The organism is Streptomyces sp. NPDC093260, assembly GCF_040683715.1.
GTDB classification, from domain to species: domain Bacteria; phylum Actinomycetota; class Actinomycetes; order Streptomycetales; family Streptomycetaceae; genus Streptomyces; species Streptomyces sennicomposti.
In genome coordinates, this window is sequence record NZ_JBFBEK010000005.1 from 114,077 (window position 1) to 171,413 (window position 57,337).

The 57,337-nt window shown below is 73.2% G+C and carries 50 protein-coding genes (1 of these 50 only partly in view); 15 read left to right on the plus strand and 35 right to left on the minus strand.

Annotated features, from left to right (window positions below; all coding sequences use genetic code 11):
• Positions 1-167: 167 nt before the first annotated feature.
• On the plus strand, positions 168-710 hold the full coding sequence (locus tag AB0N63_RS08490) for a PPA1309 family protein (RefSeq protein WP_365525914.1): 543 nt from the start codon (positions 168-170) through the stop codon (positions 708-710).
• 95 nt (positions 711-805) lie between these two features.
• Here the strand turns inward: AB0N63_RS08490 and AB0N63_RS08495 are convergent, their stop codons facing one another.
• From AB0N63_RS08495 to AB0N63_RS08510, 4 genes are all read right to left on the minus strand, one after another.
• Entirely contained in the window at positions 806-1,900 is a 1,095-nt protein-coding gene (locus AB0N63_RS08495; RefSeq protein ID WP_365525917.1) for a PDZ domain-containing protein, read from the minus strand.
• A 62-nt stretch (positions 1,901-1,962) separates the two neighbouring features.
• Complete coding sequence (locus tag AB0N63_RS08500) at positions 1,963-2,127, minus strand: hypothetical protein (RefSeq protein WP_203622303.1); 165 nt, start codon at positions 2,125-2,127, stop codon at positions 1,963-1,965.
• Positions 2,128-2,346: 219 nt separating this feature from the next.
• Positions 2,347-2,808 (minus strand): molybdenum cofactor biosynthesis protein MoaE, encoded by a 462-nt coding sequence (locus AB0N63_RS08505; protein ID WP_365525920.1) that lies wholly within the window; start codon positions 2,806-2,808, stop codon positions 2,347-2,349.
• A gap of 287 nt (positions 2,809-3,095) precedes the next feature.
• The gene (locus AB0N63_RS08510; RefSeq protein ID WP_365525923.1) at positions 3,096-4,208 is read right to left on the minus strand and encodes an SDR family oxidoreductase; all 1,113 of its coding nucleotides are present in this window, start codon (positions 4,206-4,208) and stop codon (positions 3,096-3,098) included.
• Between the two features lie 191 nt (positions 4,209-4,399).
• Here AB0N63_RS08510 and AB0N63_RS08515 point away from each other — a divergent pair, with 191 nt between their 5' ends.
• Both AB0N63_RS08515 and AB0N63_RS08520 read left to right on the plus strand, forming a co-directional pair.
• Positions 4,400-5,878, plus strand: a complete 1,479-nt coding sequence (locus AB0N63_RS08515; RefSeq protein WP_365525925.1) for a zinc-dependent metalloprotease — start codon at positions 4,400-4,402, stop codon at positions 5,876-5,878.
• A complete protein-coding gene (locus AB0N63_RS08520; RefSeq protein WP_365525928.1) occupies positions 5,875-6,390 on the plus strand; it encodes an NUDIX hydrolase in 516 nt (171 codons plus the stop codon). Before AB0N63_RS08515 ends, AB0N63_RS08520 begins: the two co-directional genes overlap by 4 nt.
• A gap of 83 nt (positions 6,391-6,473) precedes the next feature.
• Here the strand turns inward: AB0N63_RS08520 and AB0N63_RS08525 are convergent, their stop codons facing one another.
• The 4 genes from AB0N63_RS08525 to AB0N63_RS08540 form a co-directional block, all read right to left on the minus strand.
• Positions 6,474-7,229 carry an AIM24 family protein gene (locus AB0N63_RS08525; RefSeq protein WP_365525931.1) on the minus strand — a complete coding sequence of 252 codons (756 nt, stop codon included), beginning with the start codon at positions 7,227-7,229 and terminating at the stop codon, positions 6,474-6,476.
• Positions 7,230-7,243: 14 nt separating this feature from the next.
• Positions 7,244-7,924 (minus strand): AIM24 family protein, encoded by a 681-nt coding sequence (locus tag AB0N63_RS08530; protein ID WP_365525934.1) that lies wholly within the window; start codon positions 7,922-7,924, stop codon positions 7,244-7,246.
• Between the two features lie 11 nt (positions 7,925-7,935).
• Entirely contained in the window at positions 7,936-9,648 is a 1,713-nt protein-coding gene (locus tag AB0N63_RS08535; protein WP_365525937.1) for a TerD family protein, read from the minus strand.
• 246 nt (positions 9,649-9,894) lie between these two features.
• Positions 9,895-10,491 (minus strand): M48 family metallopeptidase, encoded by a 597-nt coding sequence (locus tag AB0N63_RS08540; RefSeq protein WP_365525940.1) that lies wholly within the window; start codon positions 10,489-10,491, stop codon positions 9,895-9,897.
• A gap of 239 nt (positions 10,492-10,730) precedes the next feature.
• Between AB0N63_RS08540 and AB0N63_RS08545 the strand changes: the two genes are divergently transcribed.
• Both AB0N63_RS08545 and AB0N63_RS08550 read left to right on the plus strand, forming a co-directional pair.
• Complete coding sequence (locus AB0N63_RS08545) at positions 10,731-11,945, plus strand: TOMM precursor leader peptide-binding protein (protein WP_365525943.1); 1,215 nt, start codon at positions 10,731-10,733, stop codon at positions 11,943-11,945.
• Positions 11,938-13,314, plus strand: coding sequence for an AarF/ABC1/UbiB kinase family protein (locus tag AB0N63_RS08550; RefSeq protein WP_365525945.1), 1,377 nt, complete (start codon positions 11,938-11,940; stop codon positions 13,312-13,314). Before AB0N63_RS08545 ends, AB0N63_RS08550 begins: the two co-directional genes overlap by 8 nt.
• 47 nt (positions 13,315-13,361) lie before the next feature.
• Here the strand turns inward: AB0N63_RS08550 and AB0N63_RS08555 are convergent, their stop codons facing one another.
• The 5 genes from AB0N63_RS08555 to AB0N63_RS08575 form a co-directional block, all read right to left on the minus strand.
• Entirely contained in the window at positions 13,362-13,694 is a 333-nt protein-coding gene (locus AB0N63_RS08555) for a hypothetical protein (RefSeq protein WP_365526458.1), read from the minus strand.
• Between the two features lie 141 nt (positions 13,695-13,835).
• Positions 13,836-14,159 (minus strand): hypothetical protein, encoded by a 324-nt coding sequence (locus AB0N63_RS08560; protein WP_365525947.1) that lies wholly within the window; start codon positions 14,157-14,159, stop codon positions 13,836-13,838.
• Complete coding sequence (locus AB0N63_RS08565) at positions 14,156-14,524, minus strand: WhiB family transcriptional regulator (protein ID WP_009190516.1); 369 nt, start codon at positions 14,522-14,524, stop codon at positions 14,156-14,158. The genes AB0N63_RS08560 and AB0N63_RS08565 overlap by 4 nt, the downstream gene beginning before the upstream one ends.
• Positions 14,525-14,696: 172 nt before the next feature.
• Positions 14,697-15,020, minus strand: coding sequence for a hypothetical protein (locus AB0N63_RS08570; RefSeq protein WP_365525950.1), 324 nt, complete (start codon positions 15,018-15,020; stop codon positions 14,697-14,699).
• A gap of 165 nt (positions 15,021-15,185) precedes the next feature.
• Positions 15,186-17,408, minus strand: a complete 2,223-nt coding sequence (locus AB0N63_RS08575; protein WP_365525953.1) for an ATP-dependent DNA helicase UvrD2 — start codon at positions 17,406-17,408, stop codon at positions 15,186-15,188.
• Between the two features lie 178 nt (positions 17,409-17,586).
• Here AB0N63_RS08575 and AB0N63_RS08580 point away from each other — a divergent pair, with 178 nt between their 5' ends.
• On the plus strand, positions 17,587-17,844 hold the full coding sequence (locus AB0N63_RS08580; RefSeq protein ID WP_365525956.1) for a mycoredoxin: 258 nt from the start codon (positions 17,587-17,589) through the stop codon (positions 17,842-17,844).
• A 114-nt stretch (positions 17,845-17,958) separates the two neighbouring features.
• Here the strand turns inward: AB0N63_RS08580 and AB0N63_RS08585 are convergent, their stop codons facing one another.
• Positions 17,959-18,732 carry an XRE family transcriptional regulator gene (locus AB0N63_RS08585; protein WP_365525958.1) on the minus strand — a complete coding sequence of 258 codons (774 nt, stop codon included), beginning with the start codon at positions 18,730-18,732 and terminating at the stop codon, positions 17,959-17,961.
• A 321-nt stretch (positions 18,733-19,053) separates the two neighbouring features.
• On the opposite strand from AB0N63_RS08585, the gene AB0N63_RS08590 reads away from it, so the two are divergent.
• Both AB0N63_RS08590 and AB0N63_RS08595 read left to right on the plus strand, forming a co-directional pair.
• Positions 19,054-19,554: a hypothetical protein gene (locus AB0N63_RS08590; protein ID WP_365525960.1), complete on the plus strand. Its 501-nt coding sequence runs from the start codon at positions 19,054-19,056 to the stop codon at positions 19,552-19,554.
• 75 nt (positions 19,555-19,629) lie between these two features.
• Complete coding sequence (locus AB0N63_RS08595) at positions 19,630-20,259, plus strand: class I SAM-dependent methyltransferase (RefSeq protein ID WP_365525962.1); 630 nt, start codon at positions 19,630-19,632, stop codon at positions 20,257-20,259.
• A gap of 22 nt (positions 20,260-20,281) precedes the next feature.
• Here the strand turns inward: AB0N63_RS08595 and AB0N63_RS08600 are convergent, their stop codons facing one another.
• The 8 genes from AB0N63_RS08600 to AB0N63_RS08635 form a co-directional block, all read right to left on the minus strand.
• Entirely contained in the window at positions 20,282-20,425 is a 144-nt protein-coding gene (locus tag AB0N63_RS08600) for a helix-turn-helix domain-containing protein (protein ID WP_365525964.1), read from the minus strand.
• An 82-nt stretch (positions 20,426-20,507) separates the two neighbouring features.
• Positions 20,508-21,110, minus strand: a complete 603-nt coding sequence (locus tag AB0N63_RS08605; protein ID WP_365525966.1) for a recombinase zinc beta ribbon domain-containing protein — start codon at positions 21,108-21,110, stop codon at positions 20,508-20,510.
• Positions 21,111-21,170: 60 nt separating this feature from the next.
• Complete coding sequence (locus AB0N63_RS08610; protein WP_365525969.1) at positions 21,171-21,911, minus strand: recombinase family protein; 741 nt, start codon at positions 21,909-21,911, stop codon at positions 21,171-21,173.
• 65 nt (positions 21,912-21,976) lie between these two features.
• Positions 21,977-22,921 carry an NAD(+) diphosphatase gene (gene nudC, locus AB0N63_RS08615; protein WP_365525972.1) on the minus strand — a complete coding sequence of 315 codons (945 nt, stop codon included), beginning with the start codon at positions 22,919-22,921 and terminating at the stop codon, positions 21,977-21,979.
• A gap of 159 nt (positions 22,922-23,080) precedes the next feature.
• Positions 23,081-24,484, minus strand: a complete 1,404-nt coding sequence (locus tag AB0N63_RS08620) for a dipeptidase (protein ID WP_365525975.1) — start codon at positions 24,482-24,484, stop codon at positions 23,081-23,083.
• 10 nt (positions 24,485-24,494) lie between these two features.
• A complete protein-coding gene (locus AB0N63_RS08625) occupies positions 24,495-28,052 on the minus strand; it encodes a UvrD-helicase domain-containing protein (RefSeq protein WP_365525978.1) in 3,558 nt (1,185 codons plus the stop codon).
• A 152-nt stretch (positions 28,053-28,204) separates the two neighbouring features.
• Complete coding sequence (locus AB0N63_RS08630; protein WP_365525981.1) at positions 28,205-31,759, minus strand: ATP-dependent DNA helicase; 3,555 nt, start codon at positions 31,757-31,759, stop codon at positions 28,205-28,207.
• Between the two features lie 162 nt (positions 31,760-31,921).
• Entirely contained in the window at positions 31,922-32,317 is a 396-nt protein-coding gene (locus AB0N63_RS08635) for an MGMT family protein (RefSeq protein WP_365525983.1), read from the minus strand.
• A gap of 186 nt (positions 32,318-32,503) precedes the next feature.
• Here AB0N63_RS08635 and AB0N63_RS08640 point away from each other — a divergent pair, with 186 nt between their 5' ends.
• Both AB0N63_RS08640 and AB0N63_RS08645 read left to right on the plus strand, forming a co-directional pair.
• Entirely contained in the window at positions 32,504-35,470 is a 2,967-nt protein-coding gene (locus AB0N63_RS08640) for a lysylphosphatidylglycerol synthase domain-containing protein (RefSeq protein WP_365525986.1), read from the plus strand.
• A gap of 87 nt (positions 35,471-35,557) precedes the next feature.
• A complete protein-coding gene (locus tag AB0N63_RS08645; protein ID WP_365525989.1) occupies positions 35,558-37,117 on the plus strand; it encodes an alpha/beta hydrolase in 1,560 nt (519 codons plus the stop codon).
• 93 nt (positions 37,118-37,210) lie between these two features.
• On the opposite strand, the gene moeZ is transcribed toward AB0N63_RS08645, so the two are convergent.
• The 12 genes from moeZ to AB0N63_RS08705 all read right to left on the minus strand — a co-directional run bounded on the left by moeZ (position 37,211) and on the right by AB0N63_RS08705 (position 52,564).
• Positions 37,211-38,389 (minus strand): adenylyltransferase/sulfurtransferase MoeZ, encoded by a 1,179-nt coding sequence (gene moeZ, locus AB0N63_RS08650; protein ID WP_365525992.1) that lies wholly within the window; start codon positions 38,387-38,389, stop codon positions 37,211-37,213.
• A gap of 63 nt (positions 38,390-38,452) precedes the next feature.
• Positions 38,453-39,247: a spherulation-specific family 4 protein gene (locus tag AB0N63_RS08655; protein ID WP_365525995.1), complete on the minus strand. Its 795-nt coding sequence runs from the start codon at positions 39,245-39,247 to the stop codon at positions 38,453-38,455.
• Positions 39,235-40,197, minus strand: coding sequence for an NAD-dependent epimerase/dehydratase family protein (locus tag AB0N63_RS08660; protein ID WP_365525997.1), 963 nt, complete (start codon positions 40,195-40,197; stop codon positions 39,235-39,237). The genes AB0N63_RS08655 and AB0N63_RS08660 overlap by 13 nt, the downstream gene beginning before the upstream one ends.
• 388 nt (positions 40,198-40,585) lie before the next feature.
• A complete protein-coding gene (locus AB0N63_RS08665) occupies positions 40,586-41,773 on the minus strand; it encodes a hypothetical protein (RefSeq protein WP_365526000.1) in 1,188 nt (395 codons plus the stop codon).
• Between the two features lie 128 nt (positions 41,774-41,901).
• Entirely contained in the window at positions 41,902-43,617 is a 1,716-nt protein-coding gene (locus tag AB0N63_RS08670; RefSeq protein WP_365526003.1) for a DUF3492 domain-containing protein, read from the minus strand.
• Positions 43,618-43,881: 264 nt separating this feature from the next.
• A complete protein-coding gene (locus tag AB0N63_RS08675) occupies positions 43,882-45,516 on the minus strand; it encodes an ABC transporter ATP-binding protein (protein WP_365526006.1) in 1,635 nt (544 codons plus the stop codon).
• Positions 45,513-46,520 (minus strand): ABC transporter permease, encoded by a 1,008-nt coding sequence (locus tag AB0N63_RS08680; RefSeq protein ID WP_365526008.1) that lies wholly within the window; start codon positions 46,518-46,520, stop codon positions 45,513-45,515. The genes AB0N63_RS08675 and AB0N63_RS08680 overlap by 4 nt, the downstream gene beginning before the upstream one ends.
• Positions 46,517-47,623, minus strand: a complete 1,107-nt coding sequence (locus AB0N63_RS08685) for an ABC transporter permease (RefSeq protein ID WP_365526011.1) — start codon at positions 47,621-47,623, stop codon at positions 46,517-46,519. Before AB0N63_RS08685 ends, AB0N63_RS08680 begins: the two co-directional genes overlap by 4 nt.
• Before the next feature lie 4 nt (positions 47,624-47,627).
• Positions 47,628-49,346, minus strand: coding sequence for an ABC transporter substrate-binding protein (locus tag AB0N63_RS08690; RefSeq protein ID WP_365526013.1), 1,719 nt, complete (start codon positions 49,344-49,346; stop codon positions 47,628-47,630).
• Positions 49,347-49,544: 198 nt separating this feature from the next.
• Positions 49,545-49,637 carry an Ms4533A family Cys-rich leader peptide gene (locus AB0N63_RS08695; protein ID WP_019980341.1) on the minus strand — a complete coding sequence of 31 codons (93 nt, stop codon included), beginning with the start codon at positions 49,635-49,637 and terminating at the stop codon, positions 49,545-49,547.
• Between the two features lie 57 nt (positions 49,638-49,694).
• Entirely contained in the window at positions 49,695-51,467 is a 1,773-nt protein-coding gene (locus AB0N63_RS08700; RefSeq protein ID WP_365526017.1) for a DUF3152 domain-containing protein, read from the minus strand.
• Between the two features lie 8 nt (positions 51,468-51,475).
• Entirely contained in the window at positions 51,476-52,564 is a 1,089-nt protein-coding gene (locus AB0N63_RS08705; RefSeq protein WP_365526020.1) for an alpha/beta hydrolase, read from the minus strand.
• A 195-nt stretch (positions 52,565-52,759) separates the two neighbouring features.
• Between AB0N63_RS08705 and AB0N63_RS08710 the strand changes: the two genes are divergently transcribed.
• The 4 genes from AB0N63_RS08710 (at position 52,760) to AB0N63_RS08725 (ending at position 54,796) form a co-directional block, all read left to right on the plus strand.
• On the plus strand, positions 52,760-52,987 hold the full coding sequence (locus AB0N63_RS08710; RefSeq protein WP_365526023.1) for a hypothetical protein: 228 nt from the start codon (positions 52,760-52,762) through the stop codon (positions 52,985-52,987).
• A 308-nt stretch (positions 52,988-53,295) separates the two neighbouring features.
• Entirely contained in the window at positions 53,296-53,940 is a 645-nt protein-coding gene (locus AB0N63_RS08715; RefSeq protein WP_365526026.1) for a TetR/AcrR family transcriptional regulator, read from the plus strand.
• Positions 53,941-54,101: 161 nt separating this feature from the next.
• Entirely contained in the window at positions 54,102-54,329 is a 228-nt protein-coding gene (locus tag AB0N63_RS08720; RefSeq protein ID WP_019980336.1) for a DUF3107 domain-containing protein, read from the plus strand.
• Positions 54,330-54,526: 197 nt separating this feature from the next.
• Positions 54,527-54,796 (plus strand): hypothetical protein, encoded by a 270-nt coding sequence (locus AB0N63_RS08725; RefSeq protein ID WP_365526423.1) that lies wholly within the window; start codon positions 54,527-54,529, stop codon positions 54,794-54,796.
• An 84-nt stretch (positions 54,797-54,880) separates the two neighbouring features.
• Here the strand turns inward: AB0N63_RS08725 and AB0N63_RS08730 are convergent, their stop codons facing one another.
• A complete protein-coding gene (locus AB0N63_RS08730) occupies positions 54,881-55,636 on the minus strand; it encodes a ferritin-like domain-containing protein (RefSeq protein ID WP_365526029.1) in 756 nt (251 codons plus the stop codon).
• Between the two features lie 486 nt (positions 55,637-56,122).
• Here AB0N63_RS08730 and AB0N63_RS08735 point away from each other — a divergent pair, with 486 nt between their 5' ends.
• Positions 56,123-57,337: the beginning of a DEAD/DEAH box helicase gene (locus AB0N63_RS08735; RefSeq protein ID WP_365526032.1), read on the plus strand. The gene runs 1,428 nt beyond the window's last position; only the first 1,215 of its 2,643 coding nucleotides appear in the window; its start codon is at positions 56,123-56,125; its stop codon lies off the right edge, out of view.

Genomic DNA, 57,337 nt, shown 5'->3' on the forward strand with positions numbered 1-57,337 from the left:
CCAAGGTGCGCACCTCGAAAGTTCGCTGTTGGTCACTGTGGTCGCGTCAGGCCCCCGTGTTCGCGGACCCCACGGTGCGCCCTGGGTTCCCGGGCCCACACCTATGCAACTTACTCACCGCTTACTCGGTTCCCGATTTCGGCCGGTAACGAGGCAGGATTGTGACCATGTCCAACACCCCCATGGCAGCGAACCCGCTCACCCGGGCCGTGCTCGAGATCGACGAGTACGCCTCCGGCCTCGGCTGGGACCAGCCCGCTCGCCTCTTCGCCCTCGTCGACACCGCGCGGCTGCGGACCCAGGAACCCGCCCTCGCGGCCCAGCTCGGTCTGGAGGACGAGCAGGAGACCTCCGGTCTCACTCCCATCGAGCAGGACGAGATCCCGTCGGGCCGGCCGCTCGACGAGTTCCTCGCCACCATCGCCTGGCCCGACGCCGTGGCCGGCTGTGCCCTGACCGTGGAGCGCCTGATGCTGCCGCCGTCCGCCGAGGCGCAGGTCCCGCAGGGCCTGAACGAGGCGAAGCTCGCCGAGTGGGTGGCCGCCCACCCCGAGCGCCAGGAGGTCCGCATGACGGTCGCGGTCCTGCGCGACGGCGCCCGCGAGTCGGCGCTCAGACTGCGCGAGAAGGACTCCTCCACGGAGGTCCTCACCGGCTCCTCCCTGGTGCCGGGGCTGGCGGACGCGCTGGCGGCGACGTTCGAGGACTGAGATCCACTGCCCGGTGCCCGCGGGGATGCGTGTCCCCGCGGGCACCACGGGGCGTACGCCCCTCGGGGCGTGCGGCGGCGCTGCGCGCCGGGGGCTCAGTCCTTGGTGCACTTCGGCAGGTCGGCGGTCTTGCCCGCGCTGATGTCCTTGAGGGCGCCGAGGGCGTCGCCGATGGTCTTCACCTTGACCAGGGTGAGCCCGGAAGGAGTGTCCGAGGCCGCGGCGGCGCAGTTGTCGGCGGGCGTGAGGAAGTACTGGGCGCCCTTGTCGCGCGCGCCGACCGTCTTCATCTCGATGCCGCCGATCGGGCCGACCTTGCCGTCGTCGTCGATCGTCCCGGTGCCGGCCACGAACTTCCCGCCGGTCAGGCTGCCCGGGGTGAGCTTGTCGTAGATGCCGAGCGCGAACATCAGACCCGCGCTGGGCCCGCCGACGTCGGCGAGCTTGATGTCGATCGTGAACGGGAACGTGTGGTCGGTCCCGGCGGAGATGCCGACGACGGCCCGCTTGGCCCCGGTGTCGTGGGACTCGACCGTGGTGAGCGTGACGGCCCTGGTGACGGTCGCGTCCTTGTTCTGCTTCGCGGCGGCGGCCTGGTCCTTGGCGGGGACGATCGTGAAGACGACCTTCTGCCCCGGCTTGTGCGCGGTGACCAGCTTGGCGACGTCCGCGGGCTGCTTGACGGCGGTGCCGTCCACGGCCTTGATGACGTCACCGGCGTGCAGACTGCCCTGGGCCGGGCTGTCCTTGACGACGGTGGAGACGATCACCCACGACTTCACCGGGATGCCGAGTTCCTTCAGCGCCGCCACCTTGGCGCTCTCCTGGGACTGGCTGAACTCCTCGGCGTTCTCCTGGGTGGACTGCTCCTCCGTCTTGCCGTCGGGGTAGAGCGTGTCGTGCGGGACGATCTTGTCGTCGTGCGCCAGCCAGCCGTAGACGGCCTCGGGCAGGTTCATCCGGTAGTCGGCGCTGGTGACGCGGACGGTCGTCATGTTGAGGTGCCCGTCCGTCGGGTACGTCCGGTGACCGGAGATCTGAAGCACCGGCTCGCCGCCGTGCTCGCCGAGCGTGTTGACCGTCGGTCCCGGGGACATCTCCGAGTACGGCACGGGGAGGAAGACCCCCGCGCACAGGAGCGCGATCAGCATCAGGGTGGAGGCGAGCATCGTCGCGGTGCGGCGTGGCATGTCTCGACAGTACGTGACGGACCTGTCCGCGCACCGTCAGGGCCGCCGTCCGCGCAGCGGCCTCAGGTGCCGGACGTGGACCTCTCCATGGCCTCGCGGAACCGGGCGTACCCGTCCAGCTCCGGCCCGTCGCTGCGTATCCTGCGGGTGCGGTTGGCCCAGCTCCCCCACAGGCCCGCGGCTATCGCCGCCACCAGTGGGATCAGCAACCAGGCGAGCGCCGCCATGCCGACCTCCCAACGCCGATCGACCGATCGCAACTGACTGATCAGCAGATTAACCATCCGCTCTGACAACGCTCATGCCCGGGGTGCGGTTACGCAAGCCGGACCGCGCGGCCGGTGGCCCGCACGGGTAGCGGACCGGCCGCCCACGGGTCGGCGTCACGGAGGTGAAGGCCCCAACGTGCCGGACCCCGCGAGCCCGGCATGAACCGAACGAGAGGCCTAGCAGGCGCCGACCCACTCCTCGGTGCCGTCGGAGAACCGCTGGTGCTTCCAGATCGGCACCTCGTGCTTGAGGTCGTCGATCAGCTTCCGGCACGCCTCGAAGGCCTCCCCGCGGTGCGGGCAGGACACGGCGACGACGACGGCGAGATCGCCGACCCGCAGGTCTCCCACGCGGTGCACGGCGGCCAGCGCACGTACCGGGTACTCGGCGGCGACCTTCTCGGCGATCCGCCGCATCTCGGCCTCGGCGCTGGGGTGGGAGGAGTACGCCAGGGCGTCCACGTCGGCGCCGCCGTCGTGGTCGCGCACGGTCCCCACGAAGAGCGCGGTCCCGCCGGCGGCGTCGTCCCCGACGGCCTTGAACACCTCGTCCAGCGAGAGCGCGGTGTCCCGGACGGCGACCAGCTTGATGGGATCGTCGGCGGCGTACTCGCCGGGGTGATCGTTGCTCGGAGCCATACCCCCATCGTGCCGCACCGCGCCGATCCCCCGGAATAGCGTCATCACCCGGCACGCACGCGTGCACGTTTGTGAGGTCCTACAGGTACCGAGCCGGTCCGGCGTTCGGGGACGAGGCCGGCCCCGGGGGCTCGGAGCCGCCGCCCCTGCCCGCCGGCCGCCCCACCCAGCCCGTCCGGCGCCTGGGGACGAGGCCGTCCAGGCCGATGCGGGAGCCTGGGGGCGCGGCCCCCAAGGACGGGACGGGTGAGGGCGGCGGGCGGGAAACGCCCCCGCACCCACGCCCCTCAGATCCGCCGCCGGGCCTTCCGCGCCCGCCGCACCACGGCCGCCGCGCCCAGCAAGGCGACCGTCGCCCCCGCGGCCCCCGCCGCCGTGGCGTCCTTGCGCCCCAGCCGCCGCCCGACCACGGTGTGCCGCCCCGACACCTCCTCCAGCAGCTCGGCCAGCACCGCCTCGTTCGTCCACTTGGGCCGCCACCCCGCGTCATGCAGCCGGCTCCCGCTGACCACCCAGGGGTACATCGTGTACGCGAGGTCCCCCGCCGGCGACGGCGTGAGCCCGATCCGGTGCAGCCGGGCCGCCGCACCGAGCGCGACCGCCGACGGCAGCTCCATCCGCCGGATCCCGCTCAGCTCCTCGACCTCCTCCTGCTCCAGCCACCCGTCGCACCCCACGGCCAGCTCCCCGTCGACCTTCTCCAGCACCGCGTACTCCAGCGCCCCGCACAGGTCCTCCACGTGGCAGAACTGCCACGCGGGCCGCGACCCGGCCACCACCAGCAGCCGCGGCGACTCGAAGTACCGGGTCAGCGCGGTGTCGGTGCCGCCGACCAGCACGGCGGGCCGCACCACGGTGACGTTCAGCCCGGGATGCGCGCGCGGAGCGCGGCGCGCCAGCCGCTCGATCTCCAGCAGGTCCCCCACCCCGGTCGCCTCCGCCGTCGCCCGCAGCTCAGCGTCCTCGGCCAGCGGCAGCTCGTTGTCCGGCAGCGCGCCGTACACCATCGCGGAGGTGCACAGCACGACCCGGTGCACCCCGGCCGCCGCGGCCGCGGTCAGCACGGTCTGCGTGCCGCGCACGTTGTACGCCGTACGGGCGGCGGCGTCGGTCTCCAGGTCGAGGTCGAGCGCCAGGTGCACCACGACGTCGGCGCCGCGCAGCTTGTCGGCGATGGCCGGGTCGCGCACGTCGAGGATGTGCCAGCGTGCCGCGTCGCACTCGCCGCGCCGCTCGTCGATGGCGATGACCTGCCGGATCTCCTCGGAGGCGGCCAGCCGCTCGGTGAGCAGGGCGCCGACGCCGCTCGCGGCTCCGGTGACCGCGACGACGGGCCCGCGCACGGCGGGGGTGCTCTCGTGGTTTCGCGCTGCGCGAACCTGTGGATCTGGGGAACTCACCGGGCGTCTCCAGCGGTTGTCTTCCATACGGGCGCGAATGACGCGTACGTACCAGGTGGCATCCATCCTGCCGCAGGCGCCGTGTCGGCGAAGCACCGAGGCCCTATCCGCCCGCGGTGTCTACGCTGGGTGGTGATGTCGGGCAGCCGCGCCGCCGGAGAAGCCGGTGGCCTTACCAGCCGAGGAACCCCGTGAGTGACACCCCATTCGGATTCGGCCTTCCGCCGGAGGAGCCGGACGACGGCGACGAGGGCAAGAAGAAGGACCAGCAGAGCGGTGGTGAGCAGGGACCGGCCAACCCGTTCGGTTTCGGGCTGCCCGGGGCCGGAGGCCTTGGCGGGCCCGGCGCCGACAATCCGCTCGCAGCCATGTTCGGCTCGCTGAACCCCACCGACCTGGGCGCCGCGTTCCAGCAGCTCGGCCAGATGCTCTCCTACGAGGGCGGCCCGGTGAACTGGGACATGGCCAAGCAGATCGCCCGCCAGACGGTCGCGCAGGGCACGCCGGACGGCACCAAGGACGCGAGCGTGGGCCCCGCCGAGCGCGCCGCCGTCCAGGAGGCCGTCCGCCTGGCCGACCTGTGGCTGGACGACGTGACGTCCCTGCCGTCCGGCGCGGCCTCCGCGGTGGCCTGGTCCCGCGCGGAGTGGGTCGAGGCGACGCTGCCGGCCTGGCAGGAGCTGGTCGACCCGGTCGCCGAGCGGGTGGGCACCGCCATGGGCGATGTGCTGCCCGAGGAGATGCAGGCCATGGCCGGCCCGCTGATCGGCATGATGCGCTCCATGGGCGGCGCCATGTTCGGCACGCAGATCGGCCAGGCCGTCGGTGTGCTGGCCGGCGAGGTGGTCGGCTCGACCGACATCGGCCTGCCGCTGGGCCAGCCCGGCCGGGCCGCGCTGCTGCCGGTGAACGTCGAGAAGTTCGGCAAGGACCTGGGCGTCCCGCGGGACGAGGTGCGGCTGTACCTCGCCCTGCGCGAGGCGGCCCACCAGCGCCTGTTCACGCACGTGCCGTGGCTGCGCTCGCACCTGTTCGGCGCGGTCGACGGGTACGCGCGCGGGATCAAGGTCGACACGGCGAAGCTTGAGGACGTGGTCGGCCAGTTCGACCCGCAGAACCCCGAGCAGTTGCAGGACGCCCTCCAGCAGGGCATGTTCCAGCCGGAGGACACCCCGGAGCAGAAGGCCGCCCTGGCGCGCCTGGAGACCGCTCTGGCGCTCGTGGAGGGCTGGGTGGACGCGGTGGTGCACGCCGCCGCCAAGCCGCGTCTGTCGTCCGCCGACGCGCTGCGCGAGACACTGCGCCGCCGCCGGGCCTCGGGCGGTCCGGCCGAGCAGACGTTCGCCACGCTGATCGGCCTGGAGCTGCGCCCGCGCCGGCTGCGGGACGCCTCCCGGCTGTGGGCGTCGCTCACCGACGCGCGCGGCGTGGACGGCCGCGACGGTCTGTGGGCCCACCCGGACATGCTGCCGACCGCCGCCGACCTGGACGACCCGGACGGCTTCGTCCACCGCGAGCAGCTGGACTTCTCCGAGCTGGACAAGATGCTCGGCGAGGCGGCGAGCGGCGGCTCCGGCGCCAAGCCCGACCTGCACAAGAAGGACACGGCCGAGGACGGCAAGGGCGACGGCGGCGAGGGCGGCGACGGGAAGGGCGACGGCGCCGAGTGAGCCTCCACGACGACGCGGTCCTCGTCCTCAAGGGCTACGAGGACCAGCCGGAGCTGCGCGACGCCTACCTCGGCCATCTGGCGGCCCACGCGGACGGCCTGTGGAAGGCCTGCGGGGCCGGCCACATCACGGCGAGCGCCCTGGTGGTCGACCCCGAGCGCGGCCGGGTGCTGCTGACCCTGCACCGGAAGATGCGGATGTGGCTCCAGATGGGCGGCCACTGCGAGCCGGGCGATCCGACGCTGGCCGCCGCCGCCCTGCGCGAGGCGACCGAGGAGTCGGGCATCGAGGGGCTGGTCCTGCTGCCCGGCGGCCCGGTCCGGCTGGACCGCCATCTGACGCCCTGCGCATGGCACCTCGACGTCCAGTACGCGGCGGTCGCCCCGCCCGGCGCGGTGGAGGCCATCAGCGACGAGTCCCTGGACCTGCGCTGGTTCGCCTACGACGCGGTCGCGGAGGTCGCCGACGACTCGGTCGTCCGTCTGCTGACGGCGACCCGCGCGAGGTTCTGACGCTCAGACGCGTGCAAGGGGTGACCGCCTGGGCGGTCACCCCTTGCGTCTGCTGGTCCCTTCCGTCGGGCGGCGGGCCGGGCTCAGCTCCAGGCGTTGCCCTGGTTCTGGCCCCGCGCCCCCTGCTGTCCCATGCCGAACTGCGCGGCGAGCCCCTGCCCGATCGCCGCGTTCTGCGGCGGCAGCAGCTCGCTGGGCTGGACGAGGGCGTAGCCGCTGCCCATGAAGCTCAGCTCCCAGCCCTCACCGGTGTTGCCGCGCCGCCGCCACACTCCCGAGGAGTGCGTCTGCGCCTGCATCTGCACCCGCAGTCCGGTGGACCAGGCGACGATGGCGTCGGCGTCGCAGTTGACGTACTTGTCGGGCGTCACCTGCATCAGCAGCGGCGCGCCGGAGGTCATCAGGGCGACCTTGCCGCGGCCGGTGATGTTGAGCTGGTACTTCCCGGAGCCGGAGATGCCGTACGTGCTGTCGACCGCGATGACCTCGTGGTGCAGCGAGGAGTCCATCGCCAGCACATAGCTGCTGTCCACCGTCAGACCGTCCTGCTCGACGTCCATCACATGGACGTACTGGGCGAGGTTGGCCAGGTAGACCGTGCCCTGCCCGTGGCAGCGCATCAGGTCGAGGCCCTCCCCGGTGCGGGCGCGGGCGTAGGCCTGGCCGGTGTTCTGGTACTCGGCGTCGAACTCGACGAGGCCCTGGTAGGCGACCATGGTGCCCTTGCGGGCCAGGATGTCGTCGTGCCCCTCCAGGACGACGCGCAGCATCTGCTTGTTCTGCAGACTCCAGCGCTCCTGGGTCTGGACGTCGTTGTGGGCGAAAAGCGGGCTCTGCATGTTCTGTCTCCCCCTCAGCCCCGGACCCGCAGGCGGTCGGTGCTGTCCTCGCTGGGCTGCACGACGACGATGCCGGTGCCGGAGAAGGCCATCTGGTAGGCCTCGCCGCTGCCCCTGCCGATCAGGGACTGCGCCTTGAAGCTGCGCTTGCCCTTGACCTTCAGGTTCGGCGACCAGGCGACGAGGGCGTCCGGGTCGACGTAGGTCTCGTTCTCGCCGCCGCCGCAGTCGACGACGATCGGCTTGCCCCGGGAGGTGAGGGCGACCCAGCCCTGCCCGGAGATCTTCGTGTTCCACAGGCCCTGACCGGCGAACTTGGCCAGTCCCCTGACCCGCTCGACGCCCCACTGGAGGTGCGCGTCGAAGGCCAGCAGGTTGGTGGCGTTGACCGAGATGGCGTCGCCGCCGAGGTTGATCACGACGACGTCGGCGCCGTAGTCGGCGAGGTAGAGCAGGCCGTCGCCGGTGCACTTCATCAGCGGGGCGCCCTCGCCGGTGATCCAGTCGCGGGCGATCTGACGTACGGCCGGCGGGTTGGGCTCGTACTGGACGAATCCTTCGTAGGCGACCATCGACCCCACGCGCGCGAAGAGGTCGTTGCCGGTCTGCATGGCGACCTTCAGCATGTGGCTGCCGTGGTTCTCCATGCGGGCTGTGACGGGTGCGGGGGCGTAGCCCGCGAGCGGCTGGTTCATGACGGGCTCCCTCAGACCTCGTACGGCTGGACCACGACGAAGTTGCCGGGCGCGGCCCGGAACTGCAGGTTGACGCCCTCTCCGGTGTGTCCGGGGTAGGCGTTGCGGCGCATGCGCACCTGGCTGGAGACGATCACCTGGGCGGCGGCGGACCAGGCGACGACGGCGTTGGAGTCGACGAACGTCGTCGGGGTCACCGGCAGCACGACGGGCGTGCCGTGGGTCTTGACGACGATCGTTCCGGTGCCCTGGAACTGCATGGTGAACAGGGCGCCGCCGGGGATGCCGTGCCCCTCGATGCGACGGACCTCGTACTGCAGGCTCTCGTCGAAGGCGAGGACGTTCTCCGCGGAGACGCAGATCGCGTCGCCCTGGAGTTCGACCGGGTGCAGATGGGTGGACTCCTCGGCGAAGAACACCTGGCCCTGGCCGGTGCAGCGCATCAGCTGCATCTCCTGGCCGGTGGCGTTGCCGACGATGCGGCCGGCGAAGCCCGCGCCCTTGTAGCTGAAGTCGACCTTGCCCTGGTAGAGCACCATGCTGCCCTGGCGGGCCAGCACGGGCCGGCCCCCGACGCCGAGGTCGGCGCGGATCAGCTTGCCGTTCTGCGGGGTCCAGCGCTGGCCGGTCGGCGTCTCCCTGAACTTGTCCAGCGCGGCGGCCACGCCCGTGCCCTGCGGGGCGGCGGCCTGCGGGGCGCCGTAGGGCGCGCCCTGGCCGGGGACCTGGCCGTGAGACGGCTGTCCGTAGCCGGGCGCCGGGGCGGGCTGGCCGTAGCCCGGCGGGGGCGTCGGCCGGCCGTAGCCCGTCGGCGGGGGCGCGGCGGGGCCGGGCGGCTGGTGGCCGTACGGCGGCGGCTGCTGGCCGGGGTGCCCAAAGGGCGCGGGGGCCGGCGGGGGCGGCGGGACGGTGCCGCCGGAGGGCGGGGTCAGGGGCGCGACGATGGTCGGAGCGGCGTGCACGGACGGCGGCTGCGGCGCGGGCGGCGGCGGGGTGGCGCCCGGGGGCGGCGCGAAGCCCTGCGCGGCGGGCTGCGGCGCGGGGGCGGGCGGCGGGGTGGGCGCCTGTGGCGGCACGGGCGCGGTGGGGGCCGCGGGCCCGGACGGCACGCCGAACGCGGGCGGGGCGAAGCCCGGGGCGCCGGTCTGCGGCTGCTGCGGCTGCTGCGGGACCTGCGCCGGGGCGGGCTCCTCCTCTTCCAGCACCTCGCCGCCGAAGTTCTTCAGCAGCGCCTCCAGGCCGCCGTCGAACCCCTGTCCGACCGCGGCGAACCGCCACACGTCCTTGAGGTAGATGTCACCGAGCATCACGGCGCGTTCGGTGGAGAACTCCGAGCCGTCGAACGCGTAGCGGGCCACCTCCTCGCCGCCCGCCACGATGCGCAGGTAGCCGGGGCCGACCTGGGACATCTGCCCGGCGCCGTCGATCGTCGCCGTGAAGGACAGCTTGTGGATCTGCGGCGGGATGCGGTCGAGCGTGACTCTGAAGGACTCCGTGTCACCGGCCTGCGCGCCGAGGAGCTGGACGGCCTCCTCGGGCGACTTCGGCTGGTTGAAGAAGACGAAGTACCGGTCGTCCGAGAGCCGCTCGTCGGCGTCGAGACCGAAGCAGCTGATGTCGAAGGTCAGTCCCGGGGCGGAGATCTGCACGCCGACGTACAGATCCGTGCCCGCGGTCAGGTCGCTGATCCTGGCCTTGTGGCCGCGTTGGAATTCCCTGGGCATGCCTGAGGACCGTCCCCCATCCCGAGTGTGCGAGTGCGTTGCGCCAGGCTAACGGCAAAGTCCGACACCGGGCCGGGTCGGTACAGACCCGGTACACAATCCCCGCCCGGCTGCGGCCCGCGCGGCACGGCCCGGCGGCGTGCGCGGGCGGGACCTCCCCCGCGTCCGCCTCGCATCGCCTTGGGGAGCCGATGCTTCCGGGAACGGACGGACGGCTTCGGGGCGCGCGGGGGGCCGGGCGGCCGGTCAGTCCTCGCCCGCCTCCGCCGGCTGCGGCAGGCGGCTCGCGGCCGCCACCCCCTCCAGATAGCCGCGGGCCCTCTCGGTGCGCGGGTACGCCTCCAGCAGCCGCCAGAAGCGGGGGCCGTGGCCGGGGACGAGCAGATGGGCCAGCTCGTGCAGCAGGACGTAGTCGACGACGTACTCGGGCATGCCCTTGAGACGGTGCGAGAGCCGGATGCTGCCCTCCGCCGGGGTGCACGAGCCCCAGCGCGTGTTCTGGTTGGTGACCCAGCGCACCGAGGCGGGCCGGGCGCGGCCTTCGAAGTACTGGGCCGACAGCCGCTCGGCGCGCTCGGCCAGCTCCCCGTCGCCGGGGGAGCGGCGGCTCTCCTGGGCGGCCAGCTTCTCGAGCATGACGTTCACCCAGCGCCGTTCCTCCGCCTCGGACATCCGGGCCGGGATCAGCACGATCGTGCGATCACCCTCGCGGTAGGCGGAGACCGTCCTGCGGCGGCGGTCGCTCCTGCGCACCTCGATCGCGCTCGCCGCCGAGCCGCTCGGCGGCGGGCTCGTCCTGCTGCGCTGGGGTGCTTTGGCGCGGTGCAACGGGTCGGCGGACACGCCCCGACCGTACCGGGTGAACGCGGGGGAAGTCCCGGGTCGAGGACGGTTCCGCACCGATCCCCCACCGACCGTCTGATTCGTACGACGAACACCCCCTGCCTGTGGACAACTTTCCGCACCGCTGTCCCGGACCGGGCATGCTGGCTCCCGCCGGCGGAACAACGACCGCTTCCCCGGCACACGTGATGTTCCTGACCTGTCTCTTGTCCTTCTCCTTTCGGGCTACGGGGGCTCAAATGCATCCGATGGTGAAGCCCGCGCTGCGGCGCGGCTGGCGGGACCTCGACACCGTGCAGTTCGGGATGACCCCGGCGCACGCACAGACGCTCGGCCCGGTCGACACGGCCACGGGCAGCTTCCTGGAGCTGCTCAACGGCACCCGGGGCCTGCCGCTGCTGCGGGAGGAGGGGCGCCGCATGGATCTGCCGGACGGTCATGTGGACCGCCTGGTACGACGGCTGGCCGACGCGGGCCTGCTCGACGACGCCCGCGGCGGCGGGACGGCAGCCGGGGCGCTGCGGCAGGACGAGGAGGTCATGGACCGCCTGCGGCCCGACCTCGCCGCGCTCTCCCTGCTGGCCCGCGGACCGGGCGAGGCGATCGACCGGCTGGCCGCCCGGCGCGATCTGCGCGTGCAGGTGCGCGGCGCCGGCCGGGTGGGGGCGGTGCTGGCCGCCCTGCTGTCCGGGGCGGGGATCGGCGAGGTCGACGTGCTCGACGGCGGCTGCGTCGAACCGTGGGACGTCGCCCCGGGCGGGCTGCCCGCCGAGGCCGTCGGCGAACGCCGGGCCGAGGCGGCGCGCCGTGCCGTACGCCGCGCGGCCCCGGAGCGCAGGGCGCGCCGCGGCCCCCGCACCCCGTTCGAGCCGGCCGAGCCCGGCCACTGCCTGGTGGTCCTCGCCCCGCGTGACGACCTCGGCGTGCACGCTCCTGATCCGTCCGCCGCGGCCTGTCTGATCGCGTCCGGAACACCCCATCTGTACGCCGGCGTGGTCGAGGCCACCGGCGTGGTCGGCCCGCTCGTACTGCCCGGCCAGACGGGCTGCGCCGAGTGCCTGCACCTCGGCCGCACGGACCGGGACGCGACCTGGCCACGGCTGGTCGCCCAGTGGCGCTCGGGCAGAGCCCGCCCCGTGCGCCCCTGCGACCTGGCGCTGGCCACGACGGTCGCCGGGCTGGCCGCGGCGCACGCGCTGGCCTTCCTGGACGGGCAGTCGCCCTCCGGCGCGGGCGTGCGCTGGGAGGTGAGCGCACCCGGGCTGAACTGGCACGGGCGGCCGATCTGGCCGCATCCGGACTGCCCGTGCGGCGCGGCGCGCGAGACCGTGGCGGAAGACACCTCAGAAGAGGGCGAGCCACGCGCGACAATGGCGGGGCAACGGCCGTCACCGACGCCATGCCGTCAGGCAGAGGCGGCGCGGCCGGCTGGGACTTGGAGGGCGCATGTCTGATCTTCCCCGCAAGGCGGTCACCCGGACCGCCAAGCTCGCCGCGCTCCCGCTCGGCTTCGCCGGGAGAGCGACCTGGGGACTCGGCAAGAGGATCGTCGGCGAGTCGGCGGAGATCGTCGGCCGCGAGCTGCAGCAGCGCACCGCCGACCAGCTCTTCAAGGTCCTCGGCGAGCTGAAGGGCGGGGCCATGAAGTTCGGGCAGGCCCTGTCCGTGTTCGAGTCGGCGCTGCCCGAGGAGGTCGCGGGCCCCTACCGGGCGGCCCTGACCAAGCTCCAGGAGGCCGCGCCGCCGATGCCGACGCGCACCGTGCACGCCGTGCTGGCGGAGCGGCTCGGCGAGGACTGGCGCGAGCTGTTCGTGGAGTTCGAGGACAAGCCGTCCGCGGCCGCCTCCATCGGCCAGGTGCACCGGGCGGTGTGGCACGACGGCCGCGAGGTGGCGGTCAAGGTGCAGTACCCCGGCGCCGGCGAGGCCCTGCTGTCGGACCTGGGCCAGCTGAGCCGGTTCGCCCGTCTGCTCGGCCCGCTGATCCCCGGCATGGACATCAAGCCGCTGATCACCGAGTTGCGGGACCGGGTCTCCGAGGAACTGGACTACGGCCTGGAGGCCGAGGCGCAGCAGGCGCACGCCGTGGAGTTCGAGGACGATCCGGACGTCGTCGTCCCGGCGGTGGTGCACCAGCGCGAGCAGGTCCTGGTCACCGAGTGGATCGACGGCGTGCCGCTGTCGGAGGTGATCGCGGACGGCACCCAGGAGCAGCGCGACCGGGCCGGTCAGCTCCTGGCCCGGTTCCTCTTCTCCGGGCCCGCCCGCACCGGTCTGCTGCACGCCGACCCGCATCCGGGCAACTTCCGGCTGCTGCCCGGCGGTCCGGACGGCGCGGAGGACTGGCGGCTGGGCGTGCTGGACTTCGGCACCGTCGACCGGCTCCCGGGCGGACTGCCGGCGCCGATCGGCGAGTCCCTGCGGATGACGCTGGACGGCGAGGCCGACGCGGTCTACGACATGCTGTGCGCGGAGGGCTTCGTCAAGGAGTCGATCGAACTGGACCCGGAGGCGGTCCTCGACTACCTGCTGCCGATCATCGAGCCGGCGCAGGCGGAGGAGTTCACCTTCACCCGGAGCTGGATGCGCAGCCAGGCGGCCCGGATCGCCGACCCGCGCTCCCCCGCCTACCAGCTGGGCAAGCGGCTCAACCTGCCGCCGGCGTATCTGCTGATCCACCGGGTGACGCTGAGCACCATCGGCGTGCTGTGCCAGCTCGGGGCCACCGTGCGGCTCAGGGAGGAGCTCCAGGAGTGGCTGCCGGGCTTCGTCGCCGAGCCGGAGGCGGACCTGGAGGACGCGGAGACCGCCGCGGAGGCGTGAGAGGGCCGAGCCGGGCGGGATCGCTTACCGCCGGGCGGCAGGCAGTGTCACCACCAGGCCGAGTCGAGGCGGCCCTCGATCGAGCGGAGGTGCTCGCGGGAGCAGGCGTCGCAGAAATAGCTGCGGACGCCGTTCTCCACGGAGCAGGTCCAGGTCGGCTGCGGGCCGTCGGCCGGGGCGCCGCACCGGGCGCACGCGACGGCCGGAGGCGGCGGGGCGGGACCGTCGTGGCCGGGGACTTCCTGGCCGGCGTCTTCACGACTGGTGGCCTCGTGGCCGCGGTCTCCGGGGCCGGGTCCGTGGCGGGCGGGCTTCTCGTGGCTGCGGGCCGCTGGGGCGGGCGCCTCTTGGTCGGAGTGGTCTTCGGAAAGACTCGTCACGCCGCGACGATACCGCCGCCGTACCGTCACGACGGCGCAACGCACCGCGGGGGCCGGTCCGTTCGGCCGGACCGGCCCCCGCGACGGGTTCGCCTCCTGCGGGAGGCGCTCACCGGACAGCAGGCACGGTGAGCGGGTGGATCAGTGCATGACCGCCATGGCGAGCGCGCGGCGGGCGCGGAGCGAGGCGCGCTCCGCGCGGCGCTGCATCCGGCGGGCGGCGACCATGCGCATGGCAAGGCGTTCCGCGTCCGTCTCCCGCAGTCGTTCGTGCATATGCGCACGTGCCATGGCTTCGGGGATGAGTTGCATCTCTCGGGTCCTGTTCTGACGCGAGTCGTTCGCGCCGGTGGTGGTGACGTCTTCGGTCGCGGAGCCGGCGGGCTCGCTGGTGGACGGCTTCATCGGGGCCTGCTTCTGGGGGTCTCGCGTGAGGGGGCGGTCGATCGTTCCGGTGATGTTCATGCTGTGACCGGGTTCTTGCGCGGGCGGCCACGCGGCCGCTTGCGGGCGACGACGACGCCCTGCACGAACAGCTCCCCACCCCAGACGCCCCAGGGCTCGCGCCGCTCCTTGGCGCCGGCGAGGCAGGCCTCGATCAGCGGGCAGGTGCGGCAGAGGGACTTGGCGTACTCCACGTCCGCCGGCGACTCGGCGAAGAAGACCTCCGGGTCGTAGGAGCGGCAGGGGACGGGCACGCCGAGGTTCTCGATGGCGTCGTCGAGCGCGGTGAGCGCGGTGAGGGGGATCAAGGTCGGGTCCTCCGTGAGACCGGGCTTGGGGATCGTGTCGGAAGGCGGTACGGACGGGACGTGCGCTTCGAGTTGCACGGGTCGTCTTCCTCGTCTGTCGGTCCGGCCGGTGGGCCGGGTGTCGGCTGGGTACCGGGTCTTTTCTTGTCCCGAGGCCCCTTCGCTCCGTCCTCCCCGTTCGGGGAAAACAGAAGGGCCGCGGATCCCGGATGGGGTTCCGCGGCCCTGAAGGCGCCGGCCTGATCGGCGATCAGGCTGGATCACTCCAGGGTTCTGGCCCACGGAAGGCCCACATCAGGTGGTGCTGCGTCGTCTGCTTCCGGTCACCGGCACCGGCCGCCGCAAAGGCATAGGCAGGCGCCTGTGCCGCTACTGCTTCCAGTGCCTTGGTCGGTCGCTCATTGCCCTCGCGGACGACAAGGCCCGAGAGGGACAGGGAGGACTCCGGACGCGCGGCGGGAACGCCGGACAGACCGGTGCCCTGGTCCGAGACGCCGAGCATGCACAGGGAGACGACCGAGCGATCGGTCAGTTTGGCGGTGGTGACGAAGCTGCTGCTGCTGATGCTGATCACTGGAATCGCCTCCTCTCGGCGTCTAGGGGGACCGGGCGAGACCGGTCCGCATGGATATGCAAGTAGAGCACGAAACCAGGGCCTCAGGAAGGCCGCTGTTCCCGTGGGCAAGAACCTATGGGGATTGCCGGGGCATGCGCAAACTATTTTTTCGACGAGTTGGCATCAGTCCCCGGTCTCCTCGCCCGCAGGCTCCTGGCCTGCGCAGATGGCGAGAACATCCGCCCCGTGGCGGCGCAGCTTGCGCATGCCGACGCCGGGGATGCGGGCCAGCTCGCGCTCGTCGTCGGGAGCGGCCTCGGCGATGGCCATCAGCGTCCTGTCGGTGAAGACGCAGAAGGCGGGCAGCCCGCTGCGCCGCGCCTGCTCCTGTCGCCACTCGCGCAGCCGCTCGTACAGGCCCTCGTCCATGTCGGAGGGGCAGTCGTCACAGCGCATCAGCTTCATCTCGCCGGCGTCGGTGAGCGTCCGCCCGCACACCCGGCACCGGGCCGGGGTGCGCTGCACCCGCCGCTGCACCGGCGCCACGGAGCCGGTGCGCCCGGCGGACGCGGCGGACGTGCCGAACCCGCGCTCGACGCCGCCGGAGCCCGCCGGGACCACCCGGCCCGCCCTGGCGGCGGAACCGGGGCGCAGCCCGTCGAGGAAGCGGCTGGGGCGGCGGTTGGGGCGGCCGCCGGGCGAGCGGGCCAGCGACCAGGAGACGTGCAGGCGCTCGCGGGCTCGGGTGACGCCGACGTACAGAAGGCGGCGCTCCTCCTCGATCTGCTCGTCGGTGCGGGCGTAGGCGATCGGCATCATGCCCTCGGCGACGCCGACCAGGAACACGGCGTCCCACTCCAGGCCCTTGGCCGAGTGCAGGGAGGCGAGGGTGACGCCCTGGACGGTGGGGGCGTGCTGGGAGCTCGCCCGCTCGTCCAGTTCGGCGACCAGGTCGGCGAGGGTGGCGCGGGGCCGGGCGGCGGCGAAGTCCTGGGCGAGGTTCACCAGGGTGGCCAGCGACTCCCAGCGCTCCCGGACGGCGCCGGAGCCCGCCGGGGGCTGCGGCGTCCAGCCCTCGCCGGAGAGCACGGCGCGCACCTGCGAAGGCAGGTCGACGGCGTCGTCCAGCAGGTGGTCGTTGCCGCCGAACCGGGCCGCGCCGCGCAGGGCGACGCCCGCCTTGCGCACCTCGGGCCGGTCGAAGAAGCGCTCGGCGCCGCGCAGCTGGTAGGGGATGCCGGCGTCCGCGAGGGCCTGCTCGTAGGTCTCGGACTGGCCGTTGGTGCGGAACAGGATCGCGATCTCGCTCGCCGGGACGCCCGCGGCGAGCAGGTCCTGGATGCGGCGGGCGGCGCCCTCGGCCTCGGCCGGCTCGTCGGTGTACTCGGTGTATTCGGGTTCGGGTCCGGCGGGGCGCTGGGAGACCAATTCCAGCCGGTGGTCGGCGGCGCGGCCGCGGGCCTGGGCGAGCAGTCCGTTGGCGAGGTGGACGACCTGCGGGGTGGAGCGGTAGTCGCGCACCAGCTTGACGACGGTGGCGCCGGGGTGGCGGACGCGGAAGTCGAGCAGATGGTCGGGGGTTGCTCCTGTGAACGAGTAGATCGTCTGGCTGGCGTCCCCGACGACGCACAGGTCGTCCCGGTCCCCCAGCCACAGCTCCAGCAGCCGCTGCTGGAGCGGGCTGACGTCCTGGTACTCGTCCACCACGAAGTGCTGGTACTGGGCGCGGACCTGTTCGGCGATGTCGCGCCGGTCCTGGAGGATGCCGACGGTCAGCAGCAGCACGTCCTCGAAGTCGATGACCGCGCGGTCCCGCTTCAGGTCCTCGTAGACGGAGTAGAGCTGTGCGATCTCGGCCGTGTCGCGCGGTGCGACGCGGCCGGCCTTCGCGGCTGCGAGGACGTAGTCGGCGGGGACGGTCTGGGTGACCTTGGCCCATTCGATCTCCGCGGTGACGTCCCGCAGCTCACCCCGGTCCAGCCGGATACGACAGGCGGCGGCCGCGTCCGCGACGAACTGGACCTTCCGGTCGATCAGCCGGGGCATGCCGCCGCCGATGGCTTTCGGCCAGAAGTACTGGAGCTGACGCAGGGCCGCCGAGTGGAAGGTGCGGGCCTGCACGCCCTGCGCGCCGAGCTGGCGCAGCCGGCCGCGCATCTCACCGGCGGCTCGGTTGGTGAAGGTGACGGCGAGCACGCTGGAGGGCTGGAGGATCCCGGCCCGCACCCCGTAGGCGATGCGGTGGGTGATGGCCCGGGTCTTACCGGTGCCGGCCCCCGCCAGCACGCACACCGGGCCGTGCAGCGCGGTGGCCACCTCGCGCTGCTCGGGGTCGAGCCCGTCCAGCACGGCGTCGGCGGAGTCCGGTACCTGCGGGAAGAGGGGGGAGTGCGTTGCTGCTGTCACACAGCCATGCTGCCAGGTCCGGTGAGACGGCCGGGGCGGTTGTCCACAGGCAGGGCCTTGCGGTCGTACTGATGCGACCGGCGTCACCCCATACCCCCCGAGGGAATGACGGAGCGATGTCGTACGTTCCCCCTCTGCGACCAGAACGTTGCCGACCCGCCGAAGGAGCACGAGAGACATGCCGGGCACCGTGACGATGTACAGCACCACGTGGTGCGGCTACTGCCGCCGGCTGAAGAGCCAGATGGACCGCGAAGGCATCGCGTACACCGAGATCAACATCGAGCAGGACCCGGAGTCCGCGGCCTTCGTCGAGAAGGCGAACGGCGGCAACCAGACGGTCCCGACGGTTCAGGTAGTTCCCGCCAATGGCGGCGCCGAAGTCGTGATGACGAACCCGAGCCTCGCTCAGGTGAAGCAGGCGCTCAGCGCCTGACGACCCGCTCCCCACCGCACGCAGAGAGACCCCCGTCATCGAGTTCGACGGGGGTCGTCTGCTGTCTTGCTCCGCCCTTCAGAGGGGGCGGGCCCGCGCAAGGGCACACCTGCCTCAATCCGGGAGGGTCGAGTACCGCTCAATGCTCGCGCGCCCTGTGGACCGGTCGAGCAGGCGCAGCTCCCACGGTCCCGTGTTCACGTCGAAGTCCTTGCCGAACCCGACCCACTTGCCCGCCATACGACGGCCCGTCGGTTCGATCAGCAACTGAATCGCACCGAGGTACCGGGCGCCCTGGTAGTACCCGTCGACCGCCGTCTGCTCGGTCCACGTACCGGTGACGACGTTCCGGTCGACGGTGAGGTCCAGAGACAACGGGCTGTCCGGGTTGGTCGACGCCCCGGGCAGGCTCTGGGCTGTCAGCCGGTTGCCGTGCTGGACGATCACGACGTGATGCTTGCAGTCGAACGTCTCGTCACGGCTGGACGAGTAGAACTCGTACCGGGACAGCCAGATGCCCGCGTACTCGCTCTGCGGCTCTGTCCCGGGGCTTGTGGCAACGTCGGCCACGCCGACTTCCTCAGCCTCCATGTCGTGGCCTCCTACCCCGTCCGAGTGGACGCGCGCCATCGGGATCGCGAACCCCAGCGACTCGGGGGAACGGCCGGTGAACCGCTTCAGGGCCCGCGCATACAGCGGGCGGCACGTCCTGGTCTCCCCGGACTCCCAGCGTTGCACGAGTCGCTTGGAGGCGTCGTTCGGCTCCCCCGACTCCTCGCCCGCGCCGCGTAAGCCCCGGGCGAACTCGTCTTGGCTGAGGTTCATCGACTTGCGCACAGAAGTCAGCACATCGTTGGGGATTCGCTCCCGCTCGGCCGGAGTCGTCATGACCCGAGGGTAGCCACGTCAAGCCTCCAATGACACCGGTTTGACGCCCTCGGGGTGACATCGACATGGCGCCCGAGGGACGCCTTGAACGTCGCCGCAATGGTCCTGATCGATCCGGAACATGGTCGGCATGTCCATCCGCATCAGCGCTTACACGGTGAGAGCCGACGGCACTCAGACTAAGCCACGAACCCTGTACGAGGGTGAGGGCGGGGAACCCCTCGCTACTGGCCTGATGCCGCCGTGCCTGTGCCCCAAGTGCAGGGTTGGGCGACATGACCGGAGCACCACGGACCCCCAAGCACGTGGAGGCAAGCCAGCATGAGCACGGCAGTAGTGATCCGCGACCCGAAGGCGTACGTCACCCCGGACGTGTGGGAACGGGAGGTAGCCCTCCTCCTCCGCAACCCGGAGAACACCCGCGAACTTGCCGAGGCCAAGTTCGGGCAGGCCATCGCCTACCTGGTCACGTGCGGCGAGAACCCGGACCTTCTCATGGGCCCGTCCGAGCAGGTGGACGAGGCATGGCACTCGTTCATGCTCGACTCGATCCCGTACCACCACTTCACCAGTCGGCACTTCGGCCGGTACATCCACCACGTGCCGGAACTTCCGGGGCCGGCAGCCGGTGTCCAGCGCATCAGGGACGACAAGGCGACGCTGGACGGCCACGACCTCAAGACCGGCAGCCCGCTCGTGCTGGTACAGACGATCAAGGCCATCAAGGCGGCCGGATTCGAGATCGACCCCGCCCTGTGGGGCATGGAGTACGCGGCCGACTGCAACCAGTGCCACGCCGGGTGCCACGACTCGCCCAAGTAGTAGTGAGCGGCATGTGAGTTGGGGCCTGTCCTCGTATGTTGGGGGCGGGCCCCTCATGCCGGAAAGGATCACCGCATGCCATTGGCTGAGTCCTGGGACAGGTACGCGGTCGCGAGCAAGCCACGCAGGACCGTGAACGCCAAGGGCGACACGACCTGGCTGAACTGGACCCAGTACACCGATCACGGGCCGGACGAGACCGTTCTGGGTCCCGTGGCCGGACGCAGGGTGCTGGAACTCGGCTCTGGGAGCGGCAGTAACCTCGCGCACCTGGTGGCGCTGGGCGCGACAGGCGTTGGAGTGGACGTTGCCCCCACCCGTGAGACGGTCGCACGGGAGCGCTGGGGCGATCTGCCGGGCCTTGAGTTCCGCACGGCGGAGGCGACGGCGTTCCTGAACGAGACGGACGAGACGTTCGATGTCGTGCTCTCGATCTTTGGTGCCGTGTGGTTCGTCGATCCGGACACCCTGCTTCCGCTGATCCGCTCGCGCATGGTGCCGGGCGGAATCCTGGCCTTCTCGCACTTGCCCCCAGGAAGCCAGGGGCCCAAGCCCGCCAAAGCCGGGCTGCGGCACGACCGCACCCCAGACGAGTGGAGGCACATCCTGACGGCGCACGGCTTCTCCGACGTGAGCGTTTCCCTGATTGATCCACCGAAGGGCAAGGCCGTGGGCACCATGCGGGTCTGCGCCTGGTCGACTTGACCGCGCGGCTGTACGGGCCGCCTCAGGCGCCCTCTCCGAGGTGGCGGTACAAAGTGGCTCGGGAGATCCCGAGAGCCTTGGCGATGGCGCTCACGCTCTCGCCCGCCTGTGGGGCGCGGCAGCGCCCCCCTTGGGCTTGCTCCTGTCGGCCCCTGCGGGGCCGCAACTGCGAGGGGTAACAGAAGAGAGAGCGAGCGAACCTTTCCGCAGGTCACTGCTCCTGTCGCTACACGTACGGCGTGTGCTGGCTACACCTGCGGTGTGTGGTCACCGGTCTTGGTGTCCCACCACGAGACACCCTGCTGCCGGATGTTCTCGATGAGGTCACCCGGATCGATGGCAAGGACATCGGGTCGGAAGTGCGCCTTCACCCTGTGCTTCTTCAGAAACTCCCGCCGCTCGTCGACGCTCGACCGATCCCACCACGCCGCGTAGCTCTCGCCCGTACCGGTCCACACGGTCACCGGCTTCGGTCCCTCCTGGCTGGTGACCTTCTCCCGGTCCTGGGCGAGGCTGGCGACTTGTGAGGCGTACGCGACAGCGCTGATTTCGTCCTGCTGGAGTTCCTTCAGGAGCTGGTTCATCTTGCCGTCGATGACTGCGAGCTTCGCCGCACGGCTGTCGTCGATGGTCGTCTTCGACTCCATCCGTTCCAGGTGGCCGATCTCTCCCAACAGAGCCGACTCCAGCCAGGGATACAAGTCCTCTGCCCAGAACCTCTGCTTCGGGCATGCCTGGATGCCCTTGCTCTTGTTGCCGTGACACCGATACCGCTCGCGCTTGCCCTTGGCCGGGTCCCCCTTCGCGAAGTAGAGGGAGCTACCGCACAGCATGCAGAACGTCACGCCCACCGTCGGCGACGTAGAGCCCTTCTGCTTCTTGTACTTGACCGAGGCGACGGCGTCCGGCAGCTACGCCCATTCCTCCTCGTTCAGCACCGGCTCAGACCGTATGACGGGGGTGCCGTCGTCATTGCGGACAACGGCGCCATTGGCGCGCACGTACTCCCCGAGCAGAGAGCGGCTGACCAGTACGGCTTGCACTGTGGTCGGCGTCCACCTGGCTCCCCGAGGCTTCGGGTCCGCCAGTCGAGTCGTGCTCTCGCCTGCCGCCGCGCGGATACGGGCGATGTCCTGAGCCGTGGGTACGCCTTGCTCGTTCAGCCAGTCGGCGACGGCCGAGAAGCTCGGCTTCTCGATGAAGCGTCGGATCATCTCGATCAGTGTCGGGCCGTACTCGGGGTCGAGTTCCAGGGTGAAGCCTGCGTCGTCCTTCACCGCTCTGCGTCCGAACGGGACAAGGCCACCCGGCCAGCGGCAGGTCTTCCGCATGGTCTCGCGGGAAGCCTTGTTGCGGGCCTTGATGGCGTCCAGCTCGGCCTCTGCGACCACGGCCAGGATCTTGGCGATGGTCTTGCCCCACGGCTTCGAGAGGTCGAATCCCTCCTCGCAGGAGATGAGGCCCTTACCGTTCGCCTCGCACCACTCGATGATGTCCGAGAGGTGGCGGACCGACCGCGCGATGCGGTCGATCTTCAGGATGATGACGTGGTCGAACTGGTCCTTCTTGTTGTTGAGCCAGTCCCCCAGGGACGGGCGCACCCACGGCGAGATGGACGCCTCGGCGCCTGAGGCCGAGCGGCCCCGCGCCACATGCGAAGGCGGCCCCCGAGGTCATCGGGGGCCGCCTTCGCATGTGTTCCGCGTCTTCCCCGGACTCAGACGAAGCTCCTGGTCGGCAGGGGCTTGCCGTACCACAGTTCGATCAGCCGGGCCGCGATGGAGATGCCGTAGGGCGGCAGGACGTCGCCGGACTCGAAGGCGGCCCGCAGTTCCTCGCGGGAGAACCAGCGGGCCTCGTGGATCTCGTCGCCGTCGACGTCGATCTCCGTCGAGGTGGCGTGCGCCATGAAGCCGAGCATCAGGCTGGACGGGAACGGCCAGGGCTGGCTGGCCACGTACTCCACCCGGCCGACCGCGATGCCCACCTCCTCCTGCACCTCGCGGCGCACGGACTGCTCGATGGACTCGCCGGGCTCGACGAAACCGGCGAGCGTGGAGAAGCGGCCCTCGGGCCAGTGCACCTGGCGGCCGAGGAGGATGCGGTCCTCGTCGTCGGTGACCGCCATGATGACCGCGGGGTCGGTGCGCGGGTAGTGCTCGGCGCCGCACGCAGGGCAGCGGCGGATGTGGCCGGCGGCGGCGATCACGGTCCGCTCGCCGCAGCGGGAGCAGAAACGGTGCAGCCGCTGCCAGTTCTCCAGGGCCACCGCGTGCACCATCAGGCCCGCGTCGCGCGGCGACAGCAGCAGCCCCGCCTCACGCAGTCCGGCCGCCCGGGCGGACTGGTCCATACGGCCGGGCAGCGAGTCCTTCTGGAGCGCGAAGTAGCTGACGCCGTCCGCGTCCGTGCCGAGGAAGTAGCGGTGCGCCTCGGTGAGCGGCGCCTCGAAGGAGGGCGTCATGACGAGTTCGGTACGGCCGTCCGGCGTCTCGTCGATGAGCACCTGACCGCCGGAGACGACGAAGCAGCGCGTCGAGGGGTGGCTCCAGGCCGCGGCGAGCCAGGCCTCGTCGAGCCGGTGGTGGGCGGCCCGGTCGACGCCGCTGGGCGCGGTGAGCGAGACGGGGCGGTCGGTGGTGTGGTCGGTCCAGGTGGTCACGGGTGCTTCCAACTCCCCCAGTGCGGCAACGGTGGTGTTCGGCGGCGGTTCGGCGGGACGTAGGGCGGGAGGCGGACGGGTCCGGCGGCCCGCGCGCGGGGCGCGGCGGCTCCTTCAGTGTGCTCCGCGCGGGACGGCGCTCCGTACGGCGGCCGTTCCTCAGGGCGCCTCGCGCCAGTGCTCGGCGAGGTCGCCCCACAGGTACGCGCTGGTCTCGACGCCCTTGAACAGCAGGTCCAGCTCGACCTTCTCGTTCGGGGCGTGCCAGCCGTCGGAGGGGACGGAGATGCCCAGGAAGAGGACGGGCACGCCGAGCACCTCCTGGAGGTCGGCGGCCGGACCGGAGCCGCCCTCGCGGGTGTAGCGGACCGGCACGCCGAAGGCGCGGCCCATGGCGCGGACGACGGACTGGAGGGCCGGGTGGTCCAGCGGGGTCAGGCACGGGCGCGTGGCGCCGCCGAACACCGTCTCGTGCCGGATGCCGTCGGGCACCTGCCCGTCCACCCAGGCGCGGACGGCCTTCTCGATACGGTCGGGGTCCTGCCCGGCCACCAGCCGGAAGGTCAGCTTGACCATCGCCGAGGCGGGGATGATCGTCTTGCTGCCGGCGCCCTGGTAGCCGCCGCCGATGCCGTTGACCTCGGCGGTGGGACGGGCCCAGACGCGTTCCAGGGTGGTGTACCCGGCCTCGCCCGAGGCGGCGTGGGACTTGGCGGTGCGCAGCCAGCGCTCCTCGTCGAAGGGCAGTTCGGCGAAGAGGGCGCGCTCGTGTTCGGTGAGCTCCACGACGCCGTCGTAGAAGCCGGGGACCGCCACGCGCGCGTGCTCGTCGTGCAGGGCGGCCACCAGGCGGGCGGCGGCGGTGGCCGGGTTGGGCACGGCCCCGCCGAAGGAGCCGGAGTGGATGTCCTGGTCGGGGCCCCGGAAGCGGATCTCGCACTCGGCGAGACCGCGCATCCCGGTGCACACCGTCGGAGTGTCCTCGGACCACATGCCGGTGTCGGAGACGATCACGGCGTCGGCGGCCAGACGGCCGGCGCGGCTCTCCACCAGCGCCCGGAAGTGCGGTGAGCCGGACTCCTCCTCGCCCTCGATCAGCAGCTTGAGGTGCACGGCCGGGGCGGTGCGCCCGGTGGCGGCGAGGTGGGCGCGGACGCCGAGCGTGTGGAACAGCACCTGGCCCTTGTCGTCGGCCGCCCCGCGCGCGTAGAGGCGGCCGTCGCGGATCTCGGGCTCGAAGGGCTCGCTGTGCCAGCCGTCCTCGCGGGCGGCCGGCTGCACGTCGTGGTGGCCGTAGACGAGGACGGTGGGGGCGTCCGGGTCCTCGGACGGCCACTCGGCGAAGACGGCCGGGGCGCCGTCGGTGGGCCAGACCTCGGCGGTGGTGAAGCCGGTCTCCAGCAGCTTGGCGGCGAGCCAGTCGGCGCTGCGCCGTACGTCGGGCGCGTGGTCGGGCTGGGCCGACACGGAGGGGATGCGCAGCCACTCGGCGAGGTCGTCGAGGAAGGCGCTGCGGTGCTGCTCGATGTACGTGCGGACGGCGCTGTCCGGGGTCTGGCTCATGCTCACGAGCCTAGCGGCACTCGGTGCCATCCGGTTCGGGCGGTTGGTCACACTGCCCCTCTCCGGCCGGTTCCCCCAGCAGCAGCCGCTCCAGCGCGGCCCGGTCCGGCAGCCCCTGAGGGCGCACCACCTCGCCGGTGCGCACGTACACGAACGCGGCCGTGACCCGCTCCGGCGGGACGCCGTGCTGCTCGGCCCAGGCCAGCCGGTACACCGCGAGCTGGAGCGGGTCGGCGGTGCGCGAGCGGTTGGTCTTCCAGTCGACGATCTCGTACGTCGCCTCCTCGCCGTCGCCCTCCCGGTAGACGGCGTCGATCCGGCCCCGTACGACCCGGCCGGCGATCGCGAGCTGGAACGGGGCCTCGACGCGCAGGGGCGTGCGATGCGCGTACTCGGTGCGCTCGAACGCCTCCTTGAGGGCTTCCAGGTCGCGTTCGTCGGCGATCTCGGCGTCGGCGCCGGGCAGTTCCCCGGGCTCCAGCATGGGCAGGGTGAGCGCCTCGAAACGGGTCTCGACCCAGGCGTGGAAGCGGGTGCCGCGCCGGGCGGCGGGCTGCGGGGGGCTCGGCATGGGCCGCGCCAGCTCCCGCGCGAAGGCCTCCGGGTCGGCGGCCAGCCGCAGCAGCTGGGACGCGGTCAGGGTGGCCGGCAGGGGAACGTCGGCAACGCTCTGCCGGGCGCGGCGCAGTTCCCCGGCGAGCGCGTCGAGGTCGCGGTCCCAGGAGGCGACGGAGCGGGCCTCCTCCGGGGTGAGCGCGTCGACTCCGAGGCGGCCGGGCTCGGGGGCGGCTTCGGGCTCGGGGCGGGCGGTGGCCGGGGGATCGGGCTCGGCGGTCGACCGGTGCTCGGAGCGCGCCGTGGCTCCGGACTCGTCCGGGGGCGGTGTCTGGTGCGGGATCGCGGGGCGGACGCCGCTCCAGTCGTCCCAGTCGCCGGGATCCTCGCCGTCGAGGGGGGCGTCCTCGTCGTACGGGGGTTCGTAGGGCGGCTCGTCGTCCTCCGGGGGCGGGGGCCAGTCCGGGTCGTCGTATGTCGTGAGGGCGACCTGGGGAGCCTCGTCCGCGCGCGCGGCGAGGGCGTCCAGGTGGGCGCGGACGGTCGCGGCGGCCTCGCGGCGGCGGCGCAGCGCGGTCTCGTCCAGGGGCAGGGGCCAGACCTGGTCGGCGACGGCCCGGTGCAGGGCCGGGTTCTCCTCGCCCTCGGCCGGTTCGTCCGCCCACGCCTCGATCTCGCCGTACCCGGCGGCACAGTGGTCGTACAGCGCCCGGAGGAAGTCGGACGGGCCGCGGGGCTTCTTCTGGCTGGGCCCCCACCAGTGGCCGGAGCCGAGGAGCAGGGAGCGGGGGCGGGTGAAGGTGACGTAGCCGAGGCGCAGTTCCTCGGTGTGCTGGTGGTCCTTCATGGCCTCGTGGAAGGCCTTCATGCCCTTGGCGTCCCAGGCGGCGATGTCGGGGAGGGTGTCGGCGTCGCCGCGCAGCGCGTGCGGGAGCACCTTGGCCTGCGCGGTCCACTTCTCGCGGCCCTGGGCGCTGGGGAAGGTTCCGGTGACCAGGCCGGGGACGGCGACGACGTCCCACTCCAGGCCCTTGGACTTGTGCGCGGTGAGGACCTTGACGGTGTTCTCGCCCCCGGGCAGCGCGTTGTCGAGGCCCTTCTCGTACTGCGCGGCGGTGCGCAGGAAGCCGAGGAACGCCAGCAGGGACGCCTCGCGCTCGTTGGCGGCGAAGGAGGCGGCGACGTCGAGGAAGTTCGACAGGGTCTCGCGGCGGCGGGCGGCCAGGGCGTGCGGTGACGCCGACAGTTCCACCTCCAGACCGGTGACGGCCAGCACCCGGTGCAGTACGTCCATCAGCGGGTCCGACAGCGCGCGGCGCAGCTCGCGCAGTTCGGCCGCGAGCCGGGCGAAGCGCACCCGCGCCTCCGGGGAGAACGGCAGCCCGTCGTCGTCCCCGCGTCCGTCCAGCGGGGTCTCCAGGAACGTGTCGAGGGCGTCGGCGAGCGAGATCACCTCGGCCGGGTCGACGCCCTCGACGGCCTCGGCGAGCCGACGGTCCGGGTCGTCGTCGGCCACGCGCGCGTGGGCGACGAGCAGCCTGGCCCGCCGGCCGAGCAGCGCGAGGTCGCGCGCGCCGATCCGCCAGCGCGGTCCGGTCAGCAGCCGCACCAGCGAGGCGTTGGCGCCCGGGTCCTGGAGGACCTCGCAGACGGCGACGAGGTCGGCGACCTCGGGCAGGTGCAGCAGTCCGGACAGGCCGACCACCTCGACGGGGACGTCGCGGGCGACCAGGGCGCCCTGGATCTCGGCGAAGTCGCTCGCCGTGCGGCACAGGACGGCGATCTCGCCGGGCGCCTTCCCGGTGCGCACCAGGTGGGCGACGGAGTCGGCGAGCCAGGCGATCTCCTCGGCGTGGGTGGGCAGCAGCGCGCAGCGCACCAGGCCGTCGCGTTCGGCGCCGGGGGCGGGGCGCAGGGCCGCCACGCCCGCGTGCATGGCGCGCAGCGGCGCGGCCAGGCCGTTGGCGAGGTCGAGCAGCCGGCCGCCGCTGCGGCGGTTCTCGCTGAGCGCCTGCCGGGCGGCGGGGCGGCCGTCGGCGTGCGCGAAGTGGTCGGGGAAGTCGTCCAGGTTGGCGACGGAGGCGCCGCGCCAGCCGTAGATCGCCTGGCAGGGGTCGCCGACGGCGGTCACGGGGTGCCCGGTGCCGCCGCCGAAGAGGCCCGCCAGCAGGATGCGCTGGGCGACCGAGGTGTCCTGGTACTCGTCGAGCAGGACGACCCGGAACTCCTCGCGCAGGAGCCGGCCGACCTCGGGGAGCTGGGCGAGCCGGGCGCCCAGGGCGATCTGGTCGCCGAAGTCGAGCAGGTCCCGCTCCCGCTTGGCAGCCCGGTAGCGCAGCACCAGCCCGGCCAGTTCCCGGCGGGCGGCGGCCGTCTCGGGGACCTTGCGCAGATCGGCGTTGGAGAGCTTGGCGCCCGCCAGCTCTGCCAGCAGCCCGGCGTCCCAGGCGCGCAGGTCTTCCGGCCGTACGAGGTGTTCGGCGAGTTCGGCGTCGAGCGCCAGGAGGTCGCTGACCAGGTCCGGGAAGGAGCGGGTCAGTGCCGGATAGGGGCCGGGGGCCTCGCGCAGCACGCGCGCGGCGAGCTGGTAACGGGTGGCGTCGGCCAGCAGCCGGGTGCTCGGTTCGAGTCCGATGCGCAGCCCGTGGTCGGTCAGCAACCGGCCGGCGAAGGCGTGGTAGGTGGAGATCACCGGCTCCCCCGGCGGGTCGTCCGGGTCGATGACATCCGGGTCGGTGACACCGGCCCTGATCAGCGCCTTGCGGACGCGCTCGGCCAGCTCGCCGGCGGCCTTGTTGGTGAAGGTGAGGCCGAGCACCTGTTCGGGGGCGACCTGGCCGGTGCCGACCAGCCAGACCACGCGGGCCGCCATCACGGTCGTCTTGCCGGACCCGGCGCCGGCCACGATCACCTGCGGGGCGGGCGGCGCGATGACGCAGGCCGTCTGCTCCGGGGTGAACGGGATCCCCAGCAGCTCCTTGAGCTGTTCGGGGTCGGTGATACGGGCGGGCACGTCGAAGAGGCTAACGGCGGGCACCGACACTGGGTGCGGGACCGTCTCGTCGGGTCAGCGAAGCCGCAGGTCAGCGGGGATGGTGCGGTTCGTCACGTGCCCTGTTCGACACGTAACCCCCCTCCTCCCGCGGGGCCGCTTCGTCACGCGCCCTACTCCACGACGTGGCGGCCCTCCGGGCGGGCGCTGCACGAGGCTCGGAACGAGCAGTGCGCGCAGTGCTGCCCGGCGCTCGGCGTGAACCGCTCGTCCAGGACCTTGCCCGCGGCGGTCGCCAGCAGATCGCCGACCCACTCGCCCTCCAGCGGCTCCTGCGCCTGCACCTTGGGCAGGGCCTCGCCGCCGTCCCGCTTGGCCGCGCCCTGGCGCAGCTGGACGAGTTCCGCGCCGCCCGGCTCGGGCCGTACGCCGTCGAACGCCTCGTCCACGGCGCCCTCGCGGACGGCCAGCTGGTAGACGGCCAGCTGCGGATGGCGGGCCACCTCGGCGCCGGTGGGCGCCTGCTTTCCGGTCTTGAAGTCGACGACGTAGGCGCGACCCTCGCCGTCCGCCTCCACCCGGTCCATGGAGCCGCGGATGCGCACCTGGTGCCCACCGGCCGTCAGGGTCACGTCGAACGTGTGCTCGCTGGCCACCGCGGTGCGGCCGGAGCGGTCCAGGACGTGCCACTTCAGGAAGCGTTCGAGCGCCACGCGCGCGTTGTCCCGCTCCTGCGCCGACTTCCAGGGCGCGTCGAAGGCGAGCGCGTTCCAGACCGTCTCCAGGCGCTCCATGAGGACCGCGAGGTCGGCGGGGGTGCGGCCGGAGGCGACCTCGTCGGCCAGGACGTGCACCACGTTGCCGAAGCCCTGGGCGGCGCTCGCGGGCGCGTCGGCCTTCACCTCGCGGCCGAGGAACCACTGCAGCGCGCAGGTGTTGGCGAGCTGGTCGAGGGCGCTTCCGGACAGCACGACGGGCTGGTCGCGGTCGCGCAGGGGCACCTTGCTCGCCGTCGTCTCCGCCAGGCCCCACCAGCGGTCCGGGTGCGCGGCGGGCACCAGCGGGCGGCCCTCGTCGTCGGCGAGCGCGGCGAGCCGGGCCAGCCGGCGCGCGGCGGCCTCCCTGAGGGCGTCGGACGCGGCCGGGTCCACCGTCGTGGCGCGCAGCTCGGCGACCAGCGCGGCCACGGACAGCGGGCGGCGGGGGCGGCCGGTGACGTCCTGGGGCTCGACGCCGAGTTCGGTCAGGAAGCGGGAGGGCTGGTCGCCGTCGTCCGCGGGCGCCTTCACCGCGGTGACGACCAGCCGTTCACGCGCGCGCGTGACGGCCACGTAGAACAGCCGGCGCTCCTCGGCCAGCAGCGCGCCCGGGGTGAGCGGTTCGGCGAGTCCGTCGCGGCCGATGCGGTCGGCCTCCAGCAGGGAGCCGCGGCGGCGCAGGTCCGGCCACAGGCCCTCCTGGACGCCCGCGACGACGACCAGCCGCCACTGGAGGCCCTTGGAGCGGTGCGCGGTCATCAGGCGCACCGCGTCGGGGCGCACGGCGCGGCGGGTGAGCGTGTCGGCGGCGATGTCCTGCGCCTCGATCTCCTCCAGGAAGTTCAGCGCGCCCCGGCCGCCGGTGCGCTCCTCGGCGCGGCCGGCGGTCGCGAACAGCGCGCACACCGCGTCCAGGTCCCGGTCGGCGTTGCGGCCGGCGGCGCCGCCGCGGCGCGCGGCCCGCTCCAGGCGGCCGGGCCACGGCGTGCCCTCCCACAGGTCCCACAGCGCCTCCTCGGCGGTGCCGCCGCCCGCCAGCCGCTCCCGGGCCCTTCTGAGCAGCGCGCCCAGGCGTTGCGCGCCCCGCGCGTAGGCCGGGTCGTGCGCGACCAGGCGCTCCGGTTCGGCGAGCGCACGGGCGAGGAGCTCGTCGGAGGGGGGCGGCACGGGGTTGCCGGCGGCCCGCTCCTCCTCGCGCAGGGCGCGACCGAGGCGGCGCAGATCGGCGGTGTCCATGCCGGCGAGGGGCGAGGCGAGGAGGGTGAGGGCGGTCTCGGTGTCGAGCCAGCAGGGAGTGGGGCCCTGGGCGGCGGGCCGGGGGACCGCGGTGTCGTGCCCGGTACCCGCTCCGGCTGCCCCGGGGGCCGTCGCCACCTGCTCCGTCGGCTCGGAGTCCGAGTCCGCCACCGCCGCTTCGGCCCTCGTCGGTTCGGCCTTCGCCGCCCCGGACTGCGGGGCCTCGGCCTCCACCGTCTCGGGCTCCGAGGCCGCAGCCGCTTCCGCCGCCTCGGGCGACCGGTCCGCGGCCCTCGTCCCGGCCGGGCCGTCCGCCTCCGTCAGCTCGGCACGCTGCGCCGCCTCCGCCGTCGCCACCGCGCGCAGGGCCGTCAGCAGGGGGGCCACCGCCGGTTCGTGGCGCAGGGGCAGGTCGTCGCCGTCCACGTCCAGGGGGACGCCGGCCGCCGTCAGGGCGCGCCGGAGGGTGGGTATCGAGCGGGCCCCGGCGCGCACCAGGACGGCCATCTCGCCCCAGGGGACGCCGTCCTCCAGGTGGGCGCGGCGCAGGACGTCGGCGATGTTGTCCACCTCGGCGCCCGGCGTCGGGTACGTGTGCACCTCGACCCGGCCGCCGTCCCGCGCGGGGACCAGCTCGCGATGGGCGCGGACCTTGTCCGCCGGAAGGCGGGTGAGCGGCATGCGCCGGGCCAGCAGCCGGGTCGCGGCCAGCAGCGCGGCCCCGGAGCGGCGTGAGGTGCGCAGCACCGCGACGGGCGCGGGAGTGCCGTCCGCGCGCGGGAAGGCCTGCGGGAACTGCAGGATGCCGTTCACGTCCGCGCCCCGGAAGGCGTAGATCGACTGGTCGGGATCGCCGAAGGCGAGCAGGGTGCGGCCGCCGCCGGCGAGCGCCCGCAGCAGCCGTACCTGGGCCGGGTCGGTGTCCTGGTACTCGTCGACGTAGACCGCGTCGTACTGCGCGGCGAGCCGCTCGGCGACCCCGGGGCGGCGGGCGAGGAGGACCGCGCGGTGGACGAGTTCGGCGTAGTCGAGCACGCCCTGGAGGTCGAGGACGTCGAGGTACTCGGCGAGGAAGACGGCCGCCGCCTGCCAGTCGGGGCGGCCGATGCGGCGCGCGAAGGCGGCCAGCGCGTCGGGTCCCAGCCCCAGTTCGCGGCTGCGGGCGAGGACCGCGCGGACCTCGTCGGCGAAGCCGCGCGTGGTCAGGCAGGCGCGCAGCTCGTCCGGCCAGCGCACGTGCGCGAGGCCGAGCCGCTCCAGGTCGGCCTGGCCCGCCAGGAGGTCGCGGACGGTGACGTCCTGCTCGGGGCCGGACAGCAACCGCAGCGGCTCCACGAACAACCCGCTGTCCTGGTGGGCGCGGACCAGGGCGTAGCAGAACGAGTGGAAGGTGGTCGCGCGGGGCGCGTGCGCGGCGCCGGTGCGCAGTGCCATGCGGTCGCGCAGTTCGACGGCGGCCTTGCGGCTGAACGTGAGCACCAGGATCCGCTCGGGGTCCTGGCCGCGGGCGACGCGGCGGGCGACGGACTCGACCAGGGTGGTGGTCTTGCCGGTGCCCGGACCGGCGAGGACGAGCAGGGGTCCGGCCTCGTGGTGGACGACGGCCTGCTGCGCCGCGTCCAGGCGCGGGGGTTCCGGCGCCGCCGGGGGGGTACGCACCAGCCGGTAGGCGCCACGGTCGCCCTGCCGTACCTGGAGGTGCGGCAGGGGCCGGGTGGTGGAGGGGGTGCTCACGTGGTTCGCCGGTCCTGGTGGGGTGCTGGGGTCTGTCACTGCCGGCGCCGGGCGCCGTGGTCGCGGAGGTGCTCTCCCGAACGTACGGCATGTCCGGAACGTGCCCGGATTCGCCCGTACGGGCCAGGGGCTCCCCTCGGGGCCGCGGGATGGCGGAAGCTGTCAGGTGTGACCCTGCGCACGTCCACCGCTGTCGCCGCCGTCCCAGCGCGCCCGCCGCATGTCGAGCCGGGGCAGATGACCCTCGGCCGCCCTGCCCGCCTCGCGCAGGGGCGTGCCCTCCGCGCGGTAGTGGTCGAGGGCGCGCAGTTCGTGACCGGGGAGCAGCTTCCCGTCCGAGCGGACCACCCGCCACCAGGGCACGGCTCCGCCGTAGAGGGCCATCACCCGGCCGACCTGACGGGGACCGCCCGCCTCCAGCCATTCGGCGACGTCGCCGTACGTCATGACGCGGCCCGGCGGGATCAGCTCGGCGACCTCGAGGACCCGCTCGGCGTACTCGGGCAGCGCCTCGGCGGGCTCCGCGCCGCCTGCGCCCCCAGGGCTCACTTCGCTCATCCGCCCCATCCTGCCGCACCCCACCGACAGCGCGCGGGGCCCGCGACAGGACGGGCCCCTCGCCGCGACGCCGTGCTTCCGGCAGACTGGCGGACCCCGCACCCGCACCCTGATGCCCCCGAGTGTCGGTGGGGCATGCCACCATCGTGCGGGCGGTGACCGGTGATACGAGACCAAGAAGAGAGCATGAAGCAGCAGGGTGTGCACCCCGACGGCGCGGAGGGCACCTCTGGGGTCTCGTCGCGCCCGGACACCGGCGCGAGCGGCGCCGGCCAGGACCAGGACCAGGACCGCGAGTCCGGCGACGACCGTGCGACCGGCCACAACCGTACGGCCGACTCGAACCGAACCGGGGAGGACGGCACGACCGGCGAGGACCGTGCGGCCGACCCGGACCGTGCTGCGGCCCGGGACCGTGCGACCGGCCCGGACGGCCCTGCGGCCGATGAGCAGGCGGCCACGGCGCGGCGGAAGCCGGAGGACGGCCCGGAGGTGACCCACATCGACGAGGTGGAGGGCGACGAACCTCTGCTCCCCGCGCGCGTGCACCGTCCCTCGGACCTGATGCGGCTCATGGTGGGCGTGCTCGCGATCGTGGTCCTGCTGGCGATCGCCGCTTTCGCGCACGGCACCACCTCGGGGCTCGAACAGGACATCAACAAGGGCACCGGTCAGGCCCCCGACCTGCTCATCAAGATCGCCGGTCTGGTGTCCAGCATCGCGATCCTGCTGGTACCGGTCGCCTTCGCGATCGAGCGCCTGATCAAACGCGACGGACTGCGCATCGCCGACGGCGTCCTCGCGGCGGTCCTCGCCCACGGGGTGACGCTCGCCACCGATCTGTGGGTGGCCAAGGCCGCCCCGCACTCGATCCAGGAGGCGCTCACCCAGCCCTCCCCCGGCGATCTGCACGCGCTGACCGACCCGGTGCACGGCTACCTCGCCCCGGTCATCGCGTACATGACGGCCGTCGGCATGTCCCGGCGGCCGCGCTGGCGTTCGGTGCTGCTGATCGTGCTGCTGCTGGACGCCTTCTCGATGCTGGTCACCGGCTACACGACACCGTTCTCGATCATCCTCACGGTGCTGATCGGCTGGACCATCGCCTACGGCACCCTCTACGCGGTCGGCTCGCCGAACGTCCAGCCCACCGGGCGGACCCTGATGGCGGGCCTGCGCACGGTCGGTTTCCACCCCGTCAGCGCGGCCCGCGAGGAGCTGGCGGAGACCGCGGCGGAGAGCGGAGACCGCGGCCGGCGCTACTTCGTCACCCTGGAGGACGGCCCGCCGCTGGACGTCACGGTCGTCGACCGCGAGCAGCAGGCGCAGGGCTTCTTCTACCGGGTGTGGCGCAACCTCACCCTGCGCGGCTTCGCCACCCGCAGCAGCCTCCAGTCGCTGCGGCAGGCCCTGGAGCAGGAGGCGCTGCTCGCGTACGCGGCCATCGCGGCCGGCGCCAACGCGCCCAAGCTGATCGCGACCTCCGAGCTGGGCCCCGACGCCGTGATGCTGGTCTACGAGCACACCGGCGGGCGCACCCTGGACTCGCTGGCCGACGAGGAGATCACCGACGAACTGCTCCACCACACCTGGCAGCAGGTGCGGGCGTTGCAGTCGCGGCGCATCGCGCACCGCAGGCTGGCGGGGGACGCGATCGTGGTGGACCGTTCCGACAGGGTGGTTCTCACCGATCTGCGCGGCGGCGAGATCGCGGCCGGCGACCTGCTGCTGCGCATGGACGTGGCGCAGCTGGTGACGACGCTCGGCCTGCGGGTGGGCGCCGAGCGTGCGGTGGCCTCCGCCGTGGGCGTCCTCGGTCCCGACGCGGTCGCCGACTGTCTGCCGATGCTCCAGCCCATCGCGCTGACCCGCGGCACGCGCGCGACACTGCGCAGGCTGGCGCGGGAGCGGGCGCAGCGGGAGCGCGAGGCGGTCCTGGAGGCGTCCCGGCAGGCCAAGCAGGCCCGGCTGGAACAGGCCGCGAAGGACGCCGGACCCGCCCCGGCGGACGCCTCCGGGACGGCCGTCGATCTCACCGAGACCGATCGGCGCGACAGACGCGACAAGGGCGCCAAGAAGGCCGAGCGGGCCGAGGCGCGGGCCGAGAAGCGTGCCATCGACGAGGCCATAGAGGAGGCCCGCGAGGAGGATCTGCTCACGCAGATCCGGCACCAGGTGCTGCGGATCAGGCCGCAGGCGCCGGTCGAGCCGGCCCGGCTGGAACGGGTGCGGCCGCGCACGCTGATCAGTTTCATCGCGGGCGCCATCGGCGCGTACTACCTGCTGACCCAGCTCACCCACATCCAGTTCGACACGCTGTTCGCGCACGCCCAGTGGGGCTGGCTGGTGGCGGCGGTGCTGTTCTCGGCGCTGAGCTATGTGGCCGCCGCGATGGCGCTGCTGGGGTTCGTGCCGGAGCGGGTGTCCTTCGTGCGGACCGTGGCGGCGCAGGTCGCCGGGTCGTTCGTGAAGATCGTCGCGCCGGCGGCGGTCGGCGGCGTGGCCCTGAACACGCGTTTCCTCCAGCGCTCCGGCGTACGCCCCGGGCTGGCGGTGGCGAGCGTGGGCGCCTCGCAGTTGTTCGGGCTCGGCTGCCACATCCTGATGCTGCTGTCGTTCGGCTATCTGACCGGGACCGAGAAGACGCCGTCGCTGTCGCCGTCCCGGACGGTCATCGCGGGTCTGCTGACGGTCGCGGTGCTGGTGCTGGTGGTCACCTCGGTGCCGTTCCTGCGGAAGTTCGTCGCCACCCGCGTACGGTCGTTGTTCGCGGGCGTGGTGCCGCGCATGCTGGACGTGCTCCAGCGGCCGCAGAAGCTCGTCACCGGCATCGGCGGCATGCTGCTGCTGACCGCCTGCTTCGTGATGTGCCTGGACGCGTCGATCCGCGCGTTCGGCGACGAGTCGACGTCGCTGAGCATCGCCAGCGTGGCGGTCGTCTTCCTGGCCGGCAACGCGCTCGGTTCCGCGGCGCCGACCCCGGGCGGTGTGGGCGCGGTCGAGGCGACGCTCACGGTCGGTCTGATCGCCGTGGGGCTGCCCAAGGAAGTGGCGGCGCCGGCGGTGCTGATGTTCCGGCTGCTGACGCTGTGGCTGCCGGTGCTGCCGGGCTGGCTGGCCTTCAGCCATCTGAGCCGCAAGGGGTTCTTGTAGGACCCTGGGCCGGGTCCCTCCGTGCGGCGGTAGCCCGGACGGCCCGCGTCCCGCGCGGGAGGCCACGCGCGGCGTGAGGATGGAGGCATGCCGAACCCCCGCGGGCTGCGTGCCGCCGCCCTGACCTCGACCGCCGTCCTGCTGGCCGCCCTGATGGCGGGGTGCGGCGACGGCACCGATCCCGGCGGCGGGCCCGCGGGCGGGGACCCGGCGACGCAGAAGCTCGCCTGGAAGGACTGTCCGCCGCCCAGCGCGGCGCAGGGCGGCGGCACGGCGCCGTCCCCGCTGCCGGGCGGCGGCGCCTGGCAGTGCGCGACGATGCGGGCGCCCCTGGACTGGGACAAGCCGAAGGGCGAGACGATCGGCATCGCGCTGATCCGGGCCAGGGCGAGCGGTCCGGGCAAGCGCATCGGCTCGCTGGTCTTCAACTTCGGCGGGCCGGGCGGCTCGGGCGTGAGCACCCTGCCCGCGTTCGCCGCGGACTACGCCAAGCTGCGCACCCGCTACGACCTGGTCAGCTTCGACCCGCGCGGGGTGGGGCGCAGCGCGCCGGTCGTCTGCGAGAGCGACAGCCAGCTCGACCAGTACTTCCAGCAGGACGCGACGCCGGACGACGCCGCCGAGCGGACGACGTATCTGAAGAACACCGAGCGGTTCAACGCTGCGTGCCAGAAGAACTCCGGGAAGGTCCTCCCCCACGTCCGCACCACCGACGCGGCCCGCGACATGGACCTGATGCGCCAGGTGCTCGGCGACGACAGGCTGCACTACTTCGGCATCTCCTACGGCACCGAGCTGGGCGGCGTGTACGCGCACCTGTTCCCGCACAACGTGGGCCGCGCCGTCCTCGACGGGGTCGTCGACCCCACGCAGAACCCGGAGCAGAGTTCGCTCGGCCAGGCCAAGGGGTTCCAGCTGGCGATGGACAACTTCGCCGAGGACTGCGTGTCGCAGGTCGCCGGCTGCCCCATCGGCGACTCCCGGCAGGACGTGGAGAACCGCGTCGCCGCACTGCTCAGGAAGCTCGACGCCAAGCCGGTCCAGGGCATCTTCCCGCGCCGCCTGACCCAGACCGCCGCGACCAACGGGATCGCGCAGGCCCTGTACTCCAAGGAACTGTGGCAGCCGCTCACCGAGGGCCTGGAGGACGCCTACGACGGCGACGGCAGGATCCTCATGCTGCTGTCCGACGCGATGAACGGCCGCGACCAGAACGGCGAGTACAGCAACATCACGGCGGCGAACGTCGCCATCAACTGCGCCGACGAGAAGCAGCGGTACGACACCGCGTACGTGCAGAGGAAACTGCCCGAGTTCCGGTCCGCCTCACCGCTGTTCGGCGACTTCCTGGCCTGGGGCATGCTCAGCTGCACGGACTGGCCGGTCAAGGGCGCGGCCGACCACCCCGACGTGAGCGCGTCCGGCTCGGCGCCGATCCTCGTCGTGGGCAACACCGGCGACCCGGCCACCCCGTACGAGGGCGCACGCAAGATGGCGAGCGCCCTCGGCAAGGGCGTCGCCGTCGAACTGACCTACAAGGGCCAGGGCCACGGCGCCTACGACAGCAAGAACAAGTGCGTCCAGAACGCCGTCAACGCCTACCTACTCGACGGCAGGCTCCCGGCAGCGGGAACGGTGTGCTCCTGACGGACCCCGGCCCGGACGACGACACGGGGGCCGCATGCGCCGGAGCGCGTGCGGCCCCCGTGGACGTGGGACCGGGAGAGTCGAGCCGGGGGCTCAGTACACCGGCTTGTGCGGTTCGATCTGGTTGACCCAGCCGATGACGCCGCCGCCGACGTGGACCGCGTCGGCGAAGCCCGCGGACTTCAGGACGGCGAGGACTTCCGCACTGCGGACACCCGTCTTGCAGTTCAGGACGATCTTCTTGTCCTGGGGGAGGCCCTCCAGGGCGTTGCCCATGAGGAACTCGTTCTTCGGGATGAGGCGGGCGCCCGGGATGGCGACGATCTCGAACTCGTTCGGCTCGCGGACGTCGATCAGTTCGATGTTCTCGCCGTCGTCGATCCACTCCTTGAGCTGCTTGGGAGTGATCGTGGAGTCGGCCGCCGCCGCCTGGGCCTCCTCGGAGACGACGCCGCAGAAGGCCTCGTAGTCGATGAGCTCGGTGACGGTCGGGTTCTCGCCGCAGACCGCGCAGTCCGGGTCCTTGCGGACCTTGACCTGGCGGTACTGCATCTCCAGGGCGTCGTAGATCATCAGGCGGCCGACCAGCGGCTCGCCGATGCCCGCGAGGAGCTTGATGGCCTCGTTGACCTGGATGGAGCCGATCGACGCGCACAGCACGCCGAGGACGCCGCCCTCGGCGCAGGAGGGGACCATGCCCGGGGGCGGGGGCTCCGGGTAGAGGCAGCGGTAGCAGGGGCCGTGCTCGGACCAGAAGACCGAGGCCTGGCCGTCGAAGCGGTAGATCGAACCCCAGACGTACGGCTTGTTCAGCAGCACGCACGCGTCGTTGACCAGGTAGCGGGTCGCGAAGTTGTCCGTGCCGTCGACGATCAGGTCGTACTGGCTGAAGATGTCCATCACGTTGTCGGCTTCGAGCCGCTGCTCGTGCAGGACGACGTTGACGTACGGGTTGATGCCCTTGACGGTGTCGCGCGCGGACTCGGCCTTGGAGCGGCCGATGTCGGCCTGGCTGTGGATGACCTGGCGCTGCAGGTTCGACTCGTCGACCTCGTCGAACTCCACGATGCCGAGCGTGCCGACGCCCGCCGCGGCCATGTACATCAGCGCCGGCGAGCCCAGTCCGCCGGCGCCCACACAGAGCACCTTCGCGTTCTTCAGCCGCTTCTGCCCGTCCATCCCCACATCCGGGATGATCAGGTGGCGGGAGTACCTGCGAACCTCGTCTACGGTGAGCTCGGCAGCCGGCTCGACCAGGGGTGGCAACGACACGGGGACTCCGTTGGTCGGTCAATCACTACAGTTGTTCTCCCCGTAACACTGCCACGCCCTTCTTCATTCCGAGACACCCGTTCCGGTACGCGAGACGATCTCGTCCCAGTAGCCGGGCAGCCCCTCCCAGGGACGGGCCTGCCGGCCCTGGTCCGTCCGGTCGGTGAACCAGATCGTCGCCGCACCCTGCCAGCGGGCGATGCGCAGCGCCTCCTCCAGATGACCGCGCGGCACGCTGTGCACGAAGTGGCAGAAGCGCTCGGCCGGATACTCGGCGGTCCACTCGGCCACCTGCGACCAGCGGTAGTCGTGCCACGCCCCGCTGAAGGTCACCAACTGGTCGGCGCTCTCGGCGTAGCCGGGGTACGGGTGGGTGCCGTGGCCGAGGACGATGTGCGCGTCGCGGTGCAGCGCGCGCAACGAGGCGACCGTACGGCGGACCTCGGGCAGCGTCGCGCGGTCGGCGGGACAGTGCTCCAGCAGGAAGCCGTCGACCCGGTACCACTCCAGGTAGCGGTGCGCGTCGGCGATCAGTTCGACACGGGGCCGGGCGCCGTGGGCGGTGTCGAGGTGGCCGAGGAGGCGGACGCCCGCGTTGCGCAGCCGCCCGGCGGCGTCCAGGCAGTGCGGGTCGGGCCGGACGCCGGGGCCGCCGTGGGCGACGTCGAGGACGACCCAGTCCAGCGGGGCGCCGGGCCGGGCGAGCGCGTTCCACTCGGCGGACGCCAGCAGGGGGTGGGCGCAGCCGGGCGCGCCGAGACCGGTGCGCAGCCCGGTGGCCGTGCCCGGACAGCCGTCGTCCGTCAGGGTGCCCGCCGGGTGCGACGGCCTCCCTCCGCCGTCCGTCAGATGCGGCATGCCGCCTCCATCCAGATATCGGCCAAGGACTCCTCCAGGCTGATCCGGGGGCGCCAGCCGAGCCGGTCGCGGGCGGTGCGCACATCGGCCTGCTGCCAGCTGCCGCAGCCGTCCGGGTACGGGTACGCGACCGGCGTGGGGTGGTCCGGGTCGTTGCGGGGGTGGCCGATGGGGCCTCTGAAGTGGCCGCCGGGCGGACCGTCGAGTTCGAGCAGGGTGCCGCCGTAGCCGGCCACGCGGGCGAGGACCGAGGCGGCCTCGCGCAGCCGGACGGCCCGGCCGGAGCCGATGTTGATGACGCCCTGCGCGGCCGAGAGCGAGGCCGCGTGCACGGCCCGCGCCACGTCGCGGACATCGACGAAGTCCCGCTGGACGCCGAGGCCGCCGAGCTTGAGGTCGCTGTCGCCGGACTGCATCGCGCGACGCATGGCCTCGGCGAGCCGGCCGAGCGGCGAGCCCGCCGGGGTGCCGGGCCCGGCGGGCGAGAACACCCGCAGGACGACGGCGTCGAGGCCGGAGCCGAGGACCAGTTCGGTGGCGGCGAGCTTGCTGACGCCGTACGGGCCGCCGGGGCGGGGCACGGCGTCCTCGGCGGTGGAGGAGCCGGGCTGGCTCGGGCCGTACTCCGCGCCGCAGCCGATCTGCACCAGGCGGGCGCCGCAGCCGCTGCGGCGCAGGGCCTCGCAGACGGTGGCGACGGCGACGGTGTTGTGCCGGGTGAGTTCGCGGGCCCCGCCCCGGGTGGCGCCGGCGCAGTTGATGACGACGCCGGGGTGGACGGCGTCCAGGAAGCGGGTGAGCGCGCCCGGGCTGCCGGTGGCGAGGTCGAAGCGGACGTCGGCGTCGTCGCCGCGGCCGAGGGCGGTGAGCTGGACGGCCGGGTCGGCGAGCAGGCGGTCGGCGACGAACCGGCCGAGGTATCCGTTGGCTCCGATCAGCAGAACCCTCATCGGGCGGCTCCCGGGGTGTGCGCTCCGGTGGCTCCGGATGCTCCGGACGCTCCGGATCGGGCGGTGGTCATCTGGTGTTCTCCTTCAAAAGGGTGGTGCGATCGGCTCCGGCGGTGCGGCCGGTCGCCGGCGACACGCGGTGGACCGGCTGTGCCTGCGGCTCCGGTCCGGTGCGGTCGGGGGTTGTCCGCGGGGGTGCGGCGGCCTGCGCCGGCGGGGGCGCGGAGGGCCGTGCCGACCGCGGCGCGGGGGCTCGTGACCGCGGTGGCGTGAAGGCCGGTGCCCGCGGTGGCGTGGAGGCCTGTGCCTGCGTTGGCCTGGGGGCTCGCGAGGGAGGGGCTACGGGTGAGGCGGCGGCCGTTCGTGACGGCGGCCGGTCCCCGGCCCGTCACCGCTGCGCCTCCGTCCTCGCGTGCGCCGAGGCCCGGCTCAGGTTGCGGGTCGCGTGGACCAGCAGGGCCAGGGCCGCCGCGCCGCAGGCCAGCGCGGGCACGCCGCCCGGTCCCCACACGGTGACGACGGTGTCGACCGGGACGGCGAGCGCGTCGCAGCCCGGCAGGCGGCCCGCGAAGACGCTCGCCTGAGCCGTCGCCTCGGCCGCCGCGGCGGCGCCGAGGGCGACGGCCGGGGCGTGGGTGAAGCCGTGCACGGTCAGGAGGCGGGCGAGCAGCAGCAGGGCGCCGAGCGTGAGGACCTGTGCCTGGCCGGCGGGCTCGTGCAGGACCGCGCCGCACCCGGCGAGCAGGGTGGCCAGCGCCCCCAGGAACAGGGCGAACAGCCCCAGCAGCAGTGGCCGTACGGAGGCGGCGAACTCGTCCAGACCGCGGCTCGCCGCCAGCCGCCGCCGGGCGCGCACGGCGAAGAGGTGCGCGGTGACCACCGCGGGAGCGCAGGCGAGGGCGAGCGCCAGTGCGGAGGCGGCGGCCAGGGGCCAGGGACCGGCGGCGGTGCCGTCGGGCAGTCCGTCGGGGCCGCCGCCGACGGCCGCGTCGAGCAGGCCGTCGCCGAGCGCGGCGTACCCGACGAGCCAGTGCGTCCAGGCGCGGGTGCCGGGCGGTCGGGCGCCGGGCAGACGGTGCCCGGCGGTGGCCAGCGGGCCGCGGCGGAGGACGGCGCGCACCGCCAGGGCGACGGCGAGGACCGCGGCCGCGGCCACCGTCAGGCGCGTACGGCCCTCGGTGAGCCGGAGTCCGGCGAGGCCGGCCGCGCACAGGGCGCCGGGGAGCAGGGCGAGCAGGAACGGGACGGGCCCGGTCCGGGGTTCGCCGGCGGTCCTCGGGTACGGCACCGTCTCCGCGTCGCGCGCGATGCGGGCGTACATCTCCTCGGCGAGCGAGAAGACGTCGCGGTGCCGGAAGCGGGCGGCGGTGTGGTCGGTGACGCCGTGCGCCTCCAGACCGGCGGCGATCTCCAGCGGATCGACCGCGTGTTCGCACAGGTCGCGGTGGCGGCGCATCAGCACCTTGACCGGATCGGCGCCCGCGCGCGGGGTGGCGACGGCGGCGCGCGGGGCGGCTCCGACGCCCGCAAAGACCTCGACGGGCGAGGAGCCCCCAGCCCCCGACGACGCACGCACGGACGCGGACACCCCCGCGGCCGCGGAGCCCGGCCCAGCCGCCGAGGAAGCCGCGGACGCCGAAGTCCCCGCAGGCCGCGTCCCGTCCAGGACCGGCCCCTGCTGCGGCTGACCGCCTCCCGGTTCCGTCATCGCGCGCCCTCCGTCCCCGCGGCCCCGGCGAGGGAGGTCGCCGCCCAGGCGGGGCCGCCCCGGGCCGCGCGCGGGGCCGCGGCGGGCGCGCCGGTCCAGTGGCCGGGGACATGCGCCTCGGCCGGGGCCGCGAACGGCAGCGGCTCGCCCGCACGGTCCAGCACCACGCGGCGTACCGGGCTCTGCGCGACGATCTCCAGGTAGAGGCCGTGGAAGGCGGCGACGTTCTGCTCGACGGTGAACAGTTCGAGCGCGCGGGCGCGCGCGGCGGCGCCCAGGCGGGCACGGCGCTCGGGGTCGGCCAGCAGCGTCGCGCACGCCTCCGCGAGCGCCCGCGGATTGCGCGGGGGCACGACCAGTCCGGTGCCGCCGACGGCCTCGACGACCGCGCCCACGTCCGTGGAGACGGTCGCGCGCCCGCAGAGCATGGCCTCGACCAGACCGAGCGGGAAGCCCTCCACGACGCTGGACAGCACGACCACCGAGCCGGCCGCGTAGGCGTCGGCGGGGGTGGGCGCCTCCGGGCCGCCGGTCTCCTCGAAGGAGACCGGGTTCTCGCCGGCGGTGTGCGGTCCCGTGGCCTCGTCGGGAAAGAGCTGGGCGGCCACGGCCCTGCAGTGGGCGAGGTAGGCGGCCGCGTCGGGGCCGGTCGCCGAGCCCACGATCCGCAGCCGCGCGTGCGGCAGCGCGGTGTGCACCTGGGCGAAGGCGTGCAGCAGGGAGACGAGGTCCTTGGCGGGCTCGACGCGGCCCACCCACACCAGCGTGTCCGGGCCGGCGGTCTGCGGGGCCTCGCCGACCTCGGTGAAGGGGGCCGCGTCCAGGCCGGGGTGGACGGTGCGCAGCCGTGCGCGGTCGGCGCCGCAGCGCTCCTGCCAGCGGCGGGCGTGGGCGTTGCCGTGGGTGACGAGGGCGGCCCGCTGGTAGACCTCGGCGGCCAGGGCGCCGTGGAAGGCGGCGAGCAGGGCGCGCACGGCCGGGGCGGCGCCGGTGGCGCCCGAGGCCAGGTAGTGCGAGCGCAACGGCACGCCGTGCTCGGTGACGAGGAGGGGGACGTCGCAGAAGTGGCGGGCGAGGAGGCCGGGCAGCGCGGTGGTGCCGCCGGCCGCCGTGTGGCACAGGTCGGCTGCGCCGAGGCCGTCCTCCTCGTGCCAGTCGAGGGAGAGAGGGCGCAGGGCGCGTTCGAGGTGGGCGGCGACCGCGAGGAGGTCCGGTACGCGCGCCTGGCGCGCGGCGCGCTGTGCGCCGGGCGCGCGGCAGGCGCGTTCCAGGGCGCGGACGGCGGTGTCCGACCGCAGGGCGCCTGGCAGTCCGCCCTCGTCGCGGGCGAGTTCGGCCAGTCCGTAGAGCGCCCTGGCGAAACGGTCCGCCTGGGTGTCCCGGCCGGTGCGGCGGGCCGGGTCGGCGAGTTCGGCGTTGCTCGCCGTGGCCAGGGCGGCCGCCAGTTCGCCGTAGCACTCGGCGAAGCGCCGGCGCGCGCGGCGGCCGTAGCCCGCGCGGTCGTCGTCCGAGGTCCACAGGGGGGCCGTACGGACCCGGGCGACCTGCGGCGGCAACGGACGCCAGCCCTCGTCCTCCTGCTGCCGGGTGCGGCTGAGCGCGTAGAGGTCGAACTCGTGCTGCCCGAGCCCGTGCACGAGCCGTTCGCACCAGAGTCCGGCGTCACCGCCCACATACGGATAGCCACCCTCCGTCACCAGTCCGATGCGCACGCGTGCACCCCCGATCTCCTTCGTCCCCAGGGCCTCTCGTGTGGATCAGGCCGTTGGATGGCCGCCGGGCGGTGCCGGCGGCGTACAGCGGGACGAAGGTATGCGGACATGCCGGTGGTGCGACGGACGGTTGTCCATCGCACCACCAGAAGGGGTGAACGGTCGTGACTTTCCCGTGCGGGTCGCGTTTGACCGCGCTAGCCGCTCTCGGGGCCACCCGCCGTCACCCTGTGGGCCTCCCCCGCCGAAGTCCTCCACGCGTCCTCAGGCCGTGGCCGGCTCCCGGCGGGCGGCCCGGCGGCGGGCGGCCGCCTGGGGGTCGAGCGCGGGCACGGCGGCCAGCAACCGCCGGGTGTACGGGTCGCGCGGCGCGCCGTAGACCTCGTCGGCCGGGCCCTCCTCGACGATCCGGCCGCGGTGCATCACGGCGACCCGGTCGCTGACCTGGCGCACCACGGCCAGGTCGTGGGCGACGAACACGAGGGCGATCCCCAGTTCCCGCTGCAACTCGCCCAGCAGGGCGACGACCTGGGCCTGGGTGGTGACGTCGAGCGCGGAGACCGGCTCGTCGCACACGATCACCTTGGGGTCGGCGGCGAGCGCCCGGGCGATGCCCACGCGCTGGCGCTGTCCGCCGCTGAACTCGTGCGGGTAACGGTCGTAGTGCGCCCCTTCGAGCCCCACGCGCTCCAGCAGTTCCGTCACCCGCCGGCGGATGCGCCCCTCGTCGCGCTCGCCGCGCGCCCGCAGCGGGTCGGCGACCGACTCGCCCACGCTGCGGCGGGGGTTGAGGGAGGAGACGGGGTCCTGGAAGACCATCTGCACGGCCGGGTCCACCCCGTGCCGGGCGCGGCCCTCGAACCGGACCTCGCCGGCCGTCGGCTCCAGCAGCCCGACCAGCACCCGGCCGAGCGTGGTCTTGCCGCTGCCGCTCTCCCCCACGACGCCGACGGTCTCGCCCCGGCGCAGGGTCAGCGACACGCCGTCCACGGCGGTGAGCGCCCGCCGCCCCCGCCCGAACTCGCGACGCAGCCCCGTCGCCTCCAGGACCACCTCACCGTCGCCGGAGTCAGCCTTCCGGGTCTCGCGCGGGGCGTCCACACGCGGTACGGCGCCGAGCAGTTCGCGGGTGTACGCCGCCGAGGGCGCCCCGAGGACGGCGGTGACCGGGCCGTGCTCGACCGCCCGGCCGTCCCGCATGACCAGCACCTCGTCCACGCTCTCGGCGGCGACGCCGACGTCGTGGGTGACGAGCAGCAGGCCCATGCCGGTCTCCTCGCGCAGCGTGTGCAGCAAGTCGAGGATCTGCGCCTGGACGGTCACGTCGAGCGCGGTGGTCGGCTCGTCGGCGATCAGCAGGTCGGGTTCGCAGGCCAGCGCCATGGCGATCAGGGCGCGCTGGCGCATGCCGCCGCTGAACTCGTGCGGCCGCGAGCGGGCGCGCCGCGCCGCGTCCGGGATCCCTACGCGCTCCAGCACCTGCACGGCACGCGCGCGTGCCGCACGACGTGAGGCGCGCGTGTGGACGCGGTACACCTCGGCGATCTGGTCGCCGATGGCGTAGTACGGGTCGAGCGAGGACAGCGGGTCCTGGAAGACCATGGCGGCCTTCGCGCCGCGCAGCCGCCGCAGCTCCTCGCCGGACGCCCGCTGGACGTCGGTCCCGGCGACCAGGACGGAGCCGCGCACCCGCGCCCCGGTGCCGTGGTGCAGTCCGAGCAGCGCCGCGGCGACCGTCGACTTGCCCGAGCCGGACTCGCCGACCAGCGCGAGCGCGGCGCCCCGCGCCAGCCCGAAGGAGAGTCCGTCCACGGCGCGCACCTCCCCGAACTCCACGCTCAGACCGGTCACGTCGACCAGGCTCGTACGGGCGTCGCCCGTGGTCTCGATCGGGCTCATGCGAGCACCACCCGTCGGTCGGCCACCGCGAACAGCACGTCCGCGACGGTGTTGGCGATGACCACGAAGAAGCCGACGACCAGGACCATGCCGACGACCACCGGCAGGTCGACGACGTTCACCGCGTGCACCAGCTCCTGGCCGATGCCGGGCAGGCCGAAGAGGGTCTCGGTGAGGACCGCGCCGCCGACCGCCGAGCCGACGTTGTTGGCGTTGAGCGCGATGACGGGCGCGAGGGCCCCGCGCAGCGCGTGCCGGCCGACGACCGAGCGCTCGCCGACGCCGTAGGCGCGGAAGGTGCGGATGTGGTCCTCGGCGAGCGTCTCCAGCATGCTGGCCCGGGTCAGCCGGGCGAAGGCGGCGGCCTCGATCAGAGCGAGCGAGAGCCAGGGCAGCAGCAGGTTCCAGGCCCACTGCTCGGGGTCGTCGGTGAGGTTCACGTACTGGGGGAAGGGCAGCCACTGGAACTCGCCGCAGACGACGATCATCAGGACCAGGCCGATGACGAACACGGGGGTGGCCGTGCCCGCGAGGGTGAGCGCGGTGAGCACCCGCTCGGAGGTGCGGCCGCGCCGCCAGGCGGAGAGCACCCCGGTGCCGACGCCGAGGACGAGCCAGAGCACCATCGCGCCGGCGACGAGGGACAGGCTCACCGGAAGCTTGGACGTGATGATGCTCATGACCTGCCGGCCGCTCTGGTAGGAGACCCCGAGGCAGGGCGCCGGGCAGTGCTCCACCGAGGTTCCGGTGGAGTAGTCGTGGCCGGCGACGAGGCCTTCGAGGAAGTGCCAGTAGCGCACGTGCAGCGGTTCGTCCAGGCGCAGTTGCTGGGCGACCTGGTGCACCTGTTCGGGCGAGCAGCGCGGACCGCAGGTGATCTGGGCGACGTCGCCGGGGGCGGCGTAGAAGACCACGTAGACGATGACCGAGAGGGCGAAGAGGGTGGCGGCGGCGCCGAGGACGCGGCGCAGCACGAAGCCGGTGAGTCCGCCGAAGACGCTCATGCGGTCTCCTCCCTGTCCGTGCCGGTCCTGCGGGGTTGCGCGTCGGTCCCGGTCTTGCGGGGTCGTGTGTCCGTCCCGGCCTCGCGCGGCCCGGTCGTGGTGTCGGGGGTCCCGGTCCCGGCCTCCCGTCTGCGGCCGGTGCCCACGCGCAGGCGGGAGGCGGCGCGCGGGTCCAGGGCCGTGCGGACGCCGTCACCGAGGACGGTGAGGGCGACGACGGTCACGAACAGGGCGCCCGCGGGGAGCATCAGGTACTGCGGGGCGGCCTGGTACCAGACGTCGGCCGCGGTGAGCATCTGTCCCCAGGACGGGGTGGGCGGCTTCACGCCGACGCCGAGGAAGGACAGCGCTGCCTCGGCGGAGATGTTCATGGGCACGAGCAGCGCGGCGTAGGTGATGACCGGGGCGGCCAGTCCGGGCAGCAGCTCGCGGCGGGCGGTGTGCCACGCGCCCCAGCCGCTGAGCCGGGCGGCGGCGACGTGGTCGAGACCCTTCAGGGTGAGCGTCTGGGCCCGGACGATCTTGGCGATGCTGCCCCAGGCGATCAGGCCGATGACGAGGGCGACCAGGACCGGGCGCGGGAAGCTCTGCGGCACGATCGCGAGCAGCGCCAGCGACATGATCATCAGGGGCATGGCGACGATGATGTCGGTGAGCCGACTCAAGAGTTGATCAACCCAGCGGTTGCCGAGCGCGGCGGCGACGCCGACGGTGACGCCGATGGCGATCTGCACGACGGTCGCGGCGAGCGCGACGCCGAGGGAGACCCGCGCCCCGTACACGAGCCGGGCGAACAGGTCGCGCCCGGTCTGCGGTTCGACGCCGAGCCAGTGGTCGGCGCCGGCGCCGCCGAAGGAGCCGACGGGCACCCCGCCGCGCGCGGAGTCGATCAGGCCGGGGTGGTAGGTGGTCGGGTCCTGGCCCTCCAGGGCGGTGAGCAGGGGCGCGGCGAGCGCGACCAGGACGAGCAGGGCGACGACGGCGGCCGCGACGAGGGCGGCGCGCTGGGCGCGCAGCCGCCGCCAGAACGGGCGGGCCCCCGAGGCCGCCGGGACGGAGACGTCCGTCGCGGCGGCCTCGGAGGCGGCGAGTACCTCACTCACGGCGTCACTTCACCGCGACCTGGGAGATGTCCAGCACGCCGGTCCAGTCGCTGATCACGATGTTCTTGACGTCCTTGCCGTACAGGCGCTTGTAGACGGGGTGGAACAGCGGCACGGTCAGGGCCTGCTCGCCGATCTTCTTGTCCAGTGCGCCCCACCGCCGGGCGGCGGCGTCGAGGTCGGTCAACTTGTTGATCGCGTCAATCTCGGCATTGACCGACTTGTCGTTCAGCTGGCCGGTGTTGAAGTTCGCGCCGTCCTTGACGATCTGCCGGCCGTCGAAGATCGGGGCGAGGAACGGGCCGCCGGAGGGCCAGTCGGCACCCCAGTGGGCGAGGAAGAAGCCCGGCTCGCTCTTCACGTCGTGGATCTTGCTCTTGTAGTCGTTCTCCTCCAGCCCCTGCAGCTTGACGGTGATGCCGGCCTTCTTGAGCGCGTCCTGGACGGCGGTCGCGATCTCCGGACTGGTCTCGAAGTCCTTGCTGTTGGAGTGGGTCAGGGTGACGGTGAGGCCGTTCTTGTGGCCGGCCTGCGCGAGCAGCTCCCTGGCCTTGGCCGCGTTGCCGGAGGCACCCGCCGGGAACGGGTCGTAGGGCGTGTAGCCGAAGGACTTCTGGTTCGGCAGGAAGGTGGTGGCGGGCTCGGCCAGCGCGGAGCCGCCGGCCGCGTTCACGACCGAGGAGCGGTCGACGGCGTAGGCGATCGCCTGGCGCACCCTCGGGTCGTCGAACGGCTTCACCTTCGGGTTGAACGCGATGTAGTCCGTGTAGCCGAAGTGACCGGTGCCCACGCGCGCGGCCAGCGTCTTGTCGCCGCTGACCTTGGCGAGTTCGGCCGGTCCGAGGTTGGTGTCGGTGGTGACGGCGGCGGCGTCGGCGCCCTGGGAGGCGGACAGGCGCTGGTTGATCACCGAGGAGTCCAGACCGGACCGTACGTCGATGCGGTCCGGGTAGGCCTTGCGTTCGGCGTCCGTGGCGGCCGACCAGTGGGGGTTGCGCTCCAGGACCAGGTGCTCGCCGTCGTTCTCGTTCTTCACGACCTTGTACGGCCCGGAGGAGACCGGGTGCTCCTCGTACTTGGTGCCGGTGTCCTTGCTCCTGGGCACCGGCGTGAACTGCGTCTGGGTGGCCAGGAACGGGAACTCGCCCTCGGGCTTGTCGAGGTGGAAGACGATGGTCCGGCTGTCGGGCGTCTCGATCGCGGCGAGGCCCTTCTTGTCCTTGTACGGCCCCTGGTAGTCGGCCGCGCCGGCCAGCCAGTCCCGCAGGTAGGGCGCGCCGCCGGACAGTTCGGGGGCGAAGGAGCGCTCGATGCCGTACTTGATGTCGGCCGAGGTGATCGGCGTGCCGTCCTCGTACTTCAGCCCCTCCTTGAGGGTGTACGTCCACACGGTCGCGTCCTTGCTGGGGCGGCCGGTGTCGGTGGCGAGGTCGGGCACGACCTTCGCGCCGGCGGCGCCGTTCTCGCGGTTGCGGGTGGTGAGGGTGCGGAAGACGAGCGAGGGGACGTTGCCGCCGCCGGAGGTGTAGAGGCGGGCCGGGTCGAAGTCCTCCTGCGGCTGGGCGTTCAGGACGCTGAGGGTGCCGCCTTTGTGGGGCTGCGCGTCGCCGCCGGCGCTCTTGGCATCGTCGTCCTTGGGCCCGCACGCGGCGACGCCCGCTGCCACGACCAGGCTGACGGATGCCGCGGCCACGCGGCGGGCTATGACGGACGTTTGACGCATCGGAGTGACGACCTCTCGGAGGACATGTCCCGGATCGCGAGACAGATTGACGAGGAATGAGACGAACGTGAGCAGACGTCTGCCTCGGCGCGAGTCGTCGAGAGGCCGCGGACGGAAGGCCGCGCTCAGAACAGGAGCACGGAGGGGCCGTTCACGGTGATGGGATGAGCGATGCGACGCACGCGCCGGGGGCGGGCGTCAGCGACAGTGGATGTCGGCCACACAGAGAGCGGTCACGCCGAAGAGCGCCAGCTCGATGGCGGCGCTGTTGACGGCATGACGGGACCACATGCGCAGAAATATGTACGACCATTCGGCACATTGTCAACATGATCCACATGTTGACGGTCAACTCGCAGGATAGGGCCAGGCGTTGGGCAGACAGTGGATCCCGTCGTGGTCGAGGAACTTCGTCTGCTGCTGCATGACCGGCGCCAGGGCGCCGTCCTTCTGACAGGTGACGTGGTTGTGGCCGAGCCGGTGGCCGACCTCGTGGTTGATCAACATCTGCCGGTAGGCGTACATGGCGTCGCCGTAGGTCTGGGAGCCCTGGGCCCATCGGTAGGCGTTGATCATCACTCGTTCGGTGGCGGCGGAGTCACAGGAGACGTTGTCCTCGGTGGTGTCCAGTCCGGACTTGGCGCACCAGACGGCGGTGGTGCCCGGGCTGGCCAGGGTGATCACGAAGTCGGGCCGCCCCGAGGAGATCCGCTCGAAGGTACGGGCGCCGCCGTGGGCCCAGCTGCGGTGGTCGTTGAGGGTCTTCTGCACGGCGTCGGCGAACAGCCGCCCCTCCAGTCCGAGGCCCTGCTCGATATCGACGCGGTAGGTGTACTTGCGTCCCGTGCCCGGCGCCTTGGCGAAGCCCGGCACCGTCTCGAACTTCCCCGGGCCCTTGAGAGTGGGGCTGAGCGGGTACTTCGTGTCCATCTTCTGGGCGTACGTCAGCGTCACCGCGCGCGGGGACGCCGTCGCACCCGCCCGGCCGTCCGCCGCCGTGCTGCCGCGGACGTCGCCGGCACCGCCCGGGGCGGCCTGCGCACGGGTGCCGGTGTGGCCGTCGGCGACCTGTCCGGCGACGACGACGGCGAGCACGGTGGTGACCGCGGCGGCGGCGATGCCGGCGAACGTCCGGCCCTTGGGGACGGCCTTGCCCCGGGCGGGCGGTTCACCGTCCGGGGCGGCGCCGTCCGCGGGGCCGCCGGCGGCGAAGTCCTCCCCCTTCCGCGCGGGCGGGACGGCGGCGGTGGCGGCCTTTGCCGTGTCCGGGCGCTGCGGACCGCCGGAGGACCGCGCGGCGAAGACGTCGCCGTCCTCGTCGAAAGCGTCGAGATAGTCCTGGCGGGGACCGCCGGGAGGCGCCTGCCGCTGTCGCGGGATGGGCAGCGCGGGACCCGCGGAGGGCACCGCGCCGACGCTGTCGGTGCCGCCGCGCCGACCCCGCCGGGGGCCGTCCGCGTCCTCGCTCCGGGAGCCCAACCGTCCCCAGCCGCCCCCGGCTTCCCGCTGCTCGGGATGCCCCCCACGAGCCTGCGGGACGCCGGGGGCCGGGGTGCCGTCGGAAGGCCGGGGAACGCCGCGCGCGGGGATGCCGTCCGTAAGACGCGGGACGCCTTGCGCCGGCGTACCGCCGGGGACGCGCGGGACGCCGGGCGCGGGGGTGCCGTCGTGCAGTCGCGGGACGCCGTGGGCCGGGGTCCCGTCGGGGAGGCGCGGGCCTCCGTGGGCCGGGGTCCCGTCGGGGAGGCGCGGGCCTCCGTGGGCCGGGGTCCCGTCGGGGAGGCGCGGGCCTCCGTGGGCCGGCCTGCGGGAGGGCTCCCGCCCCGGCGGCACCGCACCCTGCGGCCCCTGGCCGCCCGGCATCGCGCCCGGCCCGGCGACCGCACCCGGTCGGCCCGGCAGCCCCTCCTGGCCGTCGTCGCGCGTCTCAGCGCCGCCCCGGCCCTCCTGGCGGCTCCACCGGCCTCGCCGCTCCTGACCGTCCCGGCCGTCGCGACTCTCGTGGCCGTCCTGACCGTCCGGGCCGCCGAGCCCGCCCTGGCCGTTGCGGCCGTCCCGTCCTGCAGTTGTCTCCGCGCTGTCGCCCTTGGGGGCGGGTCCGCGGCGGCTGTGGCGTCCCACCTGGCCCCTCAGCCCCCCAAGCCCGTACGCGTACCGCAGGCCCCCGCATCAGGGGCCGTCCCCTCACCGCCGTCGGCTCCCGCTCCCGGCTCCGGCTCCCCCGCCGTGCCGTGCGCCGGGCCGCGCCGCGCCGGCCGCGAGCGCTGCCCGGTTTCCGCCAGCAGCTCACGGAAGGCGGTCGCGACCGTCTCGGGGTACTCCATCATCGCCACGTGGCCCGCGTCCGGCAGGGTGAGCAGCCGGGAGTCGCGGAACGCCCGCGCCGCCCGCCGCGCCATGCGGAAGCCCACGAGCTGGTCCCGGCCGCCGTAGACCAGCAGGGTGGGGGCGAGCACCCGTTCGGCCTGACGCCACAGCCCGTGCTGGCCGCCCAGCGTGTACGCGTCCACGATCCCCCGGGCGGAGCGTGCCATCGCGTCCCAGAAGTACGGCAGCTGGAGGCGTCGTTCCATCTCACGCACCGCGGCACGGAACCCTTCGGGCGTCACCCGCGCGGGGTCGCCGTAGCACAGGGCCATGACGCCGCGGACCCGCTGCTCGGCCGTCCACTCCCTGGTGAGCCGGGTGAACAGCGCGGCCACGCCCGGCAGGGCGAGCAGCCCGGTCGGCACGGCGGAGCGCTGCACGCGCAGCTCGGGCAGCGCGGGCGAGACCAGCGTGAGCGTGCGCACCAGGTCGGGGCGGAGCGCGGCCACGCGCGTGGAGACGGCGCCGCCCAGCGAGTTGCCGAAGAGGTGGACGGGACCGCGGCCGGAGGCGTCGAGGAAGCGGATCACCGCGCGCGCGTGCGCCGTGACCGAGTAGTTGCCGTCGTCCGGCGGCGGGGAGTCGCCGAAGCCCGGCAGGTCGACGGCGTCGCCGTCGACGGCGTCGTCCAGCAGGGCCATCAGCGCCGACCAGTTCTGCGAGGAGCCGCCGAGGCCGTGGACGTAGAGCGCGGGCGGCAGGCCCTCGCGCGCGGGGGGCCGGGAGCGCACGGTGAGGGTGATGCCCGGCAGCTCGACCGAGCGCAGCCGCTCGCCCTCCTCGACCGGGACGGGCGCCACCCTGGGAAGGACGTTGGCGGGCGGCACGGGAGGCAGCTCGGTCGAAGACATGCGGCAATGTTACGAGACGATCACGTAGTGGCTCATGTGTTCGCCGTCACACATAGGTTGCATGCCGCCACGGAGGCCCCCTGTTCGGGCCGTGCACGGCATGGCATGCGGATCGGGTGTCTCCTACGCTCGTACAGAGGGCACCCGCACAGCCCCCGCTTCTTCCGGGGACGTCCACCAGAAGGGAGCCCAGCAATGGCATTCGACCCGACCGATCCCGACACGTTCGAGGACGAGACCGCCACCGAGAACGGCACCGAGATCGACGTCGAGGCCCCGGAGGACGACGCGGCCGAACAGAAGGCCGACATCGCGCCGGAAGAGGACGACCCGCTGACGGATGTGGACCCGGACCGCGGCAGCGAGGCCGATCTCATCGAGCAGGCACGGGTGGTCTCCCTCGACGAGGACGACTACCGGTGACGGCACCGGCCGCCGCGCACTGCCGACGGCGCGGGTGACCGGGGACGGCCACCGGTGACGCGGGCGCCCGCCGGTGAGCGCGACGCTCACCGGCGCCGTGCCCGCCCGCGCGGTGGGACGGCAGCGCCGGGAAGCGGCGCGGGAGGGCGTCCGGTCGCGCCCGGCCTGGAACCATGTGGTGCGTTCTGCGCCGGTATCGGAGCCGTCCGGTCCGTGAAATTTCGTGCTCGCACCGCGCACAGTACGGTTACCGAAAAGTACGATGGCGGCGCGGCGCACACCGCACAGGGACGACTTTGGGAGGCGGCGTGACAGCCATCGAGCAGACAGAGGCGGCACGCCCGCGAGGCACGCGCCTGCCGCGCCGTGCCCGACGGAACCAGCTGCTGGGCGCCGCGCAGGAAGTCTTCGTGGCGCAGGGCTACCACTCCGCTGCGATGGACGACATCGCCGAGCGCGCCGGCGTCAGCAAGCCGGTCCTCTACCAGCACTTCCCCGGCAAGCTCGACCTCTACCTCGCCCTGCTGGACCAGCACTGCGAGTCGCTGATCCAGGCCGTGCGCAGCGCGCTCGCGTCGACCACCGACAACAAGCAGCGCGTGCGGGCCACCATGGACGCCTACTTCGCGTACGTCGAGGACGACGGCGGCGCCTTCCGACTGGTGTTCGAGTCGGACCTGACGAACGAGCCCGCGGTGCGCGAGCGGGTCGACAAGGTCACCAACGAGTGCGCCGAGGCGATCTGCGAGGTCATCGCCGAGGACACCGGTCTCTCGCGCGCGGAGTCGATGCTGCTCGCCTCCGGCCTCGGCGGTCTCGCCCAGGTGGTGGCCCGCTCCTGGCTGCACAGCGACCGCAGCGTCCCGCGCGACCAGGCGGTGCAGCTGCTGACGTCGCTGGCCTGGCGCGGCATCGCCGGCTTCCCGATGCACGGCAGCGACCAGCCGCACTGAGCGTCCGCCGACGCCGCCGAGCCTGGCCGCGGGTCTCTTCCCGCCCCCTGTTCGCTCCTGGCGTGCCCCGGCGGAGCGTGTTCGTCCCCTCACCGGGCTAATGTGTGCTGGGTACGGCGCGGAAGGTCGCGCACTTCACTGACCGTCGGAGGGACATAGCCGTGGAGGTCAAGATCGGCGTGCAGCACGCGCCCCGCGAGATCGTTCTGGAGAGCGGTCAGAGCGCCGAGGAGGTCGAGCGGGCGGTGGCCGAGGCGCTGGCCGGCAAGTCGCAGCTGCTGTCCCTCGTGGACGAGCACGGCCGCAAGGTGCTGGTCCCGGCCGAGCGCCTCGCGTACGTCGAGCTGGGTGAGCCGGCGCCGCGCAAGGTGGGCTTCGGCGCGCTGTAGGCGCGAAGGCGACAGGATCATGAGGAGGGGCCCGGCGGTTGCCGCCGGGTCCCTCCTCATGTCGTTCTCCCGGGTCCGCCGCCCGGGGGCGCCCGGGCGATTCACGAACAGCCCACAGGGGAGGGTTGTGTTCCGCAGGTCAGGGGTATGACCGGGTACGACCGTCAGCACCGGCCGACCGTGTGGGAGGGAACGTGTTGTTCTTCGAGGCGCTCGGCTCCGCCGTGCTGGGTCTGCTGTTCGGGCTGGCGGCACTCCGCCGTCTGGCCCATCGGCTGCCGTCCCGGCCGCTGGTGCTGTCGACCGGCGTCGCGGGCGCCCTCTTCGGCGACTTCGTCACCCACAGCGCGCTCGGCTCCGCGTCCGTCCTGCCGAGCCTGCTGGGCGCGGTGGTCGTCTCGGCCGCCTCGCTCTCGCTGCTGCTGCGCCCCGCGGGAAGGCTGCGCCGACGATCGGCGACGGCCTGATCCGCCGCCGACGTCGGCGCACTCCCTGACCCGTTCCCGGAGGGCACCCGATCGCCGCCCTCCGGCCGGGAACCGGACCGGACCTCAGGCGGCCAGACCCAGGGCGGACATGCGCTTGGTGTGCGCCTCGGTGATCCGGGAGAACATCCGGCCCACCTCGGCGAGGTCGAAGCCGTCGGCGACGCCGCCGACCAGCATCGTGGACAGCGCGTCCCGGTCGGCCACCACCCGCTGGGACTGCGACAGCGCCTCGCCCATCAGCCGGCGTGCCCACAGCGCGAGCCGGCCGCCCACGCGCGGGTCCGCGTCGATCGCCGCGCGCACCTTCTCCACCGCGAACCCGGCGTGCCCCGTGTCGTCCAGGACGGCCAGCACCAGCTCACGGGTGTCGGAGTCGAGGCGGACGGCGACCTCCCGGTAGAAGTCGCTGGCGATCGAGTCGCCGACGTACGCCTTGACGAGCCCCTCCAGCCAGTCCGAGGGCGCCGTCTGCTTGTGGAAGCCGTCGAGCGCGGCCACGAACGGGTCCATCGCCTCGGTCGGCTCCGCGCCGATCTCCGTGAGCCGGTCGCGCAGCCGCTCGAAGTGGTGGAACTCCGCCGACGCCATCTTCGCCAGCTCGGCCTTGTCCGCGAGGGTGGGCGCCAGCTTGGCGTCCTCCGCGAGCCGTTCGAACGCCGCGAGCTCGCCGTAGGCGAGGGCGCCGAGCAGGTCCACGACCGCGGCGCGGTACTGCGGGTCGGCGGCGGCCGTCGCCCAGTCCTGGGCGGCGATCTGGGTGCGCGCGGCGGAAGGGTCAAAGACGTGGTCGGGCTTGTCGGAGCTCGTCATGAAGCGCACAATAGCCCGCTCGCCGCGCCTCGGAAGGACCTGGTCAGGGAGTGTGACGACGACTACGTGACCAATTCGGCCATCGCGTGTGCGGCATTCCGGGGTATGGTGGTAATGCGCCCGCCGAGTACGCCGATGCGTTCGGACGTATGCCGGCAGGGCGCACGCATGAGGATGCCCGGTCGGTGGCCCGATCGGCTCCGACCCGACAGCCCTCCCTGACCGTACGGCACTGTGCGTACGACGATCGGAGGGACACCCTCAGCGGTACGAGCGCTAGAGCGTCGGCTGTGGTCCTGTGCCATCGAGTCGCCCCCGAAGGCGGCCGACGTCCCCGGCACGGTCAGACGACACGACCCCCGCGCTCGCCTCGCGCCGCACACACACAGAAGAGGCAGCACCCTGACTACCACGTTCCGAGAACTCGGCATCCTTCCCGAGACCGCCGAGGCACTGGAAGCCGTCGGCATCACCACCCCCTTCCCCATCCAGGAGATGACGCTGCCCGTGGCCCTCACGGGCACGGACGTCATCGGCCAGGCCAAGACCGGCACCGGAAAGACGCTCGGCTTCGGCCTCCCGCTCCTGGAGCGCGTGACCGTCCCCGCCGACGTCGAGGCCGGCCGCGCCAAGCCCGAGGCCCTCACCGACGCCCCGCAGGCGCTGGTCGTCGTCCCGACGCGCGAGCTGTGCACGCAGGTCACCAACGACCTGCTGACCGCCGGCAAGGTGCGCAACGTCCGGGTCGTCGCGATCTACGGCGGCCGGGCCTACGAGCCCCAGGTCGAAGCCCTGAAGAACGGCGTCGACGTCGTCGTCGGCACCCCCGGCCGGCTGCTCGACCTGGCCGGCCAGAAGAAGCTCGACCTCAAGCACGTCAAGGCGCTCGTCCTGGACGAGGCCGACGAGATGCTCGACCTGGGCTTCCTGCCGGACGTCGAGAAGATCATCGACATGCTGCCGGCCAAGCGGCAGACCATGCTGTTCTCGGCGACCATGCCGGGCGCGGTGATCGGTCTGGCCCGCCGCTACATGTCGCAGCCCACGCACATCCGCGCCACCGCGCCGGACGACGAGGGCGCCACGGTCGCCAACACCACGCAGTTCATCTACCGCGCGCACAACATGGACAAGCCCGAGATGGTCGCGCGCATCCTCCAGGCCGAGGGCCGCGGGCTGGCGATGATCTTCTGCCGCACCAAGCGCACGGCGGCCGATCTCGCCGACCAGCTCAAGCAGCGCGGGTTCGCCTCCGGGGCCGTCCACGGCGACCTCGGCCAGGGCGCCCGCGAGCAGGCGCTGCGCGCCTTCCGCAACGGCAAGGTGGACGTGCTCGTCTGCACCGACGTCGCCGCCCGCGGCATCGACGTCGAGGGCGTCACGCACGTCATCAACTACCAGTCGCCGGAAGAGGAGAAGACGTACCTGCACCGCATCGGCCGCACCGGCCGCGCGGGTGCCAAGGGTACGGCGATCACCCTCGTCGACTGGGACGACATCCCGCGCTGGCAGCTGATCAACAAGGCGCTGGACCTGGGCTTCAGCGACCCGCCGGAGACGTACTCCACCTCCCCGCACCTCTTCTCCGACCTGGGCATCCCGGAGGGCACCAAGGGCATCCTGCCCCGGTCCGAGCGCACCCGCGCCGGGCTGGACGCGGAGGTGCTGGAGGACCTCGGCGAGACCGGCGGACGCGGTGCGCGCGGCGAC

What these genes read in the sequence shown, in the direction of transcription:
- AB0N63_RS08680 (WP_365526008.1), bottom strand. Translation starts at nt 46,520, where the DNA reads ATGAGCGTCTTCGGCGGACTCACCGGCTTCGTGCTGCGCCGCGTCCTC.
- AB0N63_RS08585 (WP_365525958.1), bottom strand. Translation starts at nt 18,732, where the DNA reads ATGACGACTCCGGCCGAGCGGGAGCGAATCCCCAACGATGTGCTGACT.
- AB0N63_RS08580 (WP_365525956.1), top strand. Translation starts at nt 17,587, where the DNA reads ATGCCGGGCACCGTGACGATGTACAGCACCACGTGGTGCGGCTACTGC.
- AB0N63_RS08500 (WP_203622303.1), bottom strand. Translation starts at nt 2,127, where the DNA reads ATGGCGGCGCTCGCCTGGTTGCTGATCCCACTGGTGGCGGCGATAGCC.
- AB0N63_RS08535 (WP_365525937.1), bottom strand. Translation starts at nt 9,648, where the DNA reads ATGCCCAGGGAATTCCAACGCGGCCACAAGGCCAGGATCAGCGACCTG.
- AB0N63_RS08695 (WP_019980341.1), bottom strand. Translation starts at nt 49,637, where the DNA reads ATGTGGTCCCGTCATGCCGTCAACAGCGCCGCCATCGAGCTGGCGCTC.
- AB0N63_RS08645 (WP_365525989.1), top strand. Translation starts at nt 35,558, where the DNA reads ATGCCGAACCCCCGCGGGCTGCGTGCCGCCGCCCTGACCTCGACCGCC.
- AB0N63_RS08560 (WP_365525947.1), bottom strand. Translation starts at nt 14,159, where the DNA reads ATGAACATCACCGGAACGATCGACCGCCCCCTCACGCGAGACCCCCAG.
- AB0N63_RS08495 (WP_365525917.1), bottom strand. Translation starts at nt 1,900, where the DNA reads ATGCCACGCCGCACCGCGACGATGCTCGCCTCCACCCTGATGCTGATC.
- AB0N63_RS08620 (WP_365525975.1), bottom strand. Translation starts at nt 24,484, where the DNA reads ATGAGCCAGACCCCGGACAGCGCCGTCCGCACGTACATCGAGCAGCAC.
- AB0N63_RS08590 (WP_365525960.1), top strand. Translation starts at nt 19,054, where the DNA reads ATGAGCACGGCAGTAGTGATCCGCGACCCGAAGGCGTACGTCACCCCG.
- AB0N63_RS08640 (WP_365525986.1), top strand. Translation starts at nt 32,504, where the DNA reads ATGAAGCAGCAGGGTGTGCACCCCGACGGCGCGGAGGGCACCTCTGGG.
- AB0N63_RS08635 (WP_365525983.1), bottom strand. Translation starts at nt 32,317, where the DNA reads ATGAGCGAAGTGAGCCCTGGGGGCGCAGGCGGCGCGGAGCCCGCCGAG.
- AB0N63_RS08675 (WP_365526006.1), bottom strand. Translation starts at nt 45,516, where the DNA reads ATGAGCCCGATCGAGACCACGGGCGACGCCCGTACGAGCCTGGTCGAC.
- AB0N63_RS08490 (WP_365525914.1), top strand. Translation starts at nt 168, where the DNA reads ATGTCCAACACCCCCATGGCAGCGAACCCGCTCACCCGGGCCGTGCTC.
- AB0N63_RS08655 (WP_365525995.1), bottom strand. Translation starts at nt 39,247, where the DNA reads ATGCCGCATCTGACGGACGGCGGAGGGAGGCCGTCGCACCCGGCGGGC.
- AB0N63_RS08705 (WP_365526020.1), bottom strand. Translation starts at nt 52,564, where the DNA reads ATGTCTTCGACCGAGCTGCCTCCCGTGCCGCCCGCCAACGTCCTTCCC.
- AB0N63_RS08595 (WP_365525962.1), top strand. Translation starts at nt 19,630, where the DNA reads ATGCCATTGGCTGAGTCCTGGGACAGGTACGCGGTCGCGAGCAAGCCA.
- AB0N63_RS08550 (WP_365525945.1), top strand. Translation starts at nt 11,938, where the DNA reads ATGTCTGATCTTCCCCGCAAGGCGGTCACCCGGACCGCCAAGCTCGCC.
- AB0N63_RS08690 (WP_365526013.1), bottom strand. Translation starts at nt 49,346, where the DNA reads ATGCGTCAAACGTCCGTCATAGCCCGCCGCGTGGCCGCGGCATCCGTC.
- AB0N63_RS08545 (WP_365525943.1), top strand. Translation starts at nt 10,731, where the DNA reads ATGCATCCGATGGTGAAGCCCGCGCTGCGGCGCGGCTGGCGGGACCTC.
- AB0N63_RS08660 (WP_365525997.1), bottom strand. Translation starts at nt 40,197, where the DNA reads ATGAGGGTTCTGCTGATCGGAGCCAACGGATACCTCGGCCGGTTCGTC.
- AB0N63_RS08710 (WP_365526023.1), top strand. Translation starts at nt 52,760, where the DNA reads ATGGCATTCGACCCGACCGATCCCGACACGTTCGAGGACGAGACCGCC.
- AB0N63_RS08505 (WP_365525920.1), bottom strand. Translation starts at nt 2,808, where the DNA reads ATGGCTCCGAGCAACGATCACCCCGGCGAGTACGCCGCCGACGATCCC.
- AB0N63_RS08525 (WP_365525931.1), bottom strand. Translation starts at nt 7,229, where the DNA reads ATGCAGAGCCCGCTTTTCGCCCACAACGACGTCCAGACCCAGGAGCGC.
- AB0N63_RS08530 (WP_365525934.1), bottom strand. Translation starts at nt 7,924, where the DNA reads ATGAACCAGCCGCTCGCGGGCTACGCCCCCGCACCCGTCACAGCCCGC.